Source organism: Marinomonas sp. 63XJN7_7_ISO-PGPR-S23-202 (assembly GCF_056173505.1).
The window spans coordinates 4,815,858-4,873,528 of record NZ_CM149677.1 but is presented as its reverse complement, the minus strand read 5'-3'; the positions used below and the strand labels follow the sequence as shown (position 1 = coordinate 4,873,528).

The 57,671-nt window shown below is 45.8% G+C and carries 49 protein-coding genes and 4 rRNA genes (2 of these 53 cut by a window edge); 43 read left to right on the top strand and 10 right to left on the bottom strand.

Annotated elements, in window-relative coordinates; genetic code table 11:
• The 8 genes from AC0VYG_RS22440 to AC0VYG_RS22405 all read left to right on the top strand — a co-directional run.
• Nucleotides 1-282: the end of a response regulator gene (locus tag AC0VYG_RS22440; protein WP_475430086.1), read on the top strand. It extends 456 nt beyond the left edge of the window; 282 of the gene's 738 nt are visible here — the last part of the coding sequence; its start codon lies off the left edge, out of view; it ends in the stop codon at nt 280-282.
• 14 nt (nt 283-296) lie between these two features.
• Nucleotides 297-2,831 (top strand): PAS-domain containing protein, encoded by a 2,535-nt coding sequence (locus AC0VYG_RS22435; RefSeq protein WP_475430085.1) that lies wholly within the window; start codon nt 297-299, stop codon nt 2,829-2,831.
• 159 nt (nt 2,832-2,990) lie between these two features.
• A complete protein-coding gene (locus AC0VYG_RS22430; protein WP_475430084.1) occupies nt 2,991-4,010 on the top strand; it encodes a substrate-binding domain-containing protein in 1,020 nt (339 codons plus the stop codon).
• A gap of 129 nt (nt 4,011-4,139) precedes the next feature.
• Entirely contained in the window at nt 4,140-5,222 is a 1,083-nt protein-coding gene (locus AC0VYG_RS22425; protein WP_475430083.1) for an ABC transporter permease, read from the top strand.
• Nucleotides 5,222-6,016 (top strand): ATP-binding cassette domain-containing protein, encoded by a 795-nt coding sequence (locus AC0VYG_RS22420; RefSeq protein ID WP_475430082.1) that lies wholly within the window; start codon nt 5,222-5,224, stop codon nt 6,014-6,016. Before AC0VYG_RS22425 ends, AC0VYG_RS22420 begins: the two co-directional genes overlap by 1 nt.
• A 108-nt stretch (nt 6,017-6,124) precedes the next feature.
• Nucleotides 6,125-7,129: a substrate-binding domain-containing protein gene (locus tag AC0VYG_RS22415; RefSeq protein ID WP_475430081.1), complete on the top strand. Its 1,005-nt coding sequence runs from the start codon at nt 6,125-6,127 to the stop codon at nt 7,127-7,129.
• A gap of 89 nt (nt 7,130-7,218) precedes the next feature.
• The gene (locus tag AC0VYG_RS22410) at nt 7,219-7,803 is read left to right on the top strand and encodes a mechanosensitive ion channel domain-containing protein (RefSeq protein WP_475430080.1); all 585 of its coding nucleotides are present in this window, start codon (nt 7,219-7,221) and stop codon (nt 7,801-7,803) included.
• Between the two features lie 160 nt (nt 7,804-7,963).
• Nucleotides 7,964-8,239, top strand: coding sequence for a hypothetical protein (locus tag AC0VYG_RS22405; protein WP_067020700.1), 276 nt, complete (start codon nt 7,964-7,966; stop codon nt 8,237-8,239).
• 23 nt (nt 8,240-8,262) lie between these two features.
• On the opposite strand, the gene AC0VYG_RS22400 is transcribed toward AC0VYG_RS22405, so the two are convergent.
• Nucleotides 8,263-9,438 carry a thiolase family protein gene (locus AC0VYG_RS22400; RefSeq protein WP_475430079.1) on the bottom strand — a complete coding sequence of 392 codons (1,176 nt, stop codon included), beginning with the start codon at nt 9,436-9,438 and terminating at the stop codon, nt 8,263-8,265.
• A 161-nt stretch (nt 9,439-9,599) separates the two neighbouring features.
• Here AC0VYG_RS22400 and AC0VYG_RS22395 point away from each other — a divergent pair, with 161 nt between their 5' ends.
• From AC0VYG_RS22395 to AC0VYG_RS22310, 18 genes are all read left to right on the top strand, one after another.
• Complete coding sequence (locus tag AC0VYG_RS22395) at nt 9,600-11,540, top strand: acetoacetate--CoA ligase (RefSeq protein WP_475430078.1); 1,941 nt, start codon at nt 9,600-9,602, stop codon at nt 11,538-11,540.
• Nucleotides 11,537-12,721, top strand: coding sequence for a thiolase family protein (locus tag AC0VYG_RS22390; RefSeq protein ID WP_475430077.1), 1,185 nt, complete (start codon nt 11,537-11,539; stop codon nt 12,719-12,721). Before AC0VYG_RS22395 ends, AC0VYG_RS22390 begins: the two co-directional genes overlap by 4 nt.
• A complete protein-coding gene (locus tag AC0VYG_RS22385; protein ID WP_199478113.1) occupies nt 12,718-13,155 on the top strand; it encodes a Zn-ribbon domain-containing OB-fold protein in 438 nt (145 codons plus the stop codon). The genes AC0VYG_RS22390 and AC0VYG_RS22385 overlap by 4 nt, the downstream gene beginning before the upstream one ends.
• On the top strand, nt 13,145-13,594 hold the full coding sequence (locus AC0VYG_RS22380; RefSeq protein WP_475430076.1) for a MaoC family dehydratase: 450 nt from the start codon (nt 13,145-13,147) through the stop codon (nt 13,592-13,594). Before AC0VYG_RS22385 ends, AC0VYG_RS22380 begins: the two co-directional genes overlap by 11 nt.
• A 2-nt stretch (nt 13,595-13,596) precedes the next feature.
• Nucleotides 13,597-14,814 (top strand): MFS transporter, encoded by a 1,218-nt coding sequence (locus AC0VYG_RS22375; RefSeq protein WP_475430075.1) that lies wholly within the window; start codon nt 13,597-13,599, stop codon nt 14,812-14,814.
• A 103-nt stretch (nt 14,815-14,917) separates the two neighbouring features.
• The gene (locus AC0VYG_RS22370; RefSeq protein ID WP_475430074.1) at nt 14,918-15,769 is read left to right on the top strand and encodes a GntR family transcriptional regulator; all 852 of its coding nucleotides are present in this window, start codon (nt 14,918-14,920) and stop codon (nt 15,767-15,769) included.
• A gap of 341 nt (nt 15,770-16,110) precedes the next feature.
• Nucleotides 16,111-16,404, top strand: a complete 294-nt coding sequence (locus tag AC0VYG_RS22365) for a hypothetical protein (RefSeq protein ID WP_475430073.1) — start codon at nt 16,111-16,113, stop codon at nt 16,402-16,404.
• A 14-nt stretch (nt 16,405-16,418) separates the two neighbouring features.
• Complete coding sequence (locus AC0VYG_RS22360; protein ID WP_475430072.1) at nt 16,419-17,075, top strand: class II aldolase/adducin family protein; 657 nt, start codon at nt 16,419-16,421, stop codon at nt 17,073-17,075.
• Between the two features lie 69 nt (nt 17,076-17,144).
• A complete protein-coding gene (locus AC0VYG_RS22355; RefSeq protein ID WP_475430071.1) occupies nt 17,145-18,098 on the top strand; it encodes a sugar ABC transporter substrate-binding protein in 954 nt (317 codons plus the stop codon).
• Nucleotides 18,099-18,190: 92 nt separating this feature from the next.
• A complete protein-coding gene (locus tag AC0VYG_RS22350; RefSeq protein ID WP_475430070.1) occupies nt 18,191-19,705 on the top strand; it encodes a sugar ABC transporter ATP-binding protein in 1,515 nt (504 codons plus the stop codon).
• Nucleotides 19,702-20,691 carry an ABC transporter permease gene (locus tag AC0VYG_RS22345; protein ID WP_475430069.1) on the top strand — a complete coding sequence of 330 codons (990 nt, stop codon included), beginning with the start codon at nt 19,702-19,704 and terminating at the stop codon, nt 20,689-20,691. The genes AC0VYG_RS22350 and AC0VYG_RS22345 overlap by 4 nt, the downstream gene beginning before the upstream one ends.
• Before the next feature lie 10 nt (nt 20,692-20,701).
• Entirely contained in the window at nt 20,702-21,685 is a 984-nt protein-coding gene (locus AC0VYG_RS22340) for an ABC transporter permease (protein ID WP_475430068.1), read from the top strand.
• A gap of 10 nt (nt 21,686-21,695) precedes the next feature.
• Entirely contained in the window at nt 21,696-22,658 is a 963-nt protein-coding gene (locus AC0VYG_RS22335) for a carbohydrate kinase family protein (RefSeq protein WP_199478123.1), read from the top strand.
• 58 nt (nt 22,659-22,716) lie between these two features.
• Nucleotides 22,717-23,475 (top strand): SDR family NAD(P)-dependent oxidoreductase, encoded by a 759-nt coding sequence (locus AC0VYG_RS22330; RefSeq protein ID WP_475430067.1) that lies wholly within the window; start codon nt 22,717-22,719, stop codon nt 23,473-23,475.
• 10 nt (nt 23,476-23,485) lie between these two features.
• A complete protein-coding gene (locus AC0VYG_RS22325; protein WP_475430066.1) occupies nt 23,486-24,928 on the top strand; it encodes a flavin-containing monooxygenase in 1,443 nt (480 codons plus the stop codon).
• Nucleotides 24,929-24,941: 13 nt separating this feature from the next.
• A complete protein-coding gene (locus AC0VYG_RS22320; RefSeq protein ID WP_475430065.1) occupies nt 24,942-26,363 on the top strand; it encodes an aldehyde dehydrogenase family protein in 1,422 nt (473 codons plus the stop codon).
• Between the two features lie 171 nt (nt 26,364-26,534).
• Nucleotides 26,535-27,371 carry an ion transporter gene (locus AC0VYG_RS22315; RefSeq protein ID WP_199478127.1) on the top strand — a complete coding sequence of 279 codons (837 nt, stop codon included), beginning with the start codon at nt 26,535-26,537 and terminating at the stop codon, nt 27,369-27,371.
• A gap of 47 nt (nt 27,372-27,418) precedes the next feature.
• On the top strand, nt 27,419-28,045 hold the full coding sequence (locus tag AC0VYG_RS22310; RefSeq protein WP_475430064.1) for an RraA family protein: 627 nt from the start codon (nt 27,419-27,421) through the stop codon (nt 28,043-28,045).
• Nucleotides 28,046-28,062: 17 nt separating this feature from the next.
• On the opposite strand, the gene AC0VYG_RS22305 is transcribed toward AC0VYG_RS22310, so the two are convergent.
• A complete protein-coding gene (locus tag AC0VYG_RS22305; protein WP_475430063.1) occupies nt 28,063-28,206 on the bottom strand; it encodes a hypothetical protein in 144 nt (47 codons plus the stop codon).
• 108 nt (nt 28,207-28,314) lie between these two features.
• On the opposite strand from AC0VYG_RS22305, the gene AC0VYG_RS22300 reads away from it, so the two are divergent.
• Nucleotides 28,315-29,169 (top strand): alpha/beta hydrolase, encoded by an 855-nt coding sequence (locus AC0VYG_RS22300; protein WP_475430062.1) that lies wholly within the window; start codon nt 28,315-28,317, stop codon nt 29,167-29,169.
• Between the two features lie 141 nt (nt 29,170-29,310).
• Here AC0VYG_RS22300 and AC0VYG_RS22295 read toward each other — a convergent pair whose 3' ends face one another.
• The 4 genes from AC0VYG_RS22295 to AC0VYG_RS22280 all read right to left on the bottom strand — a co-directional run bounded on the left by AC0VYG_RS22295 (nt 29,311) and on the right by AC0VYG_RS22280 (nt 32,940).
• The gene (locus AC0VYG_RS22295; RefSeq protein ID WP_475430061.1) at nt 29,311-30,207 is read right to left on the bottom strand and encodes an EamA family transporter; all 897 of its coding nucleotides are present in this window, start codon (nt 30,205-30,207) and stop codon (nt 29,311-29,313) included.
• Between the two features lie 180 nt (nt 30,208-30,387).
• A complete protein-coding gene (locus AC0VYG_RS22290) occupies nt 30,388-30,522 on the bottom strand; it encodes a hypothetical protein (protein ID WP_475430060.1) in 135 nt (44 codons plus the stop codon).
• A 1-nt stretch (nt 30,523) separates the two neighbouring features.
• Nucleotides 30,524-31,522 (bottom strand): cytochrome d ubiquinol oxidase subunit II, encoded by a 999-nt coding sequence (gene cydB / locus AC0VYG_RS22285; protein ID WP_475430059.1) that lies wholly within the window; start codon nt 31,520-31,522, stop codon nt 30,524-30,526.
• Entirely contained in the window at nt 31,519-32,940 is a 1,422-nt protein-coding gene (locus AC0VYG_RS22280; RefSeq protein ID WP_475430058.1) for a cytochrome ubiquinol oxidase subunit I, read from the bottom strand. Before AC0VYG_RS22280 ends, cydB begins: the two co-directional genes overlap by 4 nt.
• 372 nt (nt 32,941-33,312) lie before the next feature.
• Here AC0VYG_RS22280 and AC0VYG_RS22275 point away from each other — a divergent pair, with 372 nt between their 5' ends.
• Nucleotides 33,313-35,241: an ATP-binding protein gene (locus AC0VYG_RS22275; protein ID WP_475430057.1), complete on the top strand. Its 1,929-nt coding sequence runs from the start codon at nt 33,313-33,315 to the stop codon at nt 35,239-35,241.
• Entirely contained in the window at nt 35,228-36,607 is a 1,380-nt protein-coding gene (locus AC0VYG_RS22270; RefSeq protein WP_475430056.1) for a sigma-54-dependent transcriptional regulator, read from the top strand. The genes AC0VYG_RS22275 and AC0VYG_RS22270 overlap by 14 nt, the downstream gene beginning before the upstream one ends.
• A 10-nt stretch (nt 36,608-36,617) precedes the next feature.
• Here AC0VYG_RS22270 and AC0VYG_RS22265 read toward each other — a convergent pair whose 3' ends face one another.
• Complete coding sequence (locus AC0VYG_RS22265; RefSeq protein ID WP_475430055.1) at nt 36,618-37,520, bottom strand: LysR family transcriptional regulator; 903 nt, start codon at nt 37,518-37,520, stop codon at nt 36,618-36,620.
• 107 nt (nt 37,521-37,627) lie between these two features.
• Between AC0VYG_RS22265 and AC0VYG_RS22260 the strand changes: the two genes are divergently transcribed.
• Nucleotides 37,628-39,028, top strand: coding sequence for a M20 family metallopeptidase (locus AC0VYG_RS22260; RefSeq protein WP_475430054.1), 1,401 nt, complete (start codon nt 37,628-37,630; stop codon nt 39,026-39,028).
• Nucleotides 39,029-39,113: 85 nt separating this feature from the next.
• Here AC0VYG_RS22260 and AC0VYG_RS22255 read toward each other — a convergent pair whose 3' ends face one another.
• Nucleotides 39,114-40,409: an MFS transporter gene (locus AC0VYG_RS22255; RefSeq protein WP_475430053.1), complete on the bottom strand. Its 1,296-nt coding sequence runs from the start codon at nt 40,407-40,409 to the stop codon at nt 39,114-39,116.
• Between the two features lie 433 nt (nt 40,410-40,842).
• On the opposite strand from AC0VYG_RS22255, the gene AC0VYG_RS22250 reads away from it, so the two are divergent.
• Nucleotides 40,843-42,771 (top strand): methyl-accepting chemotaxis protein, encoded by a 1,929-nt coding sequence (locus tag AC0VYG_RS22250; RefSeq protein ID WP_475430052.1) that lies wholly within the window; start codon nt 40,843-40,845, stop codon nt 42,769-42,771.
• On the opposite strand, the gene xseA is transcribed toward AC0VYG_RS22250, so the two are convergent.
• On the bottom strand, nt 42,768-44,129 hold the full coding sequence (gene xseA, locus AC0VYG_RS22245; RefSeq protein ID WP_475430051.1) for an exodeoxyribonuclease VII large subunit: 1,362 nt from the start codon (nt 44,127-44,129) through the stop codon (nt 42,768-42,770). The two genes, AC0VYG_RS22250 and xseA, sit on opposite strands and share 4 nt — an antisense overlap.
• A gap of 93 nt (nt 44,130-44,222) precedes the next feature.
• Between xseA and guaB the strand changes: the two genes are divergently transcribed.
• Both guaB and guaA read left to right on the top strand, forming a co-directional pair.
• Complete coding sequence (gene guaB / locus AC0VYG_RS22240; protein WP_475430050.1) at nt 44,223-45,689, top strand: IMP dehydrogenase; 1,467 nt, start codon at nt 44,223-44,225, stop codon at nt 45,687-45,689.
• Between the two features lie 126 nt (nt 45,690-45,815).
• On the top strand, nt 45,816-47,393 hold the full coding sequence (gene guaA, locus AC0VYG_RS22235; protein ID WP_475430049.1) for a glutamine-hydrolyzing GMP synthase: 1,578 nt from the start codon (nt 45,816-45,818) through the stop codon (nt 47,391-47,393).
• Between the two features lie 407 nt (nt 47,394-47,800).
• On the opposite strand, the gene AC0VYG_RS22230 is transcribed toward guaA, so the two are convergent.
• Nucleotides 47,801-48,934 (bottom strand): MFS transporter, encoded by a 1,134-nt coding sequence (locus tag AC0VYG_RS22230; RefSeq protein ID WP_475430048.1) that lies wholly within the window; start codon nt 48,932-48,934, stop codon nt 47,801-47,803.
• A 327-nt stretch (nt 48,935-49,261) separates the two neighbouring features.
• On the opposite strand from AC0VYG_RS22230, the gene AC0VYG_RS22225 reads away from it, so the two are divergent.
• From AC0VYG_RS22225 to AC0VYG_RS22180, 10 genes are all read left to right on the top strand, one after another.
• Nucleotides 49,262-49,387 carry a hypothetical protein gene (locus AC0VYG_RS22225; protein ID WP_475449881.1) on the top strand — a complete coding sequence of 42 codons (126 nt, stop codon included), beginning with the start codon at nt 49,262-49,264 and terminating at the stop codon, nt 49,385-49,387.
• 106 nt (nt 49,388-49,493) lie between these two features.
• A complete protein-coding gene (gene sfsA / locus AC0VYG_RS22220; RefSeq protein ID WP_475430047.1) occupies nt 49,494-50,216 on the top strand; it encodes a DNA/RNA nuclease SfsA in 723 nt (240 codons plus the stop codon).
• 441 nt (nt 50,217-50,657) lie between these two features.
• Nucleotides 50,658-52,194: ribosomal RNA gene (locus tag AC0VYG_RS22215) — 16S ribosomal RNA — on the top strand.
• A 359-nt stretch (nt 52,195-52,553) separates the two neighbouring features.
• Nucleotides 52,554-55,438 (top strand): 23S ribosomal RNA (locus AC0VYG_RS22210).
• A gap of 186 nt (nt 55,439-55,624) precedes the next feature.
• Nucleotides 55,625-55,739, top strand: a 5S ribosomal RNA gene (gene rrf, locus AC0VYG_RS22205).
• An 84-nt stretch (nt 55,740-55,823) separates the two neighbouring features.
• Nucleotides 55,824-55,938 (top strand): 5S ribosomal RNA (gene rrf, locus AC0VYG_RS22200).
• The 16S, 23S and 5S rRNA genes sit together here, the layout of an rRNA operon.
• 113 nt (nt 55,939-56,051) lie before the next feature.
• Nucleotides 56,052-56,252, top strand: coding sequence for a hypothetical protein (locus AC0VYG_RS22195; RefSeq protein ID WP_475430046.1), 201 nt, complete (start codon nt 56,052-56,054; stop codon nt 56,250-56,252).
• 265 nt (nt 56,253-56,517) lie between these two features.
• Entirely contained in the window at nt 56,518-57,204 is a 687-nt protein-coding gene (locus tag AC0VYG_RS22190) for a CsgG/HfaB family protein (protein WP_475430045.1), read from the top strand.
• Between the two features lies 1 nt (nt 57,205).
• Nucleotides 57,206-57,574 carry a DUF4810 domain-containing protein gene (locus AC0VYG_RS22185; protein ID WP_475430044.1) on the top strand — a complete coding sequence of 123 codons (369 nt, stop codon included), beginning with the start codon at nt 57,206-57,208 and terminating at the stop codon, nt 57,572-57,574.
• On the top strand, nt 57,571-57,671 hold the 5' portion of the coding sequence (locus tag AC0VYG_RS22180) for a DUF799 domain-containing protein (protein ID WP_475430043.1). The gene runs 541 nt beyond the window's last position; 101 of the gene's 642 nt are visible here — the first part of the coding sequence; its start codon is at nt 57,571-57,573; its stop codon lies off the right edge, out of view. The genes AC0VYG_RS22185 and AC0VYG_RS22180 overlap by 4 nt, the downstream gene beginning before the upstream one ends.

Here is a 57,671-nt window from a genome sequence, read left to right as displayed (position 1 = left end):
ACAGCTCGTCAATTGATGAATAAAGAGGGAGAACAAGTGGTACTGACACTGGGGGAATTCTCTTTATTGGAAGTGCTGGTTCATCATCCTGATCGTATTTTTTCACGGGAACAGTTAATTGATCAAAGTCGAGGTTTGGAAGCGGAGGTTTTTGATCGCACGGTGGATGTGTTGATTTTAAGACTGCGCCGTAAAATTGAAAGTAACCCTAAAACCCCACAGTTTATTAAAACGCAGCGTGGATTGGGGTATTTTTTCCAAGGGCCAGTTCGTAAAAACTAGAGTGGAAAAATCAAATGCGCTTTATTAGCATTCGCCAAAAAGTCTCTTTTGCCATTCTGACGGTGAGTGTGGTCGCATTTTGTATGGTGGGCATCGGTTGGCAATCTATGCGGGTCAGTGAAAATTCACTGTCGGAATTTGAAGCTCAGACTTTACCCGAAATCAGTACCTCCCTCACACTGGCCGAAGGCGTGGCGCAATTAGCGGCGACGGCACCTTATACGGCAGGTTCGGGACGACCTTTTCAGCTACAGGCGGAATCACAGCGAATCAATCATAGTATTGCGGCGCTACGAAGCGTCGCCAATAGTTTGACGGACCCGGCCTTTCGGGACACCGTCAATGGTCGCTTGGATGATTTGCAAAAGACTTTAGAGGAATTGGTGTCTCTGGTTCGTGAGGAGTTATACATTCGAGAAGACAGTTATGCATTACAGTTTAAGATTCGTCAAATCAAACCTGGTAACGATACAGACCACTTCATTAGTGCCCAACAGGGTTTGGATTGGTTATTAAAGCTTTTGGAATCCCCGCATGTGGTGCCAGACAGTATCGTGACGCAACTGACGCTCAATACAAAAGGCAAAGAAGCAAAAAGTATTGCCAATGCCTTATTGAAAGCTCACCGTCGCTTAGCAAAAATCCAGTTACGAAAACAATACCTACTGACCTTGATTCGAGCCAAATCAGAAGAGCTTAGTGCACAAGTGAGTCAGTTTGTTGGCTCATTACAAAAGAAAGTAGCCCGTCAGCGAGAGGCGGTGTCGCAATATGTGTCTAATGGTCAGCACTGGATTTTTGGTATTTCCATCTTTTTGATGATTGGTCTGATTCGTTTATATTGGCAAAGCCAGCGTATGACGAGGGATTTGCAGGCGGTGACCAAGGACATGGAAGAGTTGTCGATGGGGCATATGGACTCAGATCGTCCGAAGATTAAACGTAATGATGAAATTGGTACCTTGGCCGATGCATTTGAAGTTTTCCGCTATGACGCAATAAGGCGAGTGGAAGTGACGGCGGAGCTGTCGGCCCAGAAAAAATTGTTGGAAACCATTTTCGATAATATGAACGATGGGCTGAGTGTGTTTTCGAGCAAAGGGGAATTGGTTGCTTGGAATCCCAGCTATGAAACGCTGTTTGACTTGTCTCCTGATGAGTTAAAGGCGGGTATGTCCATTAAAACGGTTCAATCGTTAATTAATAAGGGACAGCAAAAAACACTGAATTTAGAAAATCAGCAGGTTCATATGGACGAGGTGAATATTTCTCGTCATTTGCGCAGTCAAAGTTTTGAACGTCATTTTGATTCAGGCAAGATCATTGAGTTTCGTTCTAAACCCATGCCTGAAGGGGGCTTTGTGACCCTGTATACGGATTTAACTGACCGTAAAAGCGTGGAAAGCCAACTGCGTCAAGCTCAGAAAATGGAGATGTTGGGACAACTGACGGGAGGGGTTGCCCATGATTTTAACAATCTGCTAGCGGCCATCATGGGCAACTTGCAGATGTTGTCTGACTCTTCCCCGCAAACAGTGGATCAGGCTCGGTATATTGAACGAGCCTTGGCGGTGTCAGAGAAAAGCAGTAACTTAGTGCAGCGTTTGTTGGCTTTTAGTCGTCGTCAGCAGCTGTTTCCGGTTCCTACCAAAATTGATGACCTTATTGAAGGCATGTTGGATTTAGTAGAATACAGTGTAGGTACCCATATTAAAGTGTCTTGTCATTTAGGGTGTCCAGATTTTGTGAGTCTGATTGACCCTTCCCAGCTAGAAAATGCTTTGCTTAATCTTGCCTTGAACAGCGCCGGCGCCATGCCGGATGGTGGTCATTTATCCTTCTCAACCAAATACGCAATGTTACCAGACAGCACGAAGCCGGGTATTCGTATCAAGGTAGAAGATTCTGGTGAAGGCATTTCAGAAGAGGTGCTAGGTCGTATATTCGAACCTTTTTTTACGACAAAACCTGTTGGTAAAGGCAGTGGTCTTGGTCTTAGTATGATTTATGGGTTTGTGAAACAAAGTGGGGGGGAAATCAAAGTCACGTCGGAACCGGGTAAATGGACTCGAGTGTGTTTGTTTTTACCTGAACAACTTAGTGCTAAGGAGGTGGAACCTAACGTCGCGCTTGAGCGTCATAAGGCTATTCCGTTGCCTGCAGACAGTTTATTGTGGCTGGTGGAAGACGATATGGAAGTGCAAAGCGCTATGCGGGAACAGCTGCAAAAAATGGGCTTTATCGTGCAATGTTTTGACCGTGCCGAAGCGGTCTTGAGTGCGTTAAAACAAGCCATGTTGCCCGATGTGATTGTGTCAGATGTTAACTTAGCTGGGGCAATGAATGGGGTAGAGCTAGCACACACGCTAAAACCGAGCCAGGTAAGTGATAGGGCGTCAAATGTGCTCTTTCATGGTCCGGTTGTGATTATGTCTGGCCTGCCCTATGATGAAATAAGAAAAAAATACGCACTTAAAGAGTCCGATTTATTTATTTCAAAGCCCTTTAATATCAAAGAGTTATTTGAAGTTTTTTATATTGAACGTTGAAAAGTTACAAATATTACAAAAATTTTTTTCAGATGAAATTTTTCATTAGCTTTTATACGGCAAAGTGCCCCTAGAAGCAGATCTCCAACAGAGTGAACTCAGGTCTGATTCAACAGCCTCCCAGCTGATAATAAAAACAAAACTGGAGTTACCAATAAAATGAAATTTCCTTACCGTAAACTAGCTTGCCTAGTCGCCGCTGCCTCTATCTCGACTGTCGCTCTGGCAGATGAACCTATCATCGGTCTAATCACTAAGACAAATACCAACCCCTATTTCGTTACTATGAAAAAAGGTGCCGAACAAGAAGCGAAAAAGCTTGGTCTTGATTTGCGTACATTTTCAGGTCGTTATGACGGAGATAATCAATCCCAAGTCGATGCTATTGAGAATTTAATTGCGGCAGGCGCTAAGGGGATTTTGATTACCCCAAGTGATCCAGCAGCAATTGTTCCTACGGTTGAAAAGGCACGTAAGGCGGGTTTATTGGTCATTGCTTTAGATACCAAATTTAACCCAGTAAATGCCGCTGACATGACATTTGCCACCAACAACTTCCAAGCGGGTGAATTGATTGGTAAATGGGCAAGAGAAAAAATGGGCGCTAAAGCAAAAGACGCTAAAATTGCCATGTTGGATCTGAGTACCAGCCAAGTGACCGTCGACGTCGCTCGTGACCAAGGTTTCTTAAAAGGTTTCGGTATTGATATCAAAAACCCCAATCGTATCGGAGATGAAACCGATCCGCGTATTGTCGGTCATGGTGTAACCCAAGGTTCCGCTGAAGGTGGCCGTCGTGCCATGGAAGACTTGTTGCAAAAAAATCCAAATATTAACTTGGTGTACACCATCAACGAACCTGCCGCTGCAGGGGCTTATCAAGCACTTAAATCTTTTGGTTTACAGAAAAAAGTGATGATTGTGTCCATTGATGGTGGCTGCCCAGGTGTGAAAAACATTCAAGAAGGCATCTTGGATGCAACCGCAATGCAATTCCCTATCAAAATGGCCATTGATGGTGTCGATGCTATCTCGCAATTCGCAAAAACAGGTACTCGTCCTAAAGCGACGAAAGGCTTGGATTACTTCAACACAGGTGTTCAGTTGATCACTAATCAACCTGTTAAAGGCGTGAAATCTGTCACGGCGAAAACAGGTTTGGCGATGTGCTGGGGTTAATATCAACACTTGCCTGTTATGACAATGGATGACAGGCAAGTCGTCTAGTCCAAACGATTTAGAAAGCTATGTTTTTACCGCTGGCGGGGGATTTTTGTCAGCGGTTGTTTTCCTTCTTGGAGTTACCCTATGAGTTCAACCGAACAAAAAAACTCAACCGCCGTGCTTGATCACGATAAAGTGGCTGATCAGGCTCAGGTCTATGTCGCCAGTTTCGAGCATAAAGAAACGCCCGTGCAGCGTTTTAAAAAGTTCCTTCATCATTACCCAGTTGCTGCCCCCAGTATTGTATTGTTACTGGCTATTTTCTGTTTTAGTGTGATTGTTGGCGGTCGTTTTTTATCAGCTTTTAACCTGTCACTGGTGTTGCAGCAGGTGACCATCATCGGCATGGTGGGGATTGCTCAAACGCTGATTATTTTAACCGCAGGGATCGACTTGTCTGTTGGTGCCATTATGGTATTGGCATCCGTGGTAATGGGTCGTATGGCGGTCGATTATGGCCTTGATCCTTGGTTGGCATTATGTGTGGGAATCGCCGTCGGTGCTGTCGCCGGTTTTATTAATGGTTCATTAATTACGCGTCTGAAGTTGCCACCTTTTATTGCCACATTGGGCACGTGGAACGTCTTCTTCGCGTTGAATTTATGGTACTCCAATAGTGAGACCATTCGTGCCCAGGATATCTCCAATACTGCCCCGCTTTTACAGTGGCTAGGCAACACGATTGATGTGTTTGGCGCTCAGTTAACCTACGGCTCCTTGTTAATGTTGGCGATGTTTGTGGTGATTTGGTACGCCTTGAACTGGACCGCATGGGGGCGACATGTTTATGCCACGGGTGACGATCCAGCGGCGGCGAAGTTAGCGGGTATTCGTACTGAACGCATTTTGCTTTCTGTGTATATTTTAGCTGGGATTGTTTGCGCATTGGGGGCTTGGGTATTGATTGGTCGTATCGGTTCCATCAGTCCTCAGGCCGGTTATACCACGAACTTAGACAGTATTACCGCCGTAGTCATTGGTGGTTGTAGTTTGTTTGGTGGGCGAGGCTCTATCTTCGGCACATTAATTGGTGCATTGGTTGTGGGCATTTTCCGCAATGGCTTAGCCCTCGCCGGTGTTGATGTACTTTGGCAAGAGTTCACTGTTGGTATCTTGATTATTGTTGCCGTCGGTGTTGACCAATGGATCAGAAAAGGAACAGCATAATGACAACCAATACAAACCAAACTCCCGTTCTACAGACCAAGAATTTAGTAAAACGTTATGGCAGTGTAACGGCCATTGACCATGCGGATTTTGAGTTATATCCAGGCGAGATCTTAGCAATTATTGGTGACAATGGTGCGGGTAAGTCTTCCTTGATTAAGGCCTTATCGGGGGCGTTAATGCCAGATGAAGGAGAAATCCTGCTGGATGGTCAGCCAGTAAACTTTAACTCGCCGATGGAAGCGCGTGCTTTGGGTATTGAGACAGTCTATCAAAATTTGGCGGTTTCCCCAGCGCTTAACATTGCGGATAACCTATTTCTGGGACGTGAAATTCGCAAGCCCGGAATTTTAGGCTCAGTTTTCCGTATGTTAGATAAGAAAGCCATGGAACAAAAAGCCAAGGACAAAATGACAGAGCTCGGTTTAATGACCATTCAAAACATTAGCCAAGCGGTGGAATCTTTGTCGGGAGGTCAGCGCCAAGGGGTGGCTGTGGCGCGCTCAGCTTTGTTTGGTACCAAAGTCGTGATCATGGATGAGCCTACCGCTGCATTAGGTGTGAAAGAATCGCGTCGGGTTTTGAATTTGATCAAGGAAGTTCGAGACCGAGGCTTGCCAATTATTTTGATCAGCCATAACATGCCCCACGTTTTTGAAGTAGCAGATCGTATTCATATTCACCGTCTAGGTAGACGTGCTGCTGTCATCACACCTCAATCTCACTCTATGTCTGAAGCGGTAGCTATTATGACCGGAGCGTTAGAGGTAAAAAGCGACCCACAAGCCGCTTAATGTTCATTCATAGATACACAGAACATACATGGTTCCTGTGTTGCTAGATGGAAAAACGGCTCTCAGGTATTGAGAGCCTTTTTTTTCTCCAAGTAGAGGTTCTGCTCCATGCGTCGCGTCGCAGTATTGAAATCCTATGGGCGTTTTTCGCGTTTACGTTTTTTTAAAGGGCGATTGCTATCCTGTTTAGTGTTAGCGCTATTTTCCACCGCATTGTTTGCTGCAACCTCCGTAACATCGAGTTCAATAGAGGCGAAAAATGCGTCAGTTCTGAAGTCGATTGGTATTAGTGTCTCTGACCTTGGTAACCCTTATTTTGTCAAATTGATTGATGCGACCGCTTCCAAAGCTAAAGAATTGACAGGCGGCCCGGTAAAAATGTTAATTCATTCCGATGCCTATGATTTAGACCGTCAAATTAAGCAAGTGAATGAATTTATCAAAGCGGGTGTCGATCTGATTATTTTAACGGCTGCAGACCCATACAAAATTGCCCCCGTGGTAGCAAAAGCTCAGCGGGCTGGTATTAAAGTGATTGCCGTGGATGTGAATGCCAAAGGGGCAGACGCAACCATCACCACAGACAATGTACAAGCCGGAATGGAAGCGTGCGAACGACTTGCCAAGCAAATTCATTATAAAGGCAACTTTGTTATTATTAACGGAGTGTTAGTGTCGTCAGTAGTGGAGCGTGTGGCAGGCTGTAAATCGGTATTAAGTAAATATCCGAACATCTCTCTGTTAAGTTACCGTATGAATGGCAGTGGCAGTGTCGATGGTGGAATGGAAGTCATGACTTATTTGATGGAAAAATATCCCCATATCGATGCCGTATTTGCCATTAATGACCCCACCGCACTGGGGGCGCTTCAAGCAGCGCAACAAGCGGGCCGTAAAGATTTCATTATAGCCTCAGTGGATGGCGCTACGTTTGCCGAAAAGATGATTCACAAAGATAACCAATGGGTGGCAACGGCGGTTCAGCGTCCGAAAGAGATGGCGGACAAAGCCGTTGAAATTGGTCTTGCTCTGCTCGAGGGACGACCAGTGCCCCAACGTTTTATCCAAATTCCTTCCGTTTTAGTGGAAAAGCCCCTTCCGAAGGCACAATAATCGCTTATTTCATGCCATGATATGCGAGAATCTCTGGAAGACGTTCTTGCTTATTTTATTATGCTTTGGCTTAAAAGGTATTTAGAGTGATGAAAATCATGGTGCAAATCGGTTTGGTTGCTTTGCTGATAATTGGTTACATTGCGATCAACCGTATTATTAGAAGCAGTGTGGAATTGCTGGGCCATAAAAATGGTACGAGTGAAGTTCGTTTGCGCTATGTGACCAAAATGATGCAGCTTAGTTTAACCGCTTTGTTTATTATGTTGGCCTGCATTGTGATGGGGGTTGGATACGGTCAATTGGCGGTGTTTTTTTCCTCTGTATTTGCTGTGGTCGGTGTGGCTTTGTTTGCCCAGTGGTCAATCCTAAGCAATATCACCGCAAGTTTGATTATCTTCTTTGCATTCCCATATCGTGTCGGCGATTGGATTCGTGTGGCGGAAAAGGATGAAGACGTACTTGGCCAGATTGTTGATATTTCCAGCTTTCACGTCATTATTCGCCGTTTTTCTGGTGATATTGTGACCTACCCAAACAGCTTAATTTTACAGAAGCCAGTGGTACGTTTTGATAACGAAGCCGCCGCCCGAGCGATGAAAGAAAGCATGAGCGAGGGTGGGAAAACTGCCCCCCAAACAAAAGCTGATAAGTCCCTTCCCAAAACCCCTTAAGCGATTGTTTTAATGATTTTCAAGCCGTCGCCTGTTACCCCGTCACTGACTGTCGATTCCGTCTTATTGGTTTTTTGAGCAAAAAATAGTCAAATTTTTAATTTTTGGTGTATTTTATGGCATAATAAAACGCTCTCGTACCTCATACGGAGAGTTTGATATGCAATCTGACCCAAAAGATTTATTACAGCAAAATGATAAGCTGGTTCATTCGGACGCATTGAAAGTCAAATCCCATGTGCAAAGACCGCAGGAAGATTGGGTTTTACATACTTTGATGATTGAAGGCTACGACGTACCATTCCGCTTTAAACGACAAGGTAAATACCGTACATTGCGCGGATCACGTGTTAACCTGACCTACTACCCAACGCAAGAGGTGGTGGCTGGCGTTTCCATGGAAATTATGAAAGTCGTTCGAGTAAAACGGACTTAGTCAAAAGCTTAATGATTTGACTTTCAGCATAACTCAAGGCAAATCGCTACGCCCATTCCACCGCCAATACATAATGTCGCAAGACCTTTTTTTGCTGATCGACGCTGCATTTCGTGCAGTAAAGAAACGACAATGCGACAGCCAGACCCAGCTAAAGGGTGGCCGAGGGCAATGGCTCCGCCGTTTACATTGACGATTTCTTCTGCAATGCCGAGCTCTCTTAAGACGATGATTGATTGTCCAGCGAACGCTTCATTGATTTCTGCTAACTCTATTTGTTGAACGTTCCATCCAGCGAGTTTTAGTGCTTTTTTTGATGCGCCTATCGGACCTAGCCCCATGTCCATAGGGGTTAATGCGAAAGAGGCATAAGAGGCGACACGTACAATAGGGTCTAGTTTTGCCTCTAATAATGCGTGTTTACTCGCCACGAGAACCGCAGCCGCACCATCGTTTAGCCCCGATGCATTGCCTACGGTGATGGTTCCTGTTTCCGAAAAAGCGGGCTTAAGCTTAGCCAGCTTTTCCAACGAAGAAAGATAAGGATGCTCATCTTTAGTGAAGTAGGCCTCTTCCCGTTTGGACGGGAGTTTGATTGAGGTTAACTCAGAGTCAAAGCGATTGGATAGTAGAGCGTTATTGGCTTTTATTTGTGATTGATGGGCGAACTGATCCTGTTCTTCTCGTGATATTTTCCACCGTGTAATAATGTGTTCGACTGTCTCTCCCATGTGAATATTATGAAAAGCATCCCATAAGCCGTCTGTGATCATGCTGTCCTGAACGGTTAGCGGACGTTGTTTTGCCGCAATCTGATTAGTCAAAATCAGTTGAGGCGCATTACTCATGGAATCTTGTCCACCAGCGATAATGAGGTTGGCATCTCCCGCTTTAATCGCTTGAGCAGCAAGGTGGATAGATTTTTGACCAGCACCACAGACTTTGTTGACAGTGAATGCACAGGTATTGCTCGGCAGTCCTGCGAGCAGTGTGGCTTGTCTAGCGGGATTCTGACCTGCGCCGCCAGTTAACACTTGGCCGATGATGACCTCATCCAGCAGGGTAGGGTCTAGGTCTACATCCCTTATTAAGTGAGCGATAACCTGGGCACCAATTTCCGCCGCGTTCATGCTTGCTAATCCTCCTGAAAGCTTGGCTATAGGAGACCGTTTACCCGCCACAATGTAGACCTCTTTCATAATATCAACCTGTATATATTGATTGTTTTTGTTTTATTTAAAATCTAAGTATAACCAGAATGTTGATTTCTAGGTATACTTAGAATAGTCTTAATTGTGAGGTAAATACAAAAATAACAATAAATCGTGCATATTAAGCACATTGCTAAGAGGTATGGCATGTGAAAAAGCCACTGTGGTCACCGACACAATCAATGAAAGAAGATTGTGCTTTAACGCGTTTTGCTCAGCAGGCAGGCATACCAACACAGGATTATGATGCGTTGCATCGTTGGTCAATCAGTGATCTAACGGGCTTTTGGTCTCAGCTATGGGACTTCGCAGGTGTTATTGGCGAAAAGGGCCACGACGTATTTATTCCTAATACTGAGCAATGGATGACGGAATCACAGTTTTTTCCTTCGGCTCGACTGAATCTGGCAGAGAACTTACTGAGAAGAACGGGTAGCGCTCCGCTTGTTATTGAAACCAATGAATCAGGCGAACGCCATGTCTATAGCGCCGATGACGTGCGCGAAGAAGTAGCCCGTGTTGCGCAAGGCTTGAGACAAGCAGGCATTAAACCGGGTGACCGTGTGGCAGTCGTAATGCCCAATAAATTGGCGTGTTTAGTTACACATTTGGCGACATTAGCGGTCGGTGGAGTGTGGACTTCTTGCTCCCCAGATTTTGGTGTAGAAGCCATTATTGACCGTATCGGTCAGGTAAAACCCAAATTACTTTTCGTAGAAACATGCTTTCAATATGCTGGTAAACAGCATGACATTTCTCAATCGGCTCTCATACTCGCGCAGCGTATCGACAGCGTTGAACAACTGATTATTGTCGGTGAACACAGTTTAACGACACAAGATAATTTCACACATTGGACCAATTTTGGCAGACAAGCGGACCTTCATTTCACTCGTGTTGGATTTAATGACCCCGCTTATATTCTGTATACATCAGGCACAACGGGGACTCCGAAGGCGATCGTTCATCGTACCGGTGGGGTATTGCTACAACAATTGAAAGAGCATCTTCTGCATAATGATGTTCGCGAGGACGATCGTGTATTGTGGTATACCAATACCGCTTGGATGATGTACCACTGGATCGTTGCGGCACTTGGCTGTCATGCGGTGTTAGTTCTCTATGATGGAGCGCCTATTTTAAAGCAAAAGGACAGACTGGATTGCGCACCTTTATGGCGCGTTGTCGAGCAGGAAAAACTCACTCATTTGGGGATTTCACCAAAATATCTTGGAACGCTTACAGAGGCAGGCTTTGAGCCAAAGCAGAATTTTAACCTAACTTCTTTACGTTGGCTGTTGTCTGCTGGCAGTCCTGTTGCGCCGAATCAATATGATTGGATCTATGGTGCCGTTTCAAAGCAAGTTGGCTTTGCGTCCATTTCTGGTGGTACGGAATTGATGGGCTGCTTCTTGCTTGGCTCGCCTTGGCACGTTTTGCGAAAAGGCACCTTGACAACAAAAGCTCTCGGTATGGCCGTTAATGTTCTTGATAATCGGGGAGCACCGGTGATTGGTCGCCAAGGGGACCTTGTGTGTACTGAACCTTTTCCTTCCATGCCTATATCCTTCTGGGGCGATGATGGTTTAGCGCGTTATAAGAAAACTTATTTCGCTGATAGACAGGAAATTTGGGTTCATGGGGATCATGCCCAATTGAATGTAGATGGCACGGCGGTAATATACGGTCGTTCCGACAATACTTTAAATCCCGGTGGCGTCAGGATAGGTACCGCTGATATTTATAATGCGTGTGATGGCATAAAAGAAATCGAAGACTGTGTCGTGTTTGGTCGTCCGATTGAGGGAGATGAAGAGATTGTACTGTGCATTCAGTTAAGAGAAGGCGCGTTATTCAATAATGATTTGGTTCATTTCATACGCAAAAGCATTCGAACCGCTTGTTCTCCCCGCCATGTCCCGGCTGCCATCTATTTAGTGGATGAGGTACCTTATACATTAAATGGTAAGCGTGTTGAGGGTGCCGCTCAGTCTTCCTTATTGGGTAAGCCTGTTACTAATGTAGCTTCGTTGCAAAATCCCCAATGCCTTGAGCAATATAAACACCTTGCCCAGGAGAGTGCCTTATGAGCCGTCCAAAGGCAGCCATTATTGGTGTGGGAGAATTAAAACCTTGTCGAGTGACTGACGGTGCAAGTACGTTAGGTATGTTGGCGCAGGCATCTGTTTTAGCATTGCACGATGCGGGCATCGATAAAGCGGATATTGACGGATTATTAGTTGGTCCTCAAGTAGGAGAGACGCCCCAGCATGTTCCAGCTACCGTAGCCGAATATCTTGGTCTACAACCTAGCATGGCAAATGTTGTAGATTTAGGAGGGGCTTCTGGTCCGGGTATGATTTGGCGCGCAGCCGCCGCTATTGAAGCGGGAATGTGTCACACCGTACTGTGTGTGTTAGGGAACCATCGTAATCCAAAAGCGCTAAGAAGTCCTAATCGTAACCCCATTCGTGAATTTGATGTTCCGTTTGGCGCGTCAGGTGCTAATGCGACCTATGCACAATTAAAGCAAGCGCATATGGCAAAGTATCAATCGAAAGACGAAGACTTTGCTTTAATCACCCAGTGGGCTCGCCATAATGCTCAGCATCACCCCCATGCCATTTTTAAAGGCAAACCGTGTGATGCCAACGACGTGTTACAGTCCTCCCTCATAGCTGAACCTTTGCATTTGTACGAGATCGTCATGCCAGTGGCGGGAGCTGAGGCGGTAATTGTAACGTCGGTGACGCGGGCGCAAACCATAAACAAACCCACTGCGTATTTATTAGGGGCGGGGGAAAAGGTAACGCATCGGGCGTTATCACAAGCGCCTGATCTGACTTCTGGTCCGTTGAAGCCTGCTATGGCGCACGCTTTCAAGCAATCCAATACTTCGATTTTTGATATGAGTTTACTGTCGCTGTATGACTGCTACACCATCATGGTGGCGCTTACCTTAGAAGACAGTGGCATTTGTCCTGCTGGCAAATTTGGTGACTTCATACGTAGCAACACCCTTGGATACGATGGTAGCTGTCCTTTGAATACGCACGGTGGTCAGCTTGGATTCGGGCAGCCAGATTTAGCGGGAGGCATGACTCATGTGGTCGAAGCTGTTCATCAGCTGAGAGAGTCTGCAACGGGGCGGCAGATACCTTCAGCCAAATACGCCCTTGTTACAGGAAATGGTGCCACCTTATCGGAAGCGGTGGCGCTGGTACTCGGTAGTGCAAGTGTCGTACTAGGAAAGCCTGGAGTGGGCCGATGAAATATACCCATTTCGCAAACTTAAAAGTGCCTGGGCCGACTAAAACTCCCCTTACGGAACCGTTTTGGCAAGCGGCGGCAAAAGGTGAGTTACACACACAATATTGTGAGCGTTGTCATTCGTATGTGTTTTATCCGCGAGAAGTGTGCCCCTTTTGCTGGAGTAACCAACTGACCTGGTGTCAGCTGTCTGGACAGGCAAAGATAAAAACTTACACCACCATCTGGAAGCCAGGCCATCCCAGTTGGGCAGCAGTGACACCTTACACTGTGGGGGTCATTCAATTAGCAGAAGGACCAAGTATGCTGGCGTTATTGTTATTAGAGCGAGAGCAATTAGAAATTGGTTTGCCTGTGAGTTTTAAAACCATAAATTTGGGCGGTCAAATGATGCCTGCCTTTACCATCCCTGAGGATCAATACCATGACAAATAAAAATAACGCTTGGACCAATACGATGAATGCTCAGCCAGTAGTGGGAGACATTGCCGAAATCAGCAGAACGACTTGTGCGGAGGATATTACTGCCTTTACCCAAATGACAGGCGATCATAACCCAGTTCATTATGACAAAGCGCTTGCGGAAAAAACGCCATTTGGCAAAATTATTGTGCAAGGTGGCGTGTCTTCCGGCATATTGAACGCGGTGGTCGCAGAACGCTTACCTGGGCCGGGAACCGTGTTTCTAGGTGTTCAATGGAACTTTAAGAAAGCAGTGGGTGTCAATGAAACGATTACAGGTCGTATTGAGGTGACGAGCGTTCGAGACGATAAACCTATCTGTCAGTTGAAAACTACGGTCTTGGATAGTGAAGGCGATGTGTGCATTGAAGGAACCGCTACGACTTATACTATGCCATTGAAGGATCTTTAATAATGTCAGACCAAGCTGCAGGCCGATGGTCCGCCCTGATGGTGATATGTATTGGTGTGGTAGGGGTGTTGGCAACTTGGTTCTCTGCAACGGCCATTATTCCTGAATTAGTCAAGGTGTGGCACTTATCCAATGGTGACGCGTCTTGGTTAACCAATGCTGTGCAATTGGGGTTTGTCATAGGAGCCTTATCTGCTTCTTTAGTGAATTTGCCGGATATTATTCGCCTGAATCGATTAATGGCCTTATCAGCGTTATTGGCGGCGGTAGCGAATGGTTTGTTGTTGGCCAACCCGTCGATAGAAATAGCGATCCTATTGCGTTTTTTAACGGGCATGTTTTTGGCTGGTGTTTATCCCGCAGCGCTTAAGTTAATGGCAACTTGGTTTACTAGAGGCAGAGGGTTAGCGCTGGGTTTTTTGATTGGAGCCCTGACTATCGGTTCATCTGCTCCTCATTTATTTCGTGCTGTTACCGACCATATTCAATGGCAGTGGGTGGTATTAGTATCGTCGACAACCTCGCTATTGGCGGCGATCTTGTTTGTTTGGAAGGTCAGGGAAGGCCCTTATGCGTTTGGTAAAGCGTTATTCGACCCTAAGCAATGTTTGAAAGTCTTCACATCTAAGCCTTTATTTTTGGTTAATATGGGGTATTTTGGTCACATGTGGGAGCTTTATGCCATGTGGGCTTGGCTGTTAGCCTATGCTAATGCTGCGTCCCATCATTTGATATCTTTTCCTTTTGGTTCGCCATCCATGTTTTGTTTTATTGTGGTGGCATCAGGCAGTATTGGGTGCGTTTTAGGTGGAGTGTTGTCAGATCGTTTTGGTCGTTGTTATACCACAATAGGCATGATGTTGGTTTCTGGTTGTTGTGCTCTGCTAATGGGGTTCGTTTTCGATGGGCCAGGTTGGCTATTGGCCATCGTTGCAGTGGTTTGGGGAATTAGCATCATTGGTGACAGTGCGCAGTTTTCGGCCGCCGTAACCGAATTAGCGGATAAGGATTTTGTCGGTACCGCATTGGCATTGCAGCTAGGCGTTGGCTTTGCTCTTACCGTAGTCGCTATTTCCATATTACCCATTCTGGCGAATGCATTAGGCAGTTGGCAATGGGTCTTTTTGATATTAGTTCCGGGACCAATGATTGGTATTGTCGCAATGGGGTTATTACGGACACTACCAGATGCGGGAAGATTAGCGGCAGGAGCTAAGTAAAAAGCATTGAATAAAAAATATAAAGCATATTTTTACTGGATTGTAACAAACAGGCATAATGAAATATTGAAGAACTCAATAGGTTATAAGGACAGTAAAATAGATGAATGGCAGTGAAGTGGATCGGCGAAGCAGAGGGCGACCTAAAAATGATGACAATAATAGTCCCGCAGCGAAAGCATTACGCCACATGGCAGAAGACCGTGCTTTTTTTGATCGGAAATCCCATACTCCTCTGTGGGTGCAGTTTAAAAACGCGCTAGCAGACAGAATTCATTGTCAGGTTTTATTACCTGATATGCGTCTTCCTTCTGAGCAAACCATTTGTGAGATTTTTAGTGTTTCTCGTTCTGTGGTTAGAATGGCGTTAGGAAGCTTAGCGACAGAAGGGTTGCTTTACAAAGTGGCGAGAACGGGCGTTTTTGTTGCTCAGCCACGTATGGAAACGAACTTCCTGACGTCCAATATGTCTGTTCACGCCGATTTAGAAGCCCGTGGTTACAAGGTTACCTCGAAGACATTTGAATTTAATCGAGTACAGGCTGATGATGCTGAAATACGCGTGTTTAATCTTCCAAAAGATGGCACCGTGGTGCGTATTGGGCGAATTTATTATTCGGATGGGGCACCCATTACTCATACCATTATTTCTTTGCCTGGCTACAAGGTGCCTGATTTTGAAAATTTAGACATAGAAGATAAATCTATGTTTCAGCTTTTAAAAGACCGTTATGGTTTAGTGGCTAAGCGGGCTGAGCGTTGGTTCACCGCAGCGATGCCGTCGGTGGAAGTATGTGAAAGGCTAGCTTTAAGTGGCGATCAACCAGTGATTGCTATCGAATCTATTGCCTATGACACGAATGATATGCCATTGGAGTTCTATCGGGCTTACTATAACTCTGCTGTGGCTCGTATCCATGTGTCGACAAGCAATACTGCTTCTGACGTTAGTTAAATACTCCACCACAATGGCTGTGTCTTACCATACTCATCTATGACCTTTGTTTTAGCGAAAAACAAAGGTTTTTTTATTCCTTAAAAGCACTATTTTAGACTTCCATATAAGAGCATCTTTCCCTCTCCTACCAAGCCTAAACTTTTATTTTTAGCTGATTAACCGGGCCTTTTACTCTTCATATATTAGCTAATTTCTAGTAATAACCAAAAATAATTCAATTTCTGGTCATTACCAGATTGACACGGTCGAATTTTATACATTATAGTGGTTTTAGACAGTCTGAACTCAGACTCAATTGGTGATTCGTTGATAATAATAAATAGAAAAATGAGATCGACATGAACTATCCAGATATTTTTGATCTATCAAAAAAAGTCGTTGCTATTACCGGTGCTGCCAATGGTATTAGACTTGAATCCTCTAAAGCTTTTGCTGTTTGCGGCGCTAATTTGGCGTTCATGGATCTCAATGACTCATCTCTAGAATCGCTAAAGCATCCCCTTCTTGATCAATACTCAATCAGAATTACATCCTATTCAGAAATCGCTGAGCTGACTCTATTTCTTGGATCAGATGCATCTACTTATTTAACAGGGGCCGTCGTGTTTATCGACGCTGATACCTGTCTTTAAACATGAGGGACATAATGAAAAACATAACAGAACAAACGGAAATCGAAATACGTCAAAGTATTATTGATGCGTGTATTGCCATGAATGATTCGCAAATTAACCAAGGAACGTCGGGTAATATTTCGGTGCGTTTCGGTGAAGGGATTCTGATCACACCGACGTCGATGCCATATAACAAAATGACACCTGAAGACATTGTCTGGATGGGATTCGACGGACAGATTATTGGCACCAGAACGCCTTCCTCTGAGTGGAATTTCCATATGGAAATCATGAGACATAAGACGGAATCCAACGCGGTCGTCCATGCTCATCCTACCGCCTGCACAACCTTATCCATTATGGAAAAAGGCATTCCGGCCATTCATTACATGGTCGCTGTCTGTGGTGGCCATGACATTCGCTGCGCGCCATATGCAACCTATGGAGTAAGCCAGTTATCAAAAAATGCATTGAAAGCCTTAGAAGGGCGTTCCGCTTGCTTACTTGCCCACCATGGAATGATTGCCACGGCGACATCATTAGATAAAGCCATGTGGTTGGCCGTAGAAGTAGAGACGCTCGCGAAACAGTATTTAGGTTGCTTGCCCATGGGGGAGCCGCCTTTGTTATCAGAAGAAGAAATTCAGACTGTCATCAATCGTATGTCTGGTTATGGTCATGCGGACTGATGATAGTGAAATTGGCTGAGTCGCATTTGTTGCTGAACCAGCATTTATCCACAACATAGGACAATCAAGATGCAATCAAATAAAAACAAAAATCGCACAATGATAACCACTGCTATTTTCTCCCTTGCTTTAGCAGCAAGCTCCTACGCAATGGCGGCAGATAAGCTGCCGTTATCTGGTAAAACCGTGGGCGTTACGATTATTGGTACTGATCATGACTTTGATCTAAAAGCCTATCAAGGTCAGATCAATGAATTAAAAGCATTAGGAGCAAAGGTGATTGCATTGGATGCGAATCGTAACGACCAGACTCAGGTCAGTCAGATTCAAACTCTGATTGCGCAACGTCCCGATGCCATTATTGAACAATTGGGTAACCTGAAGGTGCTTAATCCATGGTTGAAGCGAATTAAGCAAGCCGGTATTCCGTTGTTTACTATCGATACGGAAACGCCTTATGCGATCAATAATACGACTTCGAATAATTACAGTATTGGTTCTGAACTGGCTCTGCAAATGGTGAAGGACATGCATGGCGTCGGTAAGGTTGTGATGTTTAATGGTTTTTCGTCTGTACCTGTTTGCAAGATTCGTTTAGATGAAATTCGTTATGTATTTAAGTCGTACCCTGGCATCAAAATTATCAAGCCAGAGTTACGCGATGTTATCCCAAACACAGTGCAGCAAGCTTATTCTGATATGTCGGATATGCTGACTAAGTATGGCCCTGGCTCTGGACTAAAAGCGGTTGTTGCTTGCTGGGATGTGCCTATGATTGGTGCCACTCAGGCAATTGAAGCGGCTAAACGCACGGATGTAAAAACTTATGGAATAGATGGCAGTCCTGAGTATGTGGCCATGGTGCGCAATCCAAAATCACCCGCAGCAGCCGTGGTCGCTCAACAACCCTATGAAATCGGTAAGCAAGCCGCTAAAAACGTTGCCACCTATCTGAATGGTGGCTCAGTCCCTTCATTCACTTTGGTGCCATCCGTATTAATTACAAAAGCTGGCAAAAAATAGCGTGACTGAGTCCGCAACAGAATAGCCGTTTGATTAAACATGCCTGGAGGATATCGAGTCATGTTTAATCGCTGATTTCTAGGGGGAAGCACATGAATTCAATCGCAGTAGAAATGCGAAGTGTATCCAAGGTATTTGGGCCAGTCAAAGCGCTAAATCAGGCATCACTGATTATTGAGTATGGCACTATCCATGGCATTGTTGGGCAAAATGGCGCGGGTAAGTCCACTATTATTAAAGTGTTGGCGGGGATCTATCGTCACGATGAGGGTTCCGTGTTTGTTGGTGGGAAAGAACTAAAAAGTATTACACCGAAATCGATTGAAGAGTGCGGCGTTCATTTTATCCACCAAGATCGTTTATTAGTAAGCACCGCCACAGTTGCAGAAGCGATTTTCTTGCGTAACGAACCAAGATTTGGTCCTTTCATCAATCATCGCAAAATGAATGCTCAAGCCGCTGAGCTGTTAAAGCAGTATTTCGATTTGGATCTCGATCCTAGTACGTTGATTGCTGACCTTTCTACAGCACAACAAAAAATTGTGCAGATTACCCGATCATTGAGCCAACAGGCCAAAGTACTGGTGCTTGATGAGCCAACCGCCGCGTTGGTGACGAAAGAAGTGGATCGCTTATTTACGGTATTACGTCGTCTTAAAGAAGAGGGTATCGCCATTGTTTTCATTTCCCACTACATGTCAGAGATTGAAAATATTTGTGACACGGTGACCGTGCTACGTAATGGTGAAAATGTGGGACAAGTCTCTCCTAAACAAGTGGGCATTGAAAGAATCGTTACTATGATGACTAATCGGGATACCTCAGAAATGTACCCTAAACGAAACATTAAAGTAGGGTCTCCTGTCTTGGAAGTGAACAACTTATGCCTCAAAAAACATTATCAAGATGTGTCTTTTAACGTGGGAGCTGGGGAAATTGTTGGCATTGCAGGATTATTAGGTTCTGGTGATAAAGAAGTATTACAGAGCTTATTTGGCTTAACACCTCCTGACAGTGGTTCAATCGCTATAGATGGAACGACTCATCAGTTAAATAGCTCGGTTAATGCTGTTGAAAATGGCATTGCTATGATACCTGAAGATCGGCGAGCTCACGGTGTTGCGGTTAGTCTTTCCATTGCTGAAAACATCTCATTAGCCTCAGTGAACAACATCTCTAAGGGTGGTTTTATTAATCGACGGCAAGAGGCTCAGTCGGTTAATGCTTTAATTGAAGAGTTGGGTATCAAAACGCCAAGTGGAAATATGTTGGTGAGTAATCTTTCTGGTGGGAATCAACAGAAAGTGGTTGTAGCAAAATGGTTATCTTGTGATAGCCGAGTCTACTTATTAGATGAGCCGACTGTAGCCGTTGATGTTGGTTCTAAGATTGAAATTTATGGTTTGATTAATCGTTTAGCTTCAGAGGGAAAAGCCATTGTTTTTGTCTCATCAGACTTTGAAGAAGTGGCTGAAATGTGTGATCGCATTTTGGTGATTTATAAAGGTGAAATGATTGGTGAATACAAGGGTGGAGAGATTGATGCTGAGCAACTACTTGCCGCTGTATCCGGTAAAAAAATAACCATAAATAGGAGTGCCCTATGAAACTCCAAACCGATAAAACTGACACGAGTTCAAATGGATATACCCTACAAAAAATGGCGATACGGTTGGGCGCATTTGCCGCCTTTCTAGGCATCATGATCTTTTTTGCCGCAACGGCGAGAGGGTTTACGTCTAGTTACAACATTCTAAACATTGTTGAGCAATCTGCGATTCTAGGCTTTTTAGCTTTTGGTATTACCGTGGTGTTTATTGGTACGGGTACGGATGTACAAAAAGGAGGTATTGATCTTTCTATCGCTGCGAATGCTGGGTTGTGTACTGCTGTTTACGCCGTGCTATTAGAAGGGGGATATGGTGATAGTGTCGCGATTCCGGCAGCCATTGTAACAGGGCTGGGCATCGGCTTTCTGAATGGTTTTGCGGTGGTGACACTGCGTATTATGCCGTTATTAAGTACGCTTGCAGTTATGAATATCGCCGCAGGTTTAGAGCTGGTCGTCACGCAAAATACCGTTATTGGAGCCTCTTCTCCTGTTTTAGATATGCTTGCTTTTGATAAATTTCTGGGGATTAGTGCGTTAGCTTGGTGTCTCATTATTGGCTCCATTTTGATGGTTTGCATTATTCATTTTAGTCCTTTGGGGTTGCGACTCTACTCGGTTGGGGGAAACCTCGAAGCCGCAAAATCCGTGGGAATTCATACTGGTCGCTACATATATGGAAGTTATTTGTTCTCTGGGTTTGCGGCCGGTGCCGCCTCGATATTAATTGTCTCGCGATTAAGTTCCTCAACGCCAGGGACTGGTTTGTTATTGCTTCCTGTATTGGCTGCCGCATTGTTGGGCACAGTGTTTTCAAGACGCTTTGTACCTACCATTGGCGGTACTTTATTAGCAGTGCTTTTCATTGGTGCTTTATCGAATGGCTTCCAACTTTTGGGGATTTCTTCCTATTGGGTGAGCGGCGTTCAGGGCGCCCTTATTCTGGTGGTGGTCGCCATGACTTCATTTGCTAAAAAATCATAGGGGAAACAATATGACTGTTAATAATAAGAATTTTGCCCCAAAACTCTCAGTAGAGTTGCTTTCAAATTATGCTGTTTATGTCGCTTTTATTTGTATATTTGTTGTGTTTTCAGTGGTGGCTAATGGTTTTTTAAGCATTGATAACTTTGCGAATTTGATCGCCAATAAAGTGGTGCTGCTAGCTATCGTATCATTGGGAATGACTATTGTGATTGCTGCTGGTGGCATTGACTTGTCGGTGGGTGTTTCCATTGACCTTGCTTCAATGGCATTTATCATGATGATTGGAGCTGGTTTTAACGCCGTCTTGGCTGTCATTGTCGGCATTTTGATAGCGGCTTGTGTCGGGCTAACCAATTCCCTGTTGATAAATAAACTCAAAATCGACCCTTTCTTAGCGACATTAGGTGTGTTGTTTATTGGTAAGTCCGTACAGCAACTAGCCACACATGGCGGATCCCCCATCTATCTGACAACAGGCGCTTTTTCGGCACCGTTTGACGCGATTACTGGTACGTCTTTGTTTGGTATTCCAACACCTGTTTGGGTGCTTGTCGCCTGTATTGTGGCAGTGTATTTAGCGTTACACAGAGGGAAGTTTGGTCGTTATGTGAATGCCTTAGGGGCTCAAGCGGGTGTGGCCAAATATTCAGGTATTCGTGTGCCGCTGCAACTTACCTTAGTGTTTGTCTCATGTTCTGTACTTTGCGGTATTGCAGGGATTTTGCTCTCTTCGACGGTGCGTTCTTATGTCCCGTTGGCTGGCGACGCGTTTTTGCTTGATGCTATTGGGGCTACCTTTATCGGAACTGCGATTAGTAAGGAGCGCAAGCCTTCTGTCTTCGGAACGATTTTAGGTGTGTTGCTTTTGGCAATGTTGAGAAATGGGTTGTTACTGGTTGGCTGGAATTTCTTCTGGCAACAAGTGGGCATCGGTGTACTGGTCTTCATCGTGCTGGGACTGTCTTTTGGTCTTCGTAAACGTACGGAATAAGGGGAATAAAATGCCAAGTTTTGATGTGAGTTCTGTGGGTTTTGCTGTTCTTGATATTTTAGGCTACCCAGTGAGTCGTATTCCCGAAGGTGGACACGCTGATTTTATCGAGCAAATACGAATGACCGTGGCAGGGACCGCCGCCGCGACCGCTGTTGACTGTGCCATTTTGGGGTTAAATACGCGCATGGTGAGTACCGTTGGTACCGACGAAATGGGCGATTTCTTGATCAATAAGATGAACCTGTTTGGTCTTGATACAGCATTGGTTCGACGTGACGACAGCGTACAAACATCCGCAACCATTTTACCGGTTCGGCCGAATGGTGAGCGTCCAGCATTACATGTACCTGGAACTGCGGCAACGTTTGATGTGGCTGAAGAAGATATGGAAGCGGCGCTGGACGCTAACATTATTCATATTGGTGGTACAGGGTTACTGCAAACATTCGATGGCGTCAACACGTTGAATTTTATGCAAAAAGCGAAAGCACTTGGCCGTATCACCACATTCGATTTAATCCAAGCGACACCGGAAACCACCGCACTGGTTCTCCCCTTACTTTCTTATATTGATTATTTCATTCCTTCTATAGAAGAAGCCTCGGCTATGGCTGGCTTGGCATCGCCTATTGAGGTTGCTAGGTGGTTTAAAGAACGAGGCGTGAAGAATGTCATTTTAACTATGGGGTCGGAAGGCGTATATGTCGATCCAGACCAAGGTTTGCCCTTTTCCTTAGCGGCTCATGACATTGAGGTTGTGGATACCACGGGGTGTGGCGATAGTTTTTCCGCAGGTGTCATCGTGGGATTAGCCAAAGGCTGGACGCTGCAAGAGAGTGTCCGTTTTGCTGGTGCCGTAGCGGCCAAAGTGGCGATGGGGCTGGGCTCTGATGGCAAGCTGATTTCTTTTGACGATACTTTGCATGCAATGAATAGCTGGCCGTTAAAAACACTTAAAGCGCCGTGTTAGCAATACCAGAATCGCACTAAATGTTGACTACTTTTAAAACAAGAATAAGAGGTTCGTTATGTCTGATTTAACAAATAAAGTCATTTTGGTGACAGGGGCCAGTCGAGGAATAGGCCGAGCGCTTGCGGAAGGGGTCGCTCAGCATGGGGCAGATGTGGTTATTTGCGATTTGCCGCGTGAATCAAAAGGCTTAAGTGAAGTCCAGTCTGCGATCGAAAAGCTAGGTCGTAAATGTTGGCTATTTGGCGTTGATATTACTGATAAGAGTGCAGTGGAGAACATGGTGGCCCAAGCGACGAAGCAGGCAGGGCATATTGATGTGTTGGTGAATAATGCTGGCATTCTTAAACCATCATTGTTGGAAGAGCTTAGCGAAAGCGATTGGGACGCGCATTTTGCTGTTAACGGCAAAGGCCTATTGTTTGTGACCAATGCGGTTTTGCCTCAGATGCGACAACGGAAGAATGGACGGATTATCAATATTGCGTCGATTGCGGCTCGACAAGGTGTGCCAACACAAGGGCATTATGCTGCAACAAAAGCGACAGCGGTCACCTTAACTCGTGTTTATGCTCAAGAAACGGGCATGGACGGTATAACCGTCAATGCTATTTGCCCAGGTATCATTTTAACGGAAATGGGTAAGAATAATCTGGGGTCTGAGGAGGCGATTAATCATTGGAAGGAGGTCGCAGCACTTAAACGCCTTGGTGAGCCAAGTGATATTGTTGGCCCAGCGGTATTTTTTGCCTCTGATCTAAGCTCTTTTGTGACTGGGCAAGCACTGAATGTTTGCGGTGGGATTTACTTTCACTAAGGAGGTCATTATGGAATCGGTAGCAATTATTGGGGGAGGCCCAAGTGGCATCGCGGCTGCTCGCTATTTGAAATCTCAAGGTTTCGCCCCGGTGATTTATGAAAGCTATAGTGAAGTTGGTGGACAGTGGGCCTGTATGAACCCTAATTCCGGTGTGTGGCCTCAAATGCGCACTAATACAGCGAGAATGGTGACGCGTTTTTCTGATCTTGATCATGGAGACGATATTGCCCTGTTTCCGAAAAACACTGATATCCAGCAATACTTAAAAGAGTATTTGGACGTATTTGATTTAGCCGGCGTGGTTCACACCAATACGCGCCTTACATCGTTATTTCGAGTGAATAGTACATGGCATCTTGAACTCGATCATGATGGTGAAGTGGAACAGAAGACCTTTGATAAAGTGGTGATTGCAACAGGGGCTTATAACAATCCTGACATCCCCAATATTGAGGGATTAGCTGAATTTTCAGGGGATTGTGGTGTGATTCACGCGTTTCATTATGACGACCCAGAGCGCTACCGAGGGAAAAAAGTACTGGTGGCTGGAGGCAATATCTCTTCGTTAGAAATTGCGTCAGATTTAGCCATGCTGGGGACTGAAAGTGTGACAACGACCATGCGCCGCCAGCGCTATGTCATGCCTAAGTTGATTACGGGAACGCCTACTGAGTGTTTTGCCTTTACTCGTCGTGCGGCACTTTGGCAAGAACAGGCAAGTGCTGAAGCGTGGGCCGCAGAGACCCGTGAATTTATACTGAAATACTCTGGTAACCCTGCTTGGTATGGTGCGCCAGAGCCTGATGAAGATGTTTGTGTTGCTGGTACTACGGGCAGTCAGCATTTTTTGCATTTGATCGCAGAAAGTAGGATTACTTGCAAACCTTGGATCGCCAGAGTGGAAGGCCGAGTCGTCCATTTCACGGACGGTAGTCAAGCAGAGTTTGACGGCATTATCTTTGGCACGGGTTATAAGTTGAACTTGCCATTTCTAAGTACGGAATTACGGCAGCAGCTAGAACTGTCCAGTAAACACATTACCTTAGCAAACCATACCTTCCATCCCGATGTACCGAACTTAGCATTCATGGGCCTATGGGGGCAAATTGGCCCTTACTTACCCGTGCTTGAACAGCAGGCCAGATATCTTGCCTACAGTTGGAGTGGATTGAATCCTCAAGATGAAGAGACCCTCCGTTCCGCTTGCAAAGACAGTGTGAACTCGAAAGGTAAAGATTTATATCAACACGTGCAAACGATTAAATTTGCTCGCCTGAATGGTTCCGACCCTGAAGGAAAAGTCTCTGAACAAGTGGCAACACTGATTAATGATCATCCGGTGACAGCCTTGACCTTTAAATTAGTGGGGCCAGATGCCATGCCTGATGCCTATGAGCAATTACAGCAAGAGTCGATGCGTTTCGGCTTAAAACCCACGTCTTTGCGTTGAAAAGGAAACTGCTATGAACAATATCGACAAATTTTATATTAATGGTCACTGGGTAGCACCGCATGGCACGGAAAAGCATAAACTCATTAATCCTGCAGACGAAAGCTTTCTCTATGACATTCCGATGGCTAATCAACAGGATGTGAATGCCGCTGTTCAAGCCGCACGACAGGCGTTTGATGCATGGCAATTAACCAGTAAATCAGAACGACTGACGCTTCTGCGTCGATTATTAGCACTCTATAACGAGCGATACGACGACATTGCTGCGCTGATGACCAAAGAAATGGGGACGGTATTGTCTTTTTCTAAAGATGCTCAGGCTTGGGTGGGACGTGCTCATCTTGAAGCTGCGATTGATGCATTGGATGAATTAGAACTGGAAACTATGCAAGGCAATACTCAGTTGTCTTACGAGGCAATTGGTGTATGTGGTTTGATCACGCCTTGGAACTGGCCGATGAATCAGTTGGTGGTCAAGGTCGCTCCGGCCTTGGCAGCCGGTTGTACAGTAGTGGCAAAGCCATCGGAGTATTCACCGTTATCCTCGCTTTTGTTTGCCCAACTTATTGAAGAAGCGGGATTCCCTGCTGGGGTTTATAACCACATAACGGGCTATGGAGAAGTTGCTGGTGAAGCCTTGTCCGCCCACCCTGATGTCGACATGATATCTATTACGGGCTCGACCCGAGCAGGTATCGCGGTGGCGACAACCGCTGCACAAACAGTAAAACGAGTTGCACAGGAGTTAGGGGGGAAATCGGCTAATATTGTCACCCCAGAAGCCGACCTAAAAACGGCGATATTCGAAGGGGTCGGGGCTTGTTTTGTGAACTGTGGTCAGGCTTGTCGTTCGCCGGGGCGTTTATTGGTCCCGGCTGACAAAATGGAACAAGCTAAGCTATACGCCAAAGAAGCCGCTGAAGCGCATACGGTTGGTCATCCAGAACAAGATGTGAGCCTTGGCCCAGTTGTTAACCTACTGCAGTTTACTCGCATACAGTCTTTGATTCAGTCTGGCATTGAAGAAGGTGCGACCTTAGTTAGTGGAGGACTGGGCCGACCTGATGGTTTGGATTCAGGTTACTATATCAAGCCCACCGTTTTTGCTGATGTGGTTCCCGGCATGTTAATAGAGCGTGAAGAAATCTTTGGGCCAGTAATAACGCTAATCTCGTATCAAGATACTGATGAGGCGATTCGTATCGCCAACGATACGGTATACGGACTGTCTGGCTACATTCAGTGTCCTGACTTAGAAAAAGCACGCTATATTGCGCGACGTTTAAGAGTCGGATCGATTTGGATAAATAATGCAGCCTGGGATGCGAGAGCGCCTTTTGGTGGCTATAAACAATCAGGTAATGGTCGAGAGCATGGTAAATGGGGACTGCACGACTATCTTGAAATTAAATCGACAGCGGGTTGGGGCTAAGCACTGAAAAAATCACTTCTCAAGCATACTGTTTCCTCCCCCAGCGGTTTTGCCCATCTCTACGGTGGGCTTTTTTATCTAGCACTTCTTTTCTTCTTATGTTGATGAACTTACACTGGCCTTGCTTGTCTTTAAGACAGGTATTCTTGGGCATAGTAGGTAGAGCATTCAATGGAAATCAGTCGTACTCATTCCTGGTTTGACGCAATAAAACGCGTCGAACGAAGTGTTGTTTTTCAAGGTTTTATCATCAGTGTTATTGTTGTTGCCGCGTTGACGGTGGGCGCCAAAACCTACCCGTTACCCTATGGCATTGATAAAGCCATTAATTATCTTGATACCTTTATTACCGTCTTTTTCCTCTTGGAAATCAGTTTGCGTTTTTTGGCTAGCGAATCCAAAGTGCGCTTTTTCAAAGAGCCTTGGAATATTTTTGATATAGTGATTGTGGTCGGTAGTTTGGTACCGATATCCGATACGGACATGGTGTTGGTCGCACGTTTGCTGAGAGTTTTTCGGGTATTACGTTTAGTCTCCATCATTCCTGATCTGCGTTTTCTTATTAACGCTCTGTTTAAAGCCATTCCGAAGATGGGCTACATTGCATTGCTGATGTTTATTATTTTTTATATATTCGGTGCTGTTGGGTCGATCTTTTTTCAAGGAGTAAATGATAAGCTTTGGGGGAACATTGCGATCTCCATGCTGACCTTATTTCGTATTGCCACGTTCGAAGACTGGACGGACGTCATGTACGAGACAATGGAAGTTTATCCACTGAGCTGGATTTTCTATATTGTCTTTATCTTTCTGACCGCGTTTGTGTTTTTAAACATGATGGTGGGTGTAGTTTTGGATGTCATGACACGAGAAACCGCCGCACAGGATCAGGAAAATCAAGAAAATAACCACCAAGCCCTGGTGGAACAGATCTCTCAACTGCAAGCCCAAGTATCACGCCTAGCCGATAAGCTAGACGCGCAGCAAGGTAATGATGAGCACAAGTAACGAAGGGCCTGTAAACCTCTCGAATTATGAAGAAGGTGACGTATAAAATGATAGATGATCTCTCTAAGTTAATGGCATTCTCTACCTGTAGCTACGCTGATTTTCTTGCGGACGATGCGTTTATGGACTTTGGCATAAAACCGCTATGGTCTGGAGCGCCACGATTAGTCGGCAGAGCTTTCACTGTGAAATGTGAGCCTGGTGATAACCTGATGGTGCATGCCGCTATTTATCAAGCGCCGCCAGGGTCGGTACTGGTGGTTGACGCTGGCGACAGTCGCTTTGCGGTTGCTGGTGGTAATGTCTGTGCGACGGCGGCTGAACGCGGTATTAGCGGTTTTATTATCGATGGTGTGATTCGCGATGTGGCAGAGGTTCGCGAGATGGGGTTCCCTGTCTATGCACGGGGGAACGTTCCAAAACCGGGTAAAAAAGCCAAGTTAGGGAAACTGGAAACGCCCATTCAGTGTGGTGGCATCACTGTCAATAACGGCGACATCATCATTGCTGACGAAGAGGGGATTGTCGTGATTAAAGCTGATGAGGTGGACGCGATATTAGCGAAAGTTGAGGCCAAAACGGCAAAGGAAAGTGAGCAATCTTTAGCCGACTGGCAACAAGCCCATCAACAGAAAATAGCATCGCTTATCTCCGCTTGCAAAGCACAGAGTTAGAGTAAAGAAAGATCTTTTTATAGTTGGTTGGCTCGACGATGAGCCAACCAATGCCCACCCAATGTGTTCATCAGTAAACCAAACAATACTAGGATAATACCAATCCATTGCATGGGGCGGGTGGTTCCGTCTAATAAAAGTGCCGAACTGCGGACTTGCATTGTTATTAGTTACCTTTATACCTTCACTTTCTTTGGCTCTGATTCCGTATTTTTTAGGTGATAATGTTGAACTGAGTTTATGTCCTAGTTTGATAGTCGGAGTGACAAATGTTGTATCAAAAGTTTAACAGTCAGCATGAAATAGATGAGCAATATAACCCTATGTTAGGTAAGGATGCCGCTTCTATTTTAGCCAGTGTTGCGAAAAAAAGTGATGACACATGTGATGTATTGGGAGCACCGGAAACGCTAGCATTTGGTCCTACTTTAGATGAGCACCTAGAGGTATTTAAAGCTGCAGAGTCAAAAGCTCGTTTGCATATTTTTATCCATGGAGGATACTGGAGAGCCTGTAGCAGTAAAGAGTTTGCCTTGGTGGCTCGTCAGCTGGTGCCGGCGGGAGTTACGACACTGATCGTTAATTATTCCCTTTGTCCTAAAGTGAGCATGTCCGAGATTGTTCGCCAGGTGAGATCCGCAGTGGCTTGGGCATGGCATAACGCTGATCAGTTGGATATTGATCGAAATCGCATTTCGATCTCTGGGCATTCGGCTGGTGGACATTTGGTCGGGATGTTATTGGCGACAGATTGGGAAGGTGAGTATGGCTTACCAAGAGATGTGATTAAGGGGGCGCTTGCGGTCAGCGGGCTATTTGATTTAAGGCCTTTTCCGCACTCATGGTTGCAGCCAGTGTTGCAATTGTCTGAACGTGACATACAGGATTTAAGTCCTATTCATCTAGAAGCGAATTATCCTATTCCAGTAAAAATCAGAGTGGGGTCGTTGGAGTCTGAAGAGTTTCATCGTCAATCTAAGGTTTATGCTAGTCATTTATCGAGCAAGGGGTTTGACGTTGAGTATGCAAGTGTTCCTAATGTAGATCACTATAGTGTGCTCGATCACTACTATAAAGCCGATGGGATGTTACTAAAGGATATACTTGAGATGTCCTCTATTTAGACCTTAGCTTGGATGGTTCGGTAGCTTAATCGCCTAGTGACTCAGATTGCTGATTGGCAGGCTTACGTTGCACGCCTCACGGATAAAATCGACGTGCAACAAGTTAGAAATATGAATTTCTCTTCGGTTGCAAAAGGACGTTTAAGCGGTACGCTGACTGAGTTTCTTTAGCCAGCGGCCACCGAATGTGTTCATCAGTAAACCAAATAGTACGAGGGTGATGCCAATCCATTGCATGGGGCTGATGGTTTCGCCTAATAAAATCGCCGATGACGTTAAGCCAACGATTGGCACGCCTAAGCTTAGTGGTGCGATGGTGGCTGCCGAATAACGGGACATCAAATAACTCCATAAACCATAACCGCCCACCGTGGCGAAAATAGACAAATAGGCTAAAGTTGCCGCTGTCGACCAGTTTATACTCAGTAAGCTGTGTGTGATCACCTCTGGACCGTCGATAAACCAAGAACAGAGAAAGAAGGGGATGGGCGGAATCCAGCAGCTCCAAATGACCAAGTTAACGTTGGCGTGATAGCCTTTTTGACCGATTATCTTGGTGCTGATATTACCCAATGCCCAAGAACTGGCGGCAGCAATGGTTAAACCAAAACCGATGGCTGTCATTTCATGATGACTGTTCGATAGGGCGATAAAAGCCAAACCACCCGCAGAGATAGCAATGGCGAGTAGCTGATAGGGACGAACGGATTCTTTTAAGAAAAGCACGGCAAAGAGTAGGGTGAAAATGGCCTGAGATTGTAAAACCAAAGAGGCGAGACCCGCTGGCATTCCAAGTTCCATCCCGGTAAACAATAGAGCAAATTGTCCGAAACTGATCGGTAAAGCGTACCAAAACCACCATTTTAGTGGTGTCTTGGGTCGTTTGAAGAAGAAAGAACCGACCACAGCGACAATCAAAAAACGCAACCCGCCCAGTAACATGGGAGGCAGGCCATCTAGCCCCCAAGCGATGACGACGAAATTTAAGCCCCATGCAACGATAATTGCCAGTGCCAACAGCATATCTTTACGGGTCATGCGGTAAATCCCTTTAGCAGGTATGAGAAATAGAGGGGGATTCTACGATGTTTCCACTAACTTGCCTATGCACAGATTGGCGAATAATGTGACAGACAGATTAAGGCTTCATCATAAAAAGGCTACCAGTGGCAGCCTTTGCGGTTGAAAACGAACGATGCATTACGTCGTTCTAAATCTTTAAATAAACAATAATATGGCCAGATTCATCACTTGAGACAGAATGGCGATGCCGATAAATCCACCTAAATACAGCAGACAAAACCACTGCCAAGGCTTTAGCTTATCGGTTTTGGCTTTTAATGCTTTTAACATATTAATAACCCTCCTGATAATCTTCTACTTTGCCTGAAAAGATGCGGTATCCCCACAGGGTGTAGAGGCAAATAATTGGAATAAAAATACACACCCCAGGCAAGACAAACACTAAGGTTGTTTTAGGTGAGACGGCTTGCCACAAGGTCAGTTGTTGCGGAATCATGTACGGGAAAATACTGATAACTAAGCCTGCTAAACCAAGCAAGAAGAGCAAGATGCCACACCAGAAAGGGCGGGACTCATGGCGATGACTGTGAAGGTCTTTCCATGAGATCACCCCAGCAACAAGGCAGAGCAAAGGCAAAGGTGCAAGATAAACAAAGTTCATACCCGAGAACCAGCGCTGATAAATATAAGGCTGGGTAAGAACAGTCCAGACACTGACAACAATCATGGCAATCAGTACGGTGACCAATAGCGTTTTGGCAATGTTGGCCGCATGGGCTTGGATGTCGTGGCGGCTTTTCATAAATAAGTAACAGGCCGCTAACATGGCGTAGCCTGCCATGACCGCAAAGCCGGTGAAGACCGTAAAGGGCGTGATCCAATGCAGACTGGAAAAGGAGCTGGAGTCTGCTGGAATGCCCTGTACCACGGTGCCTAATACAAGCCCTTGGCAGAAAGCGGCAATCGCAGAACCTGCGCTAAAGGAAAGATCCCAATAGGCACGAGAACGATCGGATTTGAAGCGATATTCAAAAGCGACCCCCCGGAAAATCAAAGCAAACAACATCAGCATCAAGGGGATGTACAAGGTTGACAGCAATGTACCATACACTGCTGGAAAGACGCCGTATAACAGCGCACCACCCATCACCATCCAGGTTTCGTTGCCATCCCAGACATGTGAGATGGACTGCATTAGATGATCTCTCTCCCCTGGCTTATCGAACCAGGGGTATAAGATGCCAATACCTAAATCAAAGCCATCTAGAGAGACATACATGAAGATAGCAAAGCCTAGAACCAAGAAATAAAATAAGGGTAAATCCATCATTTCTCTCCTTCCGGATGATGATCTTCATGTTTAAGGTTTTTTACCCAAGCAAGGGCGTAACCTGGCGCATTCATACCAATAAGTTGCTTTTCAAGCGTGGCCATTTTGGGTGGCCCTTTGCGGATGAGTTTGCGCATGAAGTACAAGTAAACAAGCCCCAATAAACTGTAGATAATAACAAAGGCGATCAAGGTAAAAAGGACACGCTGCGCGGGCAATGGAGACACCACATCGACGGTACGAACCAGGTTATAAACCACCCAGGGCTGACGTCCCACTTCGGCAACATACCAACCAGCAATGGTAGAAACGACCCCCATTGGCGTGAAAAACACCACGGCACGTAAAAACCATTTGTTTTCATACAATCTGCCTTTGCGACGCAATACCAAAGCCGCTAAGGCAATTACTACCATACCGATGCCCAAACCAACCATGACGCGGAACGACCAGAATACCAAGGGAGCGTATGGTCGGTCTTCTTTAGGGAAGGCTTTAAGACCGGTGACGGCGCCGTCAAAAGAGTGCGTTAGAATGAGACTGCCCAAATGCGGGATGCCGACTTGGTAATCATTTTGTTCGGTTTTCATATTAGGGATGGCAAAGAGTAGTAACGGAACGTTGCTCTCTTTTGCTTCCCAAATCCCCTCTATAGCGGCGAGCTTGGCAGGCTGATGTTCTTTGACTTCAAGCCCTGATTGGTCGCCCACTTCTACTTGAACCAGTGTCAACACCAGCAACATCCACATGGTCATGGATAGTCCTTTTTTGGCGAAGTTCGTGTGTTGCTTTTTCAATAAGTAAAAAGCACTCACACCAGCAACCAATAAACAGGCGGTGATAAACGAAGCCAACAACATGTGGGTAACGCGATAAGGGAAGGATGGATTGAAAATAACATCCATCCAGCTATCTACATGAAACACGCCATTGACGATTTTATAGCCTGCTGGGGTTTGCATCCAGGAGTTGGCGGCCATGATCCAAGTAGAGGATATCCAGGTACCAATTGCCACAACAAGGGTCGAGATGAAATGTACTTTTGGTCCAACCCGTTGCCAGCCAAACAGCATGACACCTAAGAAACCGGCTTCAAGGAAGAAGGCCGTCAGTACTTCGTATACCAAGAGTGGACCAAGCACCGGCCCCGCTATCTCAGAGAATTTGGAAAAGTTGGTACCAAATTCGTAAGACATAACAATGCCGCCAACCACGCCCATACCAAAGGTAATGGCGAAAGGCTTAATCCAAAACTTGGCAAGTTGCAAATAGCGAGGGTCGTGGGTTTTAAGCCATAACCCTTCCCAGATCGCAATCAAGGTCGCTAACCCTATGGTGATGCTGGGGAATATAATATGGAAGCTAACGGTAAAGGCGAATTGCACTCGCGATAGCATCTCAGTGTTTAGATGTTCCATATATTGACCTAATAAAGCAGTGAACAGGAGGATAAGCCCCTTAAAACCTTGGCTTATCCGTTAGGATGAGAACGGTGAATTAAGACTTTTTATTAGACAATTCTTTGATCGCAAGCGGCGCAATTGCCAAGCAAATGATGATGGAAAAAGCGATGATTTCGGTCATAAAAGAAGCATTATTCATGGCGGTTATCCTATTATTTAAAGAAGTATTGAGATAAATCAATTATTTGTTCTGCATATAGCAAAGCCCATGCCAGTCTGTGAATTGTCTTTAACCTTATGAAATATAAGAAGAAAAATTTTATGCTTGATATAGGTGTAAACAATGTTTACGATTTTTGTTCTGTTTAGGTGTAAACGAGGTTTACAATGACATTTTCTTTGATGCTCGAAATTGCCATGCTGTTATGCAGCGTCTGCGGCCTCTTGGTCGGAGCATGGTTATTATGGCGGGCTCGAAAGCAATACGATCTGCAAGCCCTAGCCGGATTTGCCATTATGATGGCCATTTGGTGCTTTGGTCATGTCGCTATGTTGCAGGGCTATGACGTGCTGGGGGTGAGTATCATCCTCGCCAACCCCTTTATGCCGACTTTCTTTTTGCATTTTGCTATTCGTTTTGTGAACTCGGGACCAGCACAAACCCCTTGGTTAACGCGCTTGTCGCAGTCTATTCCGTGGTTTTATGTGGCGAGTGTTGTCGTGGTGCTATGGAGCTGGTGGATACAAGGCGGTGCGTCGACCAAAACCTTGCAAGTGGATTCATTCTTCATTTTTACCCGTAGTGGCATTGGAAACTTGGTGTACACCGTGTTATTGGGGGTATTGGCCCATGGTGTCTTGTTATATGGCTGGTATCGACATAAAGGCAATAAGCGCCGCTCGATTTTGGCCATGTTTGGCGTTGGGGCCTGGGGACTATTACTTGCAACCAGTTTTGTTTTTCCCTCATTTGGTATTGGCTGGTTTCCTTATCCCATGCTCTTGCTACCGACCTATTTGCTCTTGCTAGTCTACGCTGTGGTGCGCTATCAAATTTTAGCCGTGAATGCCTTCGCTAACCGCGCCTTGCTCTGGGTCGCGATGATGTTGGTCATTTTATGCTTGATTGCCGTCATCAGTGTGGTGTCTGGACGCCTTGGATTGCAAGCGTTAGCCAATGTACCCAGTTGGCAACTTTGGCTCTATTCCTTGGTGGTGGTGCTACTTGCCACACTGCTTTACCAACCGCTGAGTCGTCTGATCTCCCGTTTGATTTACCCTGGTGCGGCGCTTAATGAAACCGTCCTAGAAACCTGGTCTACCCAACTCAACCAGGCTCAAGATTGGCAAGAGCTAGTGAAAATTGGTGAACACTTACTCTCACGACAGATAAGACACCGTGTGTTGATTCGTTTAAACATTCCTTCTCTTCTTGAGCTTAATGCACACACGGAAGGAGGGCTTTCTTTGGCTGTCTCTCGAGGAGAGAACGGTTGGCACTATAGCCTTGTTGGATGGGGCGATACCAGTCCAGGAATGCGCTTGAGCGCCGAGGTGTTTGGTTCTTTATTTTCGACCAGTTGTGGCTTATTGGAGCGCTCACTGGCTCTGGCCGAAGCCGAGCGAAAACGTTCAGACGAGAAGCATTTAGTGGAGCTTGGGGGCTTGTCGGCAGCCATGGCCCATGAGTTGCGTAATCCCCTCAATATTATTGCCATGGCGGCTTACGATACGTCCTCCGACATTCGTCAACATATCCAGACACAGTTAAAACGTGCAGACCGTTTGGTCAGTGATATGTTGGTGTATTCAGGCGGGCTGTCACTGCAACCCGTTTCGATATCAATAGGAAATTTGATCCAAGATATGTTGGCGCAAACCGAGTTGGGAGGGATCCAATGGGATATGGAGATTGAAGAGAACCTAGTGCTAGAAGCCGATCCCCAGCGGTTACAACAAGTGTTCAACAATTTAATTGATAATGCGGTGTCTTTTTTGCGCAACCAACCGGATCCGCGCTTGCTGATTACAGCGAAAACAGTGAACGCGCAGTTTGTACAGGTACGAGTACATAATAATGGGCCTAGGATAGATGCCGCGTTGCAAACGTCCTTGTTTCAGCCATTTGTGACGAAACGAGCAGGGGGTAGTGGGCTGGGACTCGCCATTGTGCGACGGATAATTGATGCGCATCATGGTGAGATTCAACACAGAAACGATCTCGGCTGGCCAGTGACATTTGAACTCAGCCTTCCCTGTTCCCAATCTAATAAACAATCAGTATCAACAATGGATGAAATCTATGGCAACCAATAAAATACTTTTAGTGGATGATGAACCAGCTTTTCGTGAATTAGCGGGTCGTTGGTTGACCAGGCAAGATTATGAGGTTCAAGGTGCGGGGACGTTGGATGAAGCCCGTGCGGTGCTGGCCTCGTTTGATGCCGATTTAGTGCTGTTGGATCTTTCCATGCCGCCACACTTTGATCCGCAACTTACTTTGGAGTCCATGGCGGATTTTGAGGGGCGCCCAGTGATTATCATTACTGGCAATGCGGATCGCGAGCTGGCTTTGAAAGCGGTGTCCCTTGGCGCATGGGATTTTATCGCTAAGCCAATTGACCCTGATATGTTAGCCGTTGTGGTACGTCGAGCCATTACGAAAACCACATTGGAACGTGAAATTAGCCAGCTTAAACAGTCTACTCAGCAGCCGACGGGGGCCGCCAGTTATTTAGGTCTCTCCCCAAACGCGCAGAAAGTTCGAGCGTTGATTGAACGTATTGCACCGACCAATGTAAGAGTCTTGGTGACAGGGCCTTCTGGTACTGGCAAAGAAGTGATTTCCCGTGCTCTGCATGATGCTAGCCTGCGAGCCAATCATGCTTTTATTTCAGTGCATTGTGGGGCGATCCCAGCTGAATTATTAGAAAGTGAATTATTCGGCTACGTGAAAGGGGCTTTTACCGGCGCGGAGAAAGACAAGGTGGGATTATTAGCGCTGGCGGATAAGGGCACTTTGTTCTTAGATGAAATTGGTGAAATGCCGCTGCCTATGCAAGTGAAACTGTTACGAGTCTTGCAAGAAGGGACGTTCTTCCCCGTCGGTGGTCGTGAACAAAAACACATTGATGTGCGAGTGATCTCGGCAACCAATGCGGATTTGGTCGAAAAAGTTCGTGATGGCTCCTTTCGAGAGGATTTGTATTATCGAATTAAGGGCGTGAATATCGAAACACAGGCATTGGCGGAACGGCTGGAAGATGTGCCCATCCTGTTACAAGCTTTTTTACAACGCTTACAGTCTCAGCAGTCAAAGGCGTTACAACTCACAACCGAGGCAATGCAATGGTTTCGTCGTCAACAATGGCCCGGCAATGTACGAGAGCTAAAAAACACATTAGACAGCGTGGTATCCATCTGCCCACAAGGTCGCATTACCTTAGAAGATATTCAACTACTCTATCCCGAAACGTCAGCACAGAAAAACGTGGAGCAATTAGCGACCGCCAATAGTCTATTGCCGGACGACAAAACCTTAGAAGAGCAGGTTCGTGAGCTGGAAATTCGTTTAATACGTCAAGCGCTAGACGCGAGTGATGACAATCGCAGCCAAGCGGCTCGTCAGCTAGGATTATCACGGCAAGGGTTGCTGAAAAAAATCGAACGCTATGGCTTGTAGTGTATTTATATCACTGTGCTTGTTGTGTCAGTAGATCACTTAAATAGGTTAAAAAGTAGCGCATAATGATAGAGAGTTTGCGCCGTGACATTACTTGTACCTGTAAACTCCTCTGCATTAGTGAGGGAGCATGTATGGGGCGAATAACAAGGTTATCTTGTTTGGCTCGACGAGCCACTGTGAGCTCGCCACATAAGGCAATGGCGTCGCTACTTTCTGATACAAAGGTATAAATTGTTCCGACTGTGCTACTGGTCAGAACAGGGGCAATGTGAATGCCTTCAACGTGACAGGCTATATCCAATAAGTAGCTTAAGGTTGTGCCGGGCTCTGAAGATGCCAAAGGATATTCGGTTAAATCTTTGATGTTAAGAAAGGCTTTTTCAGCCAAAGGATGGTTGTTAGATAATAATGCCACCACGGGGGAAGGGCATTGTAATGTGACTTCTACCCCCTGCTCTGGTTGTAAACTGAAGGTTAGGGCGGCATCCACTTTCCCCTCTTTGACCAGTTGCGTGGCTTTACTGGAACCGACGACTTGGATCGAAAAACGAGCGCTTGGGTAGGCATGGCGAAACTGGGCAACCACATGGGGTAAAAAATCCCATGCCATGCCTTCAGGGCATGCCAGCGCAATGGACTGCTGTTGAATATTATTAATGCCTTTCATTTCTGCCAAGACATTTTTAAATTCCAAGGCATTACGAAGCGAGTAAGTATAGAGAATGTCGCCTGCTGTGGTGAGTGACATACCTCTGGCTTTGCGTTCAAAAAGCGGCAGTTGTAGCTTTTCTTCTAACTGGGTTATTTGGCGACTAATGGCCGAAACGGCCACATGCAGTTCTTCTGATGCGGCCGAAAGAGAGCCTGCTTTAGCGACGGCATGAAAGTACTTGAGTGATATATCGTGCATCAGCTTTCTACTTTATCGAAGCCTCGGTTATATAATTAATAATTGTTGTAAAGCTTCTCCCATCTTAAGCTAAATGTCGTATTTAAAGCGATATTTTGGGAGAAAAAATGAGTGATGTTTCCAGTCAAGGCCGACAATTGGCATTGCAACTCGCTGCGCAGACGCTAGAAGAGGGGCTTTTTATCGACACGTTAACACGCCGTGTTCGTTTTCCTACTGAAAGCCAAAACCCTGAGGCCAGTAGTCATTTGCATCTCTACCTTATTGAGGAGATTCAACCCACTTTAGAGGCGTTGGGCTTTGACTGTGAGATTTACCCGAATCCTATCGAATCTTTCCCGCCTTTATTGATTGCTAAGCGTATCGAAGACGATGCGTTACCAACACTGTTAACTTACGGGCACGGAGACGTCACGAATGGGCAGGCGGAATTGTGGCAAGCGGGTACGCATCCGTGGACATTGTCGCAGATTGGTGAGCAAATCTTTGGTCGTGGCACGGCAGACAATAAAGGCCAGCATACCATTAATCTTATGGCGCTAGCGTCTGTTCTTGAGGCACGCCAAGGTAAACTGGGTTACAACATCAAAGTGCTGTTCGAAATGAGCGAAGAAATTGGCTCAAAAGGATTGGAGCATTTTTGCCGGGAGCACAAAGACTCACTGCAAGCCGATGTGTTTTTGGCATCCGATGGCCCCCGTCTTAATGCCCGCACACCAACGATATTTTTAGGTTCTCGTGGTGTTTGTCAGTTTCGGTTGCGTTGTGAAACGGGCAATGGTGATCGTCATTCTGGAAACTGGGGCGGTGTTATTACTAACCCTGCCATACGTTTACAGCATGCGTTAGCCAGCTTAACAACCGCTGATGGTCGAGTCGCCGCTACCTGTTTACGGGCGCCTTTGCCTGATGGTGTTGCCGCAGAGATGATGCGCGAGTTAACCATTGGTGGCAGTGCGAATGATCCCGTTTTGAATGATCAATGGGGGGAGGCTCAATTAAGCGACGGCGAGCGTTTATTTGGTTGCAATACACTTGAAGTGATTGCGTTGGGGGCGGGTGACATTAACAAGCCTATTGGTGTTATTCCAAATGTCGCCGAAGCCGTGTGTCATTTACGTATTGTCCCCGGAACCGATTGGCAAAACTTGGTGGCTAATTTGACTGCTTTTCTTGAAGAGCAGGGCTTAGGGGATGTGAAAGTCCTTTATGAAGGTGGCTACAATGCAACACGGTTGGACCCCGCACACCCTTGGGTCGGATTTGTGAAAACATCGATGGAGACATCGTTGGGGCAAACGGTCACTGTATTACCCAACTTGGGCGGCACGATTCCCAATCACTGCTTTGCCGATGTATTAGAATTGCCGACGGTTTGGATGCCTCATTCCTATCCTTCTTGTAAGCAGCATGCGCCAGACGAACATCTTCTGGAGAGTATTGTAAAACAAGGGCTGTTATCAGCCGCTGGGGTGTTTTGGGATCTTGGTGAGCACTGGCCTAATTAGAGATAACAAATATCAATATCTGCACCATCCTAAAATAGGCGACCTCACTATGACGTCGCCTATTTTATGGCGCCTTATGATGGGATTAGCGTATTGTAAAGTACTTACGGATTGCCATAAGCGACATCAAGCTAATAAAACTGGTGAAGAGCAAGTAATAACTGGGGGCTAGCTCATCTCCAGTTGCGCTGATCGTCCAGACCAATAGAAAGGGCGTAAAGCTGCCAAATATCGTGGTGCTGATGTTATAGCTAAGCGACATACCCGTCGCGCGAACTCGAGTAGGGAAAAGCTCTGACATCAAGGCAGGCAAGCCGCCAAAATACATGGACTTTAAAATACTCAACCAGAATAAAACACTTGCGAGCATAATCAATGTTGGGTGATGGGACAGTAAGAAAAACACAGGACAAACACTAATAAAAAAGAGTAAGCCTGCTGTTATCATTAAGCGAGTACGGCCAATACGGTCTGATAAAATCCCCACAAAAGGGGTGAGTACCATAAGTACGGTATAACTGATTAGCGTGCCACCATAGCCAATAGAATTGCTTAGACCAAGGTATTTTGTCGTATAAGTCGGCATGAAAATGATGGAGTAAGTCACGGATGTAGACAGAACCATGGCTCCAATGTTGAGTAATATGCCAAGCTTGTTGGAGGCAAACAGTTCGACGAGAGGGATTTTCTCTTCTTTGCTTTGTGAAAACTCTCCAGCCTCTTCAATATGTCGGCGAATATACAAGCCAATTGGGCCGATTAAAAGGCCAAAGATAAAAGGAACACGCCACCCCCAGCCTTCAAGTTGATCTGTGGTCAATGTGGTGGTTAATAGCAACCCAAATCCTGCACCTAACAACCCACTCAACCCTTGGCTCGCAAACATAAAGCTCGAAATAAAGCCTTTGCGTTCAGGATAATGTTCTACCAACATCGCCGTTGCACTACCAAACTCACCGCCAGCGGAAAAACCTTGTAGTAAACGAGCGACTAATATACCGATTGGTGCAAGCAGGCCAATGGTTTGATACGTCGGCATCACCGCGATCAAAAATGTGCCTGCCATCATCAACCAAATGGTGAGTAGCATTGCGGATTTACGACCAACTTTATCGGCATAGTTACCAATGACAATGGCACCAAGAGGGCGAATTAAATACGACATGGCAAAGGCAAACAAGGCCAACATCAGTGATAGGGTGGCATTGTCTGTGGGGAAGAAGAGCTTAGAAATGGTACGTGCAAAAAAAGCATAAGCGATAAGATCAAACCATTCCAACGCATTGCCAATGGAAGAGGCAACAACCAACTTGACGAGTTTCTTATCAGAGATTGCTCTATTCGAGAGAGGGGTATCAACGTCCACATGCGTATTCATCATGGATATGGCTCCGCAGTATTTTTATAATCAATTTAGCTAAGCCTTGATAGTAGGGAGTCATCAAGGGTTGCACAATTATTCATTTATTAAGATATCTTTGCTTTTTTTAGAAATGAGTTGTGGCTATATTTGGGGCGTTTTGCCTGCAGAGGGGGCTGAAGTCTTCGAGTATGACAGTAGTTACTCTTTGTTCCGTTCCACGTTAATGGTTCGTTTATTTAAGATGGTGCCCCGTTCTATCTTATAAGATGCTGTATTTTATCTTATTTTCTTCAATTTACGTGACGAATGAGCATTTATTTGCTATTAACATATGGTTCTGAGTAACGTTTTGTATCAAACCGTTAAAATAATTCATCTCTGATGACGTTTCACCAATGGTTGATTGCTTTGCTTAATAGGTTTAAGGGATATAGGTATCTAAGGATAGTGTATGAGTTGGCAAGTTCTTTCTGTTAGAAGTCGAATGTTTATCGCGTTATCTGTATTGTTGGTCGCCATCGGGGCCTTGTTATTAGGGCTTTGGGCCAGTTCCTCAGTGGAGTCAGATCTTAAACAACTGAAAGAAGAGTTGTTGCCCAATCGACTGCACAGTCTCTCTTCTCGTATAAGCGAACAAATTTCCCCGCTGATTAATGCCTCTAAGTTAATGACCAATGACCAGTTTATTGCCAACTGGGTAAAAAAAGGGGCAAACGAATCAAGATTACCTTTAGTGGCGGATGAGCTAGGCAACATTAAGCAGTTATCCGGCAGTGACTCGACATTTTATGTGGTCAATATGAAAAGTGGTTTGGAATATTTAGGTTACGATAAAAAATTTTTCCGCACGCCTCTAGCTGATTACCCTTACAAAGCGTTCTATCCTAATTTTTTAGCGAAAAATAAAGACTACGAGCTCAGTCTGCAGTATGAGAATCAAAAGTTATATATTAACTACCGCAGTCGTGAGATGAATCCCTCAACGGGCAAACCTCTTGTCGTGGCAGGATTAGCGATTAAAGTCGATAAGCTGATTGATATGGTCAAACAACTGACCATAGGGAAAAGCGGCCGAGCCATGCTGGTGACGGATCAAGGTGTTATTCAGGCTAAAGGGGAGTCCCCCGCGATCAACTTGATCAAACAAGCCGATATTGCCTCCCTGTTACAGGACAAAAGCCAAGTCCAAATAACCGAGAAAACCATTTCGGGAAAAGATTACTATCTAGGCTCGTTGTGGGTGCCTATGCTGGATCGTTTTGTCGTTATTGAGGTACCTTCTGAGCAAATATTATCCCCCATCTATCAACAACTTATCACGAAGTTGTTGTTGGTTATTGGGCTCATTGCCCTTTCCTTAGTAGTGTTATACTTTGTGGTGGAATCTTTAACTAAGCCGATTGTACTGATAAGCAAAGAAATTCGTGCCGTGTCGGAAAGCTTGAATCTAAACCATAAAGTGCTTACCAAAGACCGAGCAGAAGTTGGAGAGCTAGCCAACGCTGTTAATTTTTTACTTAACACTCTTAAGAGCTCGTTGACGACGGTAAACCATGCTGTTGAGGCAACGGATGATTCCGTTGAGGGGCTAAATAAACAGGTGGATGAGCTGTCTTTGGCGTCTGAAGAGGAGCAGAAGTCCGTTGAGCAAATCTACACAGCGACGCAAAATATTACGGAACAAAGTGCCGGGGTATCGGAATTGGCGGCCAAAGCGGGCGAGCTATCTCATCAGGGTAATAAAGAACTAAAACAAGCCAATCGTGAAGTAGAGCACAGTTTTGAATATCTACAGACACTCAAAACGGATATGACTCAAAGCCAAAGCAGTTTGAATGAGCTAAATGTGCATATCGAGAAAATTTTATCCGTTTTGGAGGTTATTTCCTCGATCTCTGAGCAGACAAACTTATTGGCATTGAACGCCGCCATAGAAGCGGCTCGCGCTGGTGAGCATGGTCGTGGCTTTGCCGTTGTTTCCGATGAAGTGCGTTTGTTATCTCAACGTACCAGTCAGTCCACCACAGAAATTCAAGAAATTATTACGCAATTACGCAGCGCCTCTTCCCTTGTGACAAATCAGATTGATACCGCCTGCGAACACAGTGAAGAAACCCTATCGAGCCAACAAAAAGTCTATGAAACGGTGTCGTCATTGGATCACTGTTTGCAGCAGTTGTTTGATATGAATGAACAAGTGCTAGAACGAGCGGACAATCAAAGCGTGGCGGTGCAAGACATTAATAATCACCTGTCTATGCTAGCCGAGCAGAGCCAGCATACGACAGCTTTATTCAACCAGAGCCGAATCGCAACGGAATCCATTGGGAATGAAATGACACAATTAAAAGCCAAAGTGAGTTTGTTTAAAGGCATTTAAAGGGCTTTTCTGTTTCTTCTTTTAGAGCTAACGCTCGCAGTGATGGTGCCGTCTTCTACTCGGATGGCAATTTTATCATCTTTGCTAACGTCTGCCACGGAGCGTATGACTTGCTTGTCTTTGCTGGCGATGGCGTAACCTCGAGATAAAGTGTTTAGCGGGCTGACAAGGTTGAGCTTTTCCACAAGCCGTCCAAAGGCGGTTTGTTTGTTGGTCAATGTGCTTTGTAAGGCGCGAGCAAGGCGTGTATCCATATTTTGGAGAGTCTGTTTGTTTTGCTCAATACGACGTGCTGGGCTGTTTTTTGCCAGACGATGAGTCAAATTGTCTGAACGTGTTTGGTTATCCTGAATCTGACGTTGCATGCTTTGTTGTAATCGACGTTTTAGCTGATCGAGTTGGTTTTGTTGCTGGTCGATGCGCTCTTTGGGGTGTCGAATACGCCTGGTCAGAAAGTCGAGCTGTTGCTGGTTTTGCTCCAGTATGCGTGACATGCGTCGCGTTAGTTGGCTTTCTTGTTGCTCTATTTGGCGGATCATTTGCATGCGGTCTGGGCTTAATAGCTCTGCAGCGGCAGTAGGGGTGGCTGCGCGCATGTCAGCGACAAAGTCGGCGATGGTAAAGTCGACTTCATGGCCCACCGCTGAAACAATTGGCGTATTGGCGGCAAAAATCGCCCGGGCCAGTGTTTCATCATTAAAGCTCCATAGGTCCTCTAACGAGCCACCACCACGCCCCAGAATAATGGCATCGAAGTAACCACTTTCGTCAGCGCGCCGAAGTTGCTTAAGCACATTGCGGGCTGCGTCTTGCCCTTGTACCAAAGAGGGTAGAACCGTGAGTTCGGTTAAGGGAAAACGGCGACGAAACGTGGTCACCATATCGCGCACGGCTGCTCCAACAGGGGAGGTGATGATCGCCACACGTTCAGGTTTGGTCGGCAGTGGTTTTTTGTGCTTGAGATCAAATAAACCTTCTATTTGTAGCGTATTCTTTAAACGCTCAAAGGCTTGTTGTAGGGCACCTTCGCCGGCGGATTCCATGCTTTCCACGGCAAGTTGGCAGTCACCTCGAGGCCCATAAAAAGTGACTCGAGCACGCAGTCGTACCATGTCGCCATCTTTGGGTTGGAAACGTACCGCATTGTTTTTGCCTTTGAACATGGCGCAGCGGATCTGAGCTCGGTCGTCTTTTAATGAAAAATACCAGTGTCCAGAACTCGGCTTGGCTAGATTGGAGATTTCGCCTTCCACTAAAATCCATGGCAAGCTGGCCTCAAGCAGCTGCTGTATTTGGCGGTTGAGTTGTGAGACGGTAAAGGCGGTCTCTTGTGTCGGGCTGGTTGTAAATTTTTTCATCAATCTCTCGTTGTTTTGATTTACCGAGTGCGACTATTGGAGTAGAATTACTTGCCATCTTAACACCCTAGTTGGCATTGGAAACTCCCCATTATGTTACGAATCGTGCAAGAAGCTTTAACGTTTGACGACGTATTGCTTGTCCCCGGCTATTCCGAAGTTCTTCCTAAGGATGTTAGCCTCAAAACGAAAATCACAAAAGACATTGAGCTGAATATTCCGCTAACGTCTTCTGCGATGGATACCGTCACTGAACACCGCATGGCAATCGCTTTGGCACAAGAAGGTGGCATTGGTATTGTCCACAAAAACTTGACCATTGAAGAGCAAGCTCGTGAAGTTCGCCGCGTCAAAAAATACGAGAGCGGCATTGTCCGAGACTTGGTGACGATTCACCCTGAAGCCACCGTCCATGAATTAATGGAATTGACTGCAGCAAACAGCATTTCAAGTGTTCCTGTTGTTCAAGGTACCGATTTAGTGGGTATTGTGACCAGCCGTGATGTGCGCTTTGTGAAAGATTACGACAAAACCGTCGCTGACATCATGACACCAAAAGAGCGCCTTGTGACGGCCTTAGAAGGCGCATCAGCAGGTTCTATTCGCAAGTTGCTTCATGAAAATCGCATTGAAAAAGTGCTTATAGTGAATGAAGAGTTTGAGCTGCGTGGCATGGTTACCGTTACCGACTTTAACAAAGCCACGACGTTCCCGAGTGCTTGTAAAGATGATCAAGGCCGCTTACGAGTCGGCGCAGCTGTGGGTACAGGTGCCGACACACCTGAGCGCGTCAAAGCCTTGGCGGATGCAGGTGTTGACATCATTGTTGTGGATACAGCTCATGGCCACTCAAAAGGTGTGATTGATCGCGTTCGTTGGGTAAAAGAGAGTTTCCCACACATTCAGGTTATCGGTGGTAACATTGCCACTGCAGAAGCGGCGGTTGCCTTAGCTGACGCGGGTGCAGACGGCGTAAAAGTGGGTATCGGCCCTGGTTCTATCTGTACCACTCGTATTGTCGCTGGTGTGGGGGTTCCTCAAATCAGTGCTGTGGCGAATGTGGCAGAAGTGATGAATCCACGCGGTATTCCTGTGATCGCCGATGGTGGTATTCGTTTTTCTGGTGATATCTCAAAAGCCATTGCCGCAGGTGCCAGTGTGATCATGGTTGGTGGCTTGCTTGCTGGTACAGATGAAGCCCCTGGTGAAGTGGTTCTGTTCCAAGGCCGTTCTTTTAAAGCTTATCGTGGTATGGGCTCTTTAGGCGCCATGTCACAAACTCAAGGCTCTAGTGACCGTTATTTCCAAGACTCCAGTAGTGTGGAAAAATTGGTGCCAGAAGGTATTGAAGGTCGTGTACCATCAAAAGGCCCAATGGCTGCGGTAATCCATCAATTGATGGGTGGGGTTCGTTCTTCAATGGGCTACACTGGTTCTGCTGATATTGAGACCATGCGTACCAAAACGCAGTTCTCAAAAATCACCGGAGCGGGTATGCGTGAGAGTCACGTCCATGATGTGACCATCACCAAAGAAGCGCCGAACTATCACCTCGGCTAGACCTGCAAAATTGATACCGAGATGGGGCGTATAAGACGCCCCTTCTTTATTTATTGCTCTTAATTATTAATCTCTCTTACTTGCAGAAGTTGATCTTGGCTGGTGAGGGGAAAGGACAGGCTAACAATGTCGCAAGATATCCACGCTCATAAAATTCTTATTATTGATTTCGGTTCGCAGTACACACAACTGATCGCGCGTCGTGTGCGTGAAATTGGCGTTTACTGTGAAGTTCGTGCTTTTGATATGGAAGACCAAGAAGTTATCGACTTTGCTCCTAAGGGCATTATCCTAGCGGGTGGACCTGAATCCGTTCCTGAGCCCGGTTCACCACGTGCTCCAGAAGCCGTTTTCACAATGGGGGTGCCTGTTTTCGGTATTTGTTACGGCATGCAAACCATGGCAGAGCAATTGGGCGGTCAAGTTCAAGGCTCTGAGATTCGTGAATTTGGCTATGCGCAAATTCGTAAACATCAAGGTCCTTCTCTATTCGAAGGCATTGAAGATCATATTGCGAATAATGGTCTTGCCATGCTTGATGTGTGGATGAGTCACGGTGATAAAGTCATTGAAATGCCAAGCGATTTCACCTTGATGGCCTCCACCGAAAGTTGCCCCATTGCTGCAATGGCGAACGAAGCGAAGAAATTTTATGGTGTGCAATTTCACCCAGAAGTAACTCATACGTTACAGGGTGGTCGTATTTTGTCACGCTTTGTCGTGGATATTTGTGGTTGTGACACTCTATGGACGCCTGCCAACATCGCTCAAGATGCGATTGAACGCATGCAAGAACAAGTGGGTGATCGTAAAGTATTGCTTGCCTTATCGGGTGGTGTGGACTCGTCTGTTGTTGCCGCTTTGTTGCACAAGGCCATTGGCGATCAACTGACCTGTGTGTTTGTGGATAATGGTCTTCTTCGTTTAAATGAAGGCGATCAGGTGATGAAAATGTTTGCCGACAACATGGGCGTAAAAGTTATCCGTGTTGATGCCGAAGACCTGTTCCTTGGTAAATTAGCGGATGAAGCGGATCCTGAGAAAAAACGTAAGATCATTGGTAATACCTTCATTGAAATCTTTGACACCGAAGCGGCGAAATTGACCGATGTCGACTTCCTCGCGCAAGGCACCATCTACCCAGATGTGATTGAGTCTGCTGCTTCTAAAACCGGTGGCGCACATGTGATCAAATCGCACCACAACGTGGGCGGCCTACCCGAAGACATGAAGTTCCAATTGGTTGAGCCACTGCGTGAATTGTTTAAAGACGAAGTGCGTAAGTTGGGTCTAGAGCTCGGTCTTCCTTATGACATGGTTTACCGTCACCCATTCCCAGGGCCAGGTCTTGGGGTACGTATCTTGGGTGAAGTGAAAAAAGAATACGCCGACATCCTTCGTCGTGCCGATGCCATCTTTATTGAAGAACTGCGTAAATCCGGTTGGTACGAAAAAACCAGCCAAGCCTTCGCCGTTTTCCTACCAGTGAAATCCGTTGGCGTAGTAGGTGATGGCCGTCGTTACGAATACGTTGTCGCACTGCGTGCTGTAGAAACCATCGACTTTATGACCGCGCGCTGGGCACACCTTCCTTACGAATTATTGGAAAAAGTCTCTGGTCGCATCATCAACGAAATCGAACACATCTCCCGTGTGACCTACGATGTATCCTCTAAGCCACCTGCGACCATTGAGTGGGAATAATTCAGCGTTAGGTAACACCTTGCACTGAACAGCAATAAACACTCTCAAGCCCGCTTTCTAGCGGGCTTTTTGTTGTCTAACGGCCAGATATCTGGCATTGACTAGATAGTTTTAAATCCGAAAATCGAAGCTCGACATCCTATTCTAGGTGCTTTTAAGCGTTACGCAGTTGCCATATTTAAACGAGGGACTGGTTTGTCATTGATTGGAAGATGAATCAATGCGGAGATAAACGCTAGCGCAACCGCAGTCCACCAAATAGGGGCGTATGATCCGTAATAATCGTAGACGACACCACCGGCCCATGCACCCAAAAAGCTGCCTAGTTGGTGAGAGAAAAACACTAAACCGTATAGGGTCTCGTACCTACCAGCAAAACCCGATAGTAGTCACGCTGCAGTTGATTCTTACGGCTCCTTCACTTCTGTCGTATATTGTGTTTTTCCTTGGATGAGGATAATGGAGATAACCGCATAGAGTGCCAATAAAAAGGCGAAAGACATGGCCGTTGAAAAGGTCAGGCTTGTGACCAGATACCCTCCTAATCCTCCAGCGCACATTTGCAAGCATGTTATATAGCCTATTAGTTTTCCATGGCCTGTATGAATACCTGATAAGCTCATTGCCATAGCATTGGCAATTGTAATCGGAAAGGAAAAACAATACATAGCAAAACCTAAAAGTGAAAGCCAATAAAAACCATGACTAAAAAATATGATCATGGCACTGATGGCTTGCAATAAAATCCCTAAGGTAAGTAGCTTTTTCGAAGACCAATGATTGGAGCGGTTTCCAGAGAAAATGCCGCCCAATATGATAAAAACAGCATTGAAAGCAAAGGCAATCAGAAAGAAAAGCTTACTGAGCCCCATGGAGTCAATAACAAAAGGATATGCTGAGACATAAGTAAAAAGTCCACCTAAGCTTAATATGGAAATAATACCGTATCGAATATAATCCTTATTGAAAGAAGCTCTTTGGCTCATCGTCGCGTGACTTTTAGGAATAATGCTAAGGTTTCTCAATAACCAAAATAGAAATGCTATGCCAATAACAAAAAGGACTAAAAATGTGGCTCGCCAGCTTCCCGTTAACTCATATAAAAAAGTACCAATGGCTGGGGCCGTAGCAGGAATGGCATTCATAATAGACTGCTGGTAGCCAAGGTATTTTTGCTTTTCATTGCCTTGAAAGCTTCGATCAATAAAGAGTATGGATGACAAGGATAAACCGCCTGCAAAGACGCCTTGACCAAAGCGAGAGATGAGCAAAGAAAGATAGTCGGTAAATAAGAAAATAGCGCCAGAGGTTAAGATATAGCCGATCAAGGAAAATACAATCAAGAACGACAATCCCTTTTTATCATTAACCAGACCAAATAGAATTTGCCCTACGCCTAGTCCAAAGAGAAAAACAGATAGCGTAAGCGAAGCACTTGCATGAAACTCACCTTCGATGACGCTCATAAGGCCAAGGTACATATCGATTGCTAACGGGCTAAAAAGTGACAGTAAAGCAGCAAGGTAAAAAGCTTTTTTCATAAGATAAAATTTTATTAGAGAGTGAGTGGATAACTTTATTTGTTTGTACAAGTCAGCATGGGCTTATTGTGTCGTAAAGAGTGGGATACCAATGATATTTAGAGGATGGGGCCCATGTTGCTGTTCCTTTGTGGTGGTATCTATATCCTGTATCGGTTGGTGATTGACGGATAAATACCGAAAACAACCACAGTCGCTCGTCATAATAAAGGGAGAATAAGAAAATGCTATGTTTTTTTACCCACAGAGCTGCCACGCAATTCCTAGTTGGTATCCATCTCACGAGTGAACGGAACCTAATTCAATTTGCGCTGACGTAGGGGCTGTTTGTATTTCGTCTGTCGTCGAGCAATAGCGGCTACCTTTATCGACGTATCTTATAGAGAAGCGATGGCGGTAGAAGCCATAGACTTTATCAATGCGCTGGGTGTACCTTCTGTACAAGCGACTTAGTGGGAATAATCTTCCTGTGTTAATGGTTTAATAAAGCGGCTCTCTTTATAGTAAAGAGGGCCGTTTTTGTTTGTGTTGAATAGTGAAAAAGTGCTGGAGCATTGTTGTGAAATTTCCAACGCCCTTAATAGAGGGAAAGTTAATTAAGCGTTATAAGCGTTTTTTATCGGATATTGAGTTGCCAAGTGGCGAGGTTGTAGTGGCCCATTGTCCAAATACGGGGTCAATGAAACGCTGCCAACAAGAGCGTGCACGCGTTTGGCTCTCTAAGAGTGATAACCCTAAGCGCAAGTTGGCTTATACCTGGGAGCTGGTAGAAGTTGATAATCAATATTTGGCTTGTATCAATACTGGCTATCCAAATAAGCTGGTGGGCGAAGCCATTACTAATGGTGTGGTGAAAGAACTTGCTGGTTACGCTGAGCAAAAAGCGGAAGTGAAATATGGCGGAAACAGCCGAATCGATTGGTTACTTACGGGTGAGGACGGCCGTAAGTGCTATGTAGAAGTGAAGAATGTCACGTTATTAGAAGAAGATGGAAGGGGCTACTTTCCAGATGCGGTAACAGATCGGGGGCGTAAGCATCTATACGAACTGGCACAGATGGTTGAAGAGGGACATCGTGCAGTAATGTTTTTCTGTGTGAGTCATACTGGAATCGATTCTGTGACACCCGCTGCACATATTGATAAGAAGTATGCACAAGCTTTTATCGAAGTGGTTGCAAAGGGCGTGGAGGTTATTGCCTATCAAGTTGAGGTAAGCCCGCAGTCGATGAAAATCGAGCGTCAACTTCCAGTGGTAATGCCTGAACGACTTGATGTGTGATATTGGCTTAGTTTTAAGCTAGATTTTTGCTTTTTTGTTGGCTTATTGAACGATTTTAGACTTTATAAAATAAAATCATCGGAAACCTAAAAAAGTACTTGCGCTCAAAATTCTAGGATGTATTATACGCACCCACTGACACGGACGGCAACGCAAACAACGCTTTGCCCCTTAGCTGAAACAACAGGCTAATCAAGCCGAACGATAACACGTCAGACGCTCTTTAAAATAGATAATCAGATAATTTGTGTGGGCGCTCGCTGAGACCTTCAGAAGATCGACAGGGTTTTGCTTAGTTTACTGAGTGAGGCGCTGAGCGATCAAAAAAATTGAAGTCTTACGAGAGTCAAACACGTCAATTCGCTTTATGTTGATTTGTCATTTTTGATGATGGATCGATTAAGTTATTGTTAGTGTAAGAATTTGAGTGAGCAAGCTTTTAAACTGAAGAGTTTGATCATGGCTCAGATTGAACGCTGGCGGCAGGCTTAACACATGCAAGTCGAGCGGTAACAGGGGAGCTTGCTCCTGCTGACGAGCGGCGGACGGGTGAGTAACGCGTAGGAATCTGCCTAGTAGGGGGGGACAACATGTGGAAACGCATGCTAATACCGCATAAGCCTTTAGGGGGAAAGGAGGGGATCTTCGGACCTTCCGCTATTAGATGAGCCTGCGTGAGATTAGCTAGTTGGTGGGGTAAAGGCCCACCAAGGCGACGATCTCTAGCTGGTCTGAGAGGATGACCAGCCACACTGGGACTGAGACACGGCCCAGACTCCTACGGGAGGCAGCAGTGGGGAATATTGGACAATGGGGGGAACCCTGATCCAGCCATGCCGCGTGTGTGAAGAAGGCCTTAGGGTTGTAAAGCACTTTCAGGAGTGAGGAAGGGTGCTTGGTTAATAGCCAAGTATTTTGACGTTAGCTCCAGAAGAAGCACCGGCTAACTCTGTGCCAGCAGCCGCGGTAATACAGAGGGTGCGAGCGTTAATCGGAATTACTGGGCGTAAAGCGCGCGTAGGTGGTTTGTTAAGTCTGATGTGAAACCCCAGGGCTCAACCTTGGAATGGCACCGGATACTGGCAGGCTAGAGTACGGTAGAGGGATGTGGAATTTCCTGTGTAGCGGTGAAATGCGTAGATATAGGAAGGAACATCAGTGGCGAAGGCGACATCCTGGACTGATACTGACACTGAGGTGCGAAAGCGTGGGGAGCAAACAGGATTAGATACCCTGGTAGTCCACGCCGTAAACGATGTCTACTAGCCGTTGGGTTGTAATGACTTAGTGGCGCAGTTAACGCGATAAGTAGACCGCCTGGGGAGTACGGCCGCAAGGTTAAAACTCAAATGAATTGACGGGGGCCCGCACAAGCGGTGGAGCATGTGGTTTAATTCGAAGCAACGCGAAGAACCTTACCTACTCTTGACATCCACAGAAGAACGCAGAGATGTGTTTGTGCCTTCGGGAACTGTGAGACAGGTGCTGCATGGCTGTCGTCAGCTCGTGTTGTGAAATGTTGGGTTAAGTCCCGTAACGAGCGCAACCCTTATCCTTACTTGCTAGCGGGTAATGCCGAGAACTTTAAGGAGACTGCCGGTGACAAACCGGAGGAAGGTGGGGACGACGTCAAGTCATCATGGCCCTTACGAGTAGGGCTACACACGTGCTACAATGGCGTATACAGAGGGCAGCGAACTTGCGAGAGTAAGCGAATCCCAAAAAGTACGTCGTAGTCCGGATTGGAGTCTGCAACTCGACTCCATGAAGTCGGAATCGCTAGTAATCGTGAATCAGAATGTCACGGTGAATACGTTCCCGGGCCTTGTACACACCGCCCGTCACACCATGGGAGTTGATTGCTCCAGAAGTAGATAGTCTAACCTTAGGGGGGACGTTTACCACGGAGTGGTCAATGACTGGGGTGAAGTCGTAACAAGGTAGCCCTAGGGGAACCTGGGGCTGGATCACCTCCTTAAACGATAGAAGGCTTGGTGAGCGTTCACACAAATTATCTGATCCCTATCTTAAAAGCATTAGGATAAAGTCCTAAGCAAGACGCTAAAGCAGCACATTCCGCCTTTGGGTGAGTGATGAGATGCATTTTAGTTTCTGACTTAGTGCTTTGCACTAAACTTGCTCTTTAACAATTCGAATTTTGAAATAGACGATAATCAAGCGTCAAACCGGTGGATTGCACTTTTCTCATCTTATTTCCTTCTGATGAGAGGGTGACGATCTAATATCGTAAATCCAGAGAGAGACAAAAGCTCTTTGGTATGTGACTTAAGTAGAGAGCGAAGGTAACTTCACTCTAAAAACTACTTTGGGTTATATGGTCAAGTGACCAAGCGTGCACGGTGGATGCCTTGGCAGTCAGAGGCGATGAAGGACGTGGTAATCTGCGAAAAGCTCGGGGGAGTTGATAAACAAACTGTGATCCCGAGATGTCCGAATGGGGAAACCCACCCGCTTGCGGGTATCGTTGAGTGAATACATAGCTTAACGAGGCGAACGAGGGGAACTGAAACATCTAAGTACCCTTAGGAAAAGAAATCAATTGAGATTCCCTGAGTAGCGGCGAGCGAAAGGGGATTAGCCCTTAAGTGGCTTTGGTGTTAGTAGAAGATTCTGGAAAGGATCGCTGTAAAGGGTGATAGCCCCGTATACGAAAACGCCTTAGACATGAAAACGAGTAGGACGGAACACGTGTTATTCTGTCTGAAGATGGGGGGACCATCCTCCAAGGCTAAATACTCCTGACTGACCGATAGTGAACCAGTACCGTGAGGGAAAGGCGAAAAGAACCCCTGTGAGGGGAGTGAAATAGATCCTGAAACCGTGTACGTACAAGCAGTGGGAGCGGACTTGTTCCGTGACTGCGTACCTTTTGTATAATGGGTCAACGACTTATTTTCAGTAGCAAGCTTAACCGCATAGGGTAGGCGTAGGGAAACCGAGTCTTAATAGGGCGTTTAGTTGCTGGGAATAGACCCGAAACCGGGCGATCTATCCATGAGCAGGTTGAAGGTTGGGTAACACTAACTGGAGGACCGAACCCACGTACGTTGAAAAGTCCGGGGATGACTTGTGGATAGGAGTGAAAGGCTAATCAAGCTCGGAGATAGCTGGTTCTCCTCGAAAGCTATTTAGGTAGCGCCTCGCGTATTGCCACTGGGGGTAGAGCACTGTTTGGGCTAGGGGGTCATCCCGACTTACCAACCCCATGCAAACTCCGAATACCAGTGAGTGTTAGCGCGGGAGACACACGGCGGGTGCTAACGTCCGTCGTGAAAAGGGAAACAACCCAGACCGTCAGCTAAGGTCCCAAAGTTACAGTTAAGTGGGAAACGATGTGGGAAGGCTTAGACAGCTAGGAGGTTGGCTTAGAAGCAGCCATCCTTTAAAGAAAGCGTAATAGCTCACTAGTCGAGTCGGCCTGCGCGGAAGATATAACGGGGCTCAAACTGTACACCGAAGCTACGGGTTCATCTTAGGATGAGCGGTAGAGGAGCGTTCTGTAAGCCGTTGAAGGTCAAGCTGTAAGGCAGGCTGGAGGTATCAGAAGTGCGAATGTTGACATGAGTAACGATAAGGGGAGTGAAAAACTTCCCCGCCGGAAGACCAAGGTTTCCTGTCCCATGTTAATCAGGGCAGGGTGAGTCGGCCCCTAAGGCGAGGCAGAAATGCGTAGTCGATGGGAAACAGGTTAATATTCCTGTACTTATGTATATTGCGATGGAGAGACGGAGAAGGCTAGGCCAGCACGGCGATGGTTGTCCGTGTTTAAGGTAGTAGGTTGAGGAATTAGGCAAATCCGGTTCCTCTTAAGACCGAGAATTGATGACGAGCCCTCTTTTGGGTGAAGTGGTTGATGCCATGCTTCCAGGAAAAACTTCTAAGCTTCAGATATACATGAACCGTACCCCAAACCGACACAGGTGGTCAGGTAGAGAATACCAAGGCGCTTGAGAGAACTCGGGTGAAGGAACTAGGCAAAATGGTACCGTAACTTCGGGAGAAGGTACGCCGGCCGGTGTGAAGGACTTGCTCCGTAAGCACTAGTCGGTCGAAGATACCAGGCCGCTGCAACTGTTTATTAAAAACACAGCACTCTGCAAACACGAAAGTGGACGTATAGGGTGTGACGCCTGCCCGGTGCTTGAAGGTTAATTGATGGGGTTAGCGTAAGCGAAGCTCTTGATCGAAGCCCAAGTAAACGGCGGCCGTAACTATAACGGTCCTAAGGTAGCGAAATTCCTTGTCGGGTAAGTTCCGACCTGCACGAATGGCGTAATGATGGCGGCACTGTCTCCACCCGAGACTCAGTGAAATTGAAATCGCAGTGAAGATGCTGTGTATCCGCGGCTAGACGGAAAGACCCCGTGAACCTTTACTATAGCTTCACAGTGAACTTTGAACCTACTTGTGTAGGATAGGTGGGAGGCTTTGAAGATAGGACGCCAGTTCTATTGGAGCCAATCTTGAAATACCACCCTGGTATGTTTGAGGTTCTAACTCAGGTCCGTAATCCGGATCGAGGACACTGTGTGGTGGGTAGTTTGACTGGGGCGGTCTCCTCCCAAAGAGTAACGGAGGAGCACGAAGGTGTGCTCAGCATGGTCGGAAATCATGCATAGAGTGTAAAGGCAAAAGCACGCTTAACTGCGAGACAGACACGTCGAGCAGGTACGAAAGTAGGTCTTAGTGATCCGGTGGTTCTGAATGGAAGGGCCATCGCTCAACGGATAAAAGGTACTCCGGGGATAACAGGCTGATACCGCCCAAGAGTTCACATCGACGGCGGTGTTTGGCACCTCGATGTCGGCTCATCACATCCTGGGGCTGAAGCCGGTCCCAAGGGTATGGCTGTTCGCCATTTAAAGTGGTACGCGAGCTGGGTTTAGAACGTCGTGAGACAGTTCGGTCCCTATCTGCCGTGGACGTTTGAGATTTGAGAGGAGCTGCTCCTAGTACGAGAGGACCGGAGTGGACGAACCTCTGGTGTTCCGGTTGTCACGCCAGTGGCATTGCCGGGTAGCTATGTTCGGACGGGATAACCGCTGAAAGCATCTAAGCGGGAAGCCTCCCTTAAGATAAGATCTCACTGGAACATAAGTTCCCTAAAGAGCCGTTCGAGACGAGGACGTTGATAGGTTGGGTGTGTAAGTGCTGTGAGGCATTGAGCTAACCAATACTAATTGCTCGTGAGGCTTGACCATATAACACCAAAGTGGTTTTACTGGAGATGGTTCCTGACCATTCCAGCACTTCCTCCTTCCATGGAGGTCGTAAGACACACAAAAGACACAGAATACGATCCGGTTTAACGCTTGATTGTCGCTATTTCAAAATGAATTGTTAACAGAGACAAGTAAACGAATTTGCGCATTGCGCACACGAGTTTGCTTGACGGTCACAGAGGCGTTGAACCACCTGATCCCATCCCGAACTCAGAAGTGAAAAGCGCCATCGCCGATGGTAGTGTGGGAGATCCCATGTGAGAGTAGGTCGCCGTCAAGCTTTATATTTAGAAGTCCTAATCTATATTTAGGCACTTGAAAATTTGGTTTTATTAGACGATTGCTAATAAAACAAACCAGTTTTCTTGATGATCATAGAGGCATTGAACCACCTGATCCCATCCCGAACTCAGAAGTGAAAAGTGCCATCGCCGATGGTAGTGTGGGAGATCCCATGTGAGAGTAGGTCGTTATCAAGATTTAATTTGAGAAAGCCCTGATAGCTTATGCTGTCAGGGCTTTTTTTCGTTTCAAGAAACGTTCTAAACCATCAGCCGGGTTGAACCACCTGATCCCATCTCGGAACTCAGAAGTGACTCTTTTTTCGCCGCAGGCGCTTGCTATCGCCGATGGTAGTGTGGGCTTGATTGAATTAGAAAGTCATGTGAGAGTAGGTCGTTATCAAGATTTAATTAAGAGAAACCCCATCCTGCTAAGCAGGGTGGGGTTTTTTCGTTCTGGAGCATCACCATCACCGATGGTCGTGTGGGGCTCTTTATGGGACGGTATGTGACCGGATGACGATAAGTCGTCTTCGATTTATCATTTTCAAAAATGAAGCTTTAAATCAACGAATCTCACCCATCTTTCTTGTACTTATCGCTGCGCTTGTAATTGTTGATGACCAAATTTCTCGGTAACCTTTTTTCTTATTAAAAAAGCATATGAGAGTCTAAATAGATAAGAAAATAGTCTTTTATTTGTATATAAAGAGAGAATTTTGAAAAATAAATGGTTAGAATATGCAAGTTTTTTGTAAATATGGAGATATAGACGCAATGAAGCCTCTTATTAAAACCTCGGTTTTAGCTATGGCAGTGGTTACTTCTTTAACTATTACTGCTTGTTCCACTCAGCAATCCCATCATCTTGTTAAGTCAGAAACGGTCGCTAGTTACAATACAGATTATCAAGGCAAGAAAACGACACTAGTAGTAGGAAATTTTCAAAATCGCTCTTCTTACATGCAAGGGCTTTTCTCTTCTGGGGATAATAAGTTAGGCAACCAAGCTAAAACCATTTTAAAAACGCATTTGCAGCAAACTAATCGCTTTATAGTGGTTGATAGAGAGAATCTTGAAACACTTAAACAAGAAGCCAAATTAAGTGGTGTAAAACAAAAATTGGTCGGTGCACGCTATACCATTACCGGTGACGTTACTGAGTTTGGCCGTAAAGTAACAGGAGATAAACAGCTCTTTGGTATATTAGGATCAGGTAAAACACAAACAGCGTATGCTAAAGTCAGCCTAAATATAGTCGATGTACAAAACGGTGAAATTGTTTTTTCAACCCAAGCAGCAGGAGAATACCAACTTAACAATCGCGAGGTGGTAGGGTTTGGTTCTACAGCAGGATATGATGCGACATTGAATGGTAAAGTGTTGAATTTTGCTATAACCGAAGCTGTTAACAATATGGTTCGTGATATTAATAATGGAAAATGGACGCCAGTAGTAAACTAATATGAAAAGAATTTACGCTATTTTAGCGACAACCGTTTTGGCTTTGTCTCTTGTTGGCTGTGCTAGCACTAACAAAAGTACATTTTATTGGGGCAGTTACGAAGGCTTGATTTATGACATGTATGTTGAACCTGGTAGTGCTAACCCAACTACCCAGATCGATAAGTTGACGGCGACGATTCAGGAGGCAGAAGCTAACGGTAAGCCTGTTGCTCCGGGTATACATGCCCATCTTGGTTATATGTATGCTCTACAAGGTAATTTAGCTCAATCTAGGGCTGAGTTTTTGACTGAAAAAACGATGTACCCAGAGTCTGATACCTTAATTGATGGCATGATGAATCGCCTTAAAGGAGCGCAGAAACAATGAGTATAATGAAAAGAATTAGTTTATGTGCACTGCTAGGTATTAATCTACTGATCACTGGCTGTGCAACGCCTACTCCTTATAATTACGATGCATTAAT

Bases quoted from the DNA above. Each gene is read 5' to 3' on its own strand.
- AC0VYG_RS22325 (WP_475430066.1), top strand. From the start codon at position 23,486: ATGGAATCGGTAGCAATTATTGGGGGAGGCCCAAGTGGCATCGCGGCT.
- AC0VYG_RS22400 (WP_475430079.1), bottom strand. From the start codon at position 9,438: ATGAAAGAGGTCTACATTGTGGCGGGTAAACGGTCTCCTATAGCCAAG.
- AC0VYG_RS22255 (WP_475430053.1), bottom strand. From the start codon at position 40,409: ATGATGAATACGCATGTGGACGTTGATACCCCTCTCTCGAATAGAGCA.
- AC0VYG_RS22385 (WP_199478113.1), top strand. From the start codon at position 12,718: ATGAAATATACCCATTTCGCAAACTTAAAAGTGCCTGGGCCGACTAAA.
- AC0VYG_RS22320 (WP_475430065.1), top strand. From the start codon at position 24,942: ATGAACAATATCGACAAATTTTATATTAATGGTCACTGGGTAGCACCG.
- AC0VYG_RS22260 (WP_475430054.1), top strand. From the start codon at position 37,628: ATGAGTGATGTTTCCAGTCAAGGCCGACAATTGGCATTGCAACTCGCT.
- AC0VYG_RS22370 (WP_475430074.1), top strand. From the start codon at position 14,918: ATGAATGGCAGTGAAGTGGATCGGCGAAGCAGAGGGCGACCTAAAAAT.
- AC0VYG_RS22265 (WP_475430055.1), bottom strand. From the start codon at position 37,520: ATGCACGATATATCACTCAAGTACTTTCATGCCGTCGCTAAAGCAGGC.
- AC0VYG_RS22390 (WP_475430077.1), top strand. From the start codon at position 11,537: ATGAGCCGTCCAAAGGCAGCCATTATTGGTGTGGGAGAATTAAAACCT.
- AC0VYG_RS22425 (WP_475430083.1), top strand. From the start codon at position 4,140: ATGAGTTCAACCGAACAAAAAAACTCAACCGCCGTGCTTGATCACGAT.
- AC0VYG_RS22330 (WP_475430067.1), top strand. From the start codon at position 22,717: ATGTCTGATTTAACAAATAAAGTCATTTTGGTGACAGGGGCCAGTCGA.
- AC0VYG_RS22420 (WP_475430082.1), top strand. From the start codon at position 5,222: ATGACAACCAATACAAACCAAACTCCCGTTCTACAGACCAAGAATTTA.
- AC0VYG_RS22295 (WP_475430061.1), bottom strand. From the start codon at position 30,207: ATGACCCGTAAAGATATGCTGTTGGCACTGGCAATTATCGTTGCATGG.
- AC0VYG_RS22365 (WP_475430073.1), top strand. From the start codon at position 16,111: ATGAACTATCCAGATATTTTTGATCTATCAAAAAAAGTCGTTGCTATT.
- AC0VYG_RS22335 (WP_199478123.1), top strand. From the start codon at position 21,696: ATGCCAAGTTTTGATGTGAGTTCTGTGGGTTTTGCTGTTCTTGATATT.
- AC0VYG_RS22300 (WP_475430062.1), top strand. From the start codon at position 28,315: ATGTTGTATCAAAAGTTTAACAGTCAGCATGAAATAGATGAGCAATAT.
- guaB (WP_475430050.1), top strand. From the start codon at position 44,223: ATGTTACGAATCGTGCAAGAAGCTTTAACGTTTGACGACGTATTGCTT.
- AC0VYG_RS22360 (WP_475430072.1), top strand. From the start codon at position 16,419: ATGAAAAACATAACAGAACAAACGGAAATCGAAATACGTCAAAGTATT.
- AC0VYG_RS22410 (WP_475430080.1), top strand. From the start codon at position 7,219: ATGAAAATCATGGTGCAAATCGGTTTGGTTGCTTTGCTGATAATTGGT.
- AC0VYG_RS22430 (WP_475430084.1), top strand. From the start codon at position 2,991: ATGAAATTTCCTTACCGTAAACTAGCTTGCCTAGTCGCCGCTGCCTCT.
- AC0VYG_RS22270 (WP_475430056.1), top strand. From the start codon at position 35,228: ATGGCAACCAATAAAATACTTTTAGTGGATGATGAACCAGCTTTTCGT.
- AC0VYG_RS22230 (WP_475430048.1), bottom strand. From the start codon at position 48,934: ATGAAAAAAGCTTTTTACCTTGCTGCTTTACTGTCACTTTTTAGCCCG.
- AC0VYG_RS22350 (WP_475430070.1), top strand. From the start codon at position 18,191: ATGAATTCAATCGCAGTAGAAATGCGAAGTGTATCCAAGGTATTTGGG.
- AC0VYG_RS22305 (WP_475430063.1), bottom strand. From the start codon at position 28,206: ATGCAAGTCCGCAGTTCGGCACTTTTATTAGACGGAACCACCCGCCCC.
- AC0VYG_RS22355 (WP_475430071.1), top strand. From the start codon at position 17,145: ATGCAATCAAATAAAAACAAAAATCGCACAATGATAACCACTGCTATT.
- AC0VYG_RS22375 (WP_475430075.1), top strand. From the start codon at position 13,597: ATGTCAGACCAAGCTGCAGGCCGATGGTCCGCCCTGATGGTGATATGT.
- AC0VYG_RS22435 (WP_475430085.1), top strand. From the start codon at position 297: ATGCGCTTTATTAGCATTCGCCAAAAAGTCTCTTTTGCCATTCTGACG.
- guaA (WP_475430049.1), top strand. From the start codon at position 45,816: ATGTCGCAAGATATCCACGCTCATAAAATTCTTATTATTGATTTCGGT.
- AC0VYG_RS22345 (WP_475430069.1), top strand. From the start codon at position 19,702: ATGAAACTCCAAACCGATAAAACTGACACGAGTTCAAATGGATATACC.
- AC0VYG_RS22275 (WP_475430057.1), top strand. From the start codon at position 33,313: ATGACATTTTCTTTGATGCTCGAAATTGCCATGCTGTTATGCAGCGTC.
- AC0VYG_RS22415 (WP_475430081.1), top strand. From the start codon at position 6,125: ATGCGTCGCGTCGCAGTATTGAAATCCTATGGGCGTTTTTCGCGTTTA.
- AC0VYG_RS22340 (WP_475430068.1), top strand. From the start codon at position 20,702: ATGACTGTTAATAATAAGAATTTTGCCCCAAAACTCTCAGTAGAGTTG.
- xseA (WP_475430051.1), bottom strand. From the start codon at position 44,129: ATGAAAAAATTTACAACCAGCCCGACACAAGAGACCGCCTTTACCGTC.
- AC0VYG_RS22185 (WP_475430044.1), top strand. From the start codon at position 57,206: ATGAAAAGAATTTACGCTATTTTAGCGACAACCGTTTTGGCTTTGTCT.
- cydB (WP_475430059.1), bottom strand. From the start codon at position 31,522: ATGATGGATTTACCCTTATTTTATTTCTTGGTTCTAGGCTTTGCTATC.
- AC0VYG_RS22380 (WP_475430076.1), top strand. From the start codon at position 13,145: ATGACAAATAAAAATAACGCTTGGACCAATACGATGAATGCTCAGCCA.
- AC0VYG_RS22190 (WP_475430045.1), top strand. From the start codon at position 56,518: ATGAAGCCTCTTATTAAAACCTCGGTTTTAGCTATGGCAGTGGTTACT.
- AC0VYG_RS22290 (WP_475430060.1), bottom strand. From the start codon at position 30,522: ATGTTAAAAGCATTAAAAGCCAAAACCGATAAGCTAAAGCCTTGGCAG.
- AC0VYG_RS22310 (WP_475430064.1), top strand. From the start codon at position 27,419: ATGATAGATGATCTCTCTAAGTTAATGGCATTCTCTACCTGTAGCTAC.
- AC0VYG_RS22250 (WP_475430052.1), top strand. From the start codon at position 40,843: ATGAGTTGGCAAGTTCTTTCTGTTAGAAGTCGAATGTTTATCGCGTTA.
- AC0VYG_RS22405 (WP_067020700.1), top strand. From the start codon at position 7,964: ATGCAATCTGACCCAAAAGATTTATTACAGCAAAATGATAAGCTGGTT.
- AC0VYG_RS22280 (WP_475430058.1), bottom strand. From the start codon at position 32,940: ATGGAACATCTAAACACTGAGATGCTATCGCGAGTGCAATTCGCCTTT.
- AC0VYG_RS22315 (WP_199478127.1), top strand. From the start codon at position 26,535: ATGGAAATCAGTCGTACTCATTCCTGGTTTGACGCAATAAAACGCGTC.